Origin of the sequence: Stenotrophomonas sp. Nf1 (genome assembly GCF_003028475.1) — a bacterium.
Classification (GTDB): Bacteria; Pseudomonadota; Gammaproteobacteria; order Xanthomonadales; family Xanthomonadaceae; genus Stenotrophomonas.
This window is the reverse complement of sequence record NZ_PYTV01000005.1, coordinates 229324-286994: the sequence shown is the minus strand read 5'-3', so window position 1 is coordinate 286994 and position 57671 is coordinate 229324. Positions and strand designations below refer to the sequence as shown.

Here is a 57671-nt window from a genome sequence, read left to right as displayed (position 1 = left end):
GGGCCAGCTTGCGGCCATCGGGCGAGAACGCCGGGGCGCTGTTGATGCCACGGAAGCTGGTGACCAGCTCACGCGCGCCGGTGGCGATGTTCTGGATGTAGATGGCCGAATTGCCACGCTCGAAGCTGACATAGGCCAGCTTGCCGCCATCCGGGCTCCACGACGGCGACAGCAGCGGTTCGGCCGAACGCACGATGGTCTGCGGGTTGTAGCCATCGGAGTCGGCCACCATCAGCGCATAGCGCATGGCGTCGCCCTTGCCGCTGGCGGTCACGTAGGCGATGCGGGTCCAGAAGGCGCCGCGGATGCCGGTGATCTTCTCGTAGATGGCGTCGGCCATCTGGTGGGCGACATCGCGCATGGCATTGCCACGGGCGGTCATCGCCAGGCCCAGCAGGCGCTCGCCCTTGGGCACGTCGAACAGTTCGTACTCGACGCGGTAAGCGCCGGCACCGGCGTCGAGCACGCGGCCGACCACGATGTAGTTCTGCTTCAGCGCGCGCCAGGTGGCGAACTGGATGTCGCCGCCGCGCACCGGCTTCTCGACGATCTGCGCTTCGGGCAGCGTGCGGAACTGGCCCGAACGCTCCAGGTCGGCGCGGACCACGCCGGCGACGTCGGTCTGCGGTGCAGCCGCCGAACCCTGGTAGGGCATCGGCACGATGGTGATCGGCAGCGCGGAGGCATTGCCGCCGATGATGTCGATATCCAGCCCCTTCTGCTGCGCGACGGCAGCAAAGGGCAGCAACAGGGCCGCAAACACGGCAAGCCAGCGAGGCATCTTTTTCATGGAGCGCTCAATAGGGGGAAACCGGAACGAGGGATAGCAAAGCGGAAGTGAACCGCTTCGCAATCATGAACCAAGGGTACGTGAATTCCGGGTCAGTTCCAGCCCGGGCTCTCACGCACCGTTAACGTCGCGGCCACCTTGCCGGTGGCCTGGGCGGCGGGCGACCGGATGGCCACCCTGCCCTGCCCGATCAATCCTGCGCAGTGAAGGTCAGGTTGAGCGTGCGATTGAACACCGACTCGAAGCCGCGGTACGGCAACGGCTGGGCATTGAGCACCGCCGCCTCGATCGAGCGCTTGCCGGCCTCGTCATACGGGCAGTTGGCGCCGACCTTGGCCTGCAGCACCTGCCCACCCGGGATCTGGGTGATGGTCACCTGGCACTTCTGGCCCAGCGGCACACTGTCCGGCCGGGTCCAGGCGTCTCGCACCTTGGCCTGGATTGCCGCAGCGTACTTGGACGAAAGATCATCGCTGTTGCCACCGCCGCCGGCGGCCGGCTGTGAGGCACCACTGGAACCTGCGGCGGCGGTACCGGCGGCATTACGCGCGGCAGCCACCTGGCGCAGCTTCTGCTCGGCCTGCTTGGCTTCCTTCTCGGCCTGCTCGCGGCGGGCACGGATCTCGGCGATCTTCTTCTGCTTTTCCGCCTCGGCCTTGTCCGCGGCCTGGCGGGCCTGGTCGGCCAGCTTCTTCTTGGCGTCCTCTTCCTGCTGCTTGGCCAGGCGCAGCTTCTGCTCCGCTTCTTCCTGGCGCTTGCGTTCGGTCAGGTCGATCTGCTCCTGGCGGCGCTTGGCTTCCTGCTCCTGCTTGGCCTTCTCCTGCGAGATGGCCAGTGCGTTGGCCGCTTCCTGGTCCTTGGTATCCGGCTGCGCGACACGCTCCTGCGCCTGTTGCTGCTGCGGCGTGGGGGCGTCCTGCGGGCGCGGTTCGGGAATCGGCTGCGGCGGCGGCACGGTGTCTTCCGGCACCGGGATCGGCTCGGCCACCGGCGGCGGCAGGTCTTCCAGTTTTTCCGACTGGCGCAGGGCCTGGCGCGCGGCCGACGCCTCGGACGCGGACAGCGCCAGGCTGGCCTCGACCGAGGGATCGCCGGCGGCGGCATCGGTGTTGCGTTCGGGCGACCACAGCCAGGCGCCGATGAAGATCAGCGCGACCAGCAGATGCACCAGCACTGCCAGCGCCAGGGGCAGGCCCCAGCCGGGTTCGCGCTGCTGCGGGGGTGGCAGGGCGTCAGCGTGCATCGGTGGCCAGGCCTACCTTGTCTACCTTGGCGCGCTTGATCACATCCATCGCGGCGATGACCTTTTCATAGGCCACGGCACGGTCGGCGGCGACGATCACGCGCACGCCCTTGTCCTGGGCGGCGATGCCGGCCAGACGGCCTTCCAGCTCCTCGGCCGACACCGCGGCCGGTTCCTTGGCGTCGGGCAGCTTCAGGCTCAGCTGACCGTCCTGGCGCACCGAGACGATTACCGGGTCCTGCTTGCTTTCCAGCGCCTTGGCGTTGGACTGCGGCAGATCGACGTCGAAACTCAGGGTGAGCAGCGGCGCGGTGACCATGAAGATGATCAGCAGCACCAGCATGACGTCGATGTAGGGAACGACGTTGATTTCCGATTTCAGCTTGCGGCGCTTGCGGCGACCGATGGCAGCGGACATGGCTTGGACTCCCGGGTCAGGCGCTTACTCGTCGCCAGCGCTCTGGCGCTGCAGGATGGAGCTGAACTCTTCGGCGAAGGTCTCGAAGCGGACCGACATGCGCTCCACGCGGGTGGTGAAGCGGTTGTAGGCCCACACCGCCGGAATGGCCACGAACAGGCCGATGGCGGTGGCGAACAGCGCTTCGGAGATACCCGGCGCGACGGCGGCAATACCGGCCTGCGCACCGCTGCTGATCATGTCGTGCATGGTCACCATGATGCCGAACACGGTACCGACCAGGCCCACGTAAGGCGCGGTCGAGCCGATGTTGGCCAGCAGTTCCAGGTTGCGTTCCAGCTGGTCCACTTCGCGGGTGTAGGTGGTGCGCATGGCGCGCTGCGCGCCTTCCAGCTGCGCGCGGCCGTCCAGACGACGCTTGTCGCGCAGGCGGGTGTATTCGCGGAAGCCGGCTTCGAAGATGGCTTCCAGGCCGCCGACATTGCGGCTGCGGTCGGTGGCCGAGCTGTACAGCTTGCCCAGGTCGGCGCCGGACCAGAAGCGGTTCTCGAACTCGTCGGCCTCTCGGGTGGCCTGCTTGAACACGCGGGCCTTGCGGAAAATGATCACCCAGCTGACGAACGAGCCGACCAGCAGCAGCAGCACGATGATCTTCACCGGCAGGCTGGCCTTGGCCATCAGTTCGAGGTAGTTGATGCCGCCGCCGGTGGTGGCCTGGGCAAGGGTCTGGGTCGCGGCGTTGCTGACATCGGCCGGCAGTGCCTCGGTGACCGTGGCCTGCAGGGCCAGGAGCGTTGCGATCATCCGTTGTTCCTCAAAGTTCGGATTCGGGGTGGAGGTGGGGTTGCAGCACGGCAAGGACAGCGTCGTCCATGCCACGCGGGCGGAAACTGGCCGCTTCCAGTGCGGCGATGCGGACCTGCGCGGACAGCAGCAGCTCGCCGTCGCGCAGGATCTGCTGGTGGAAGACCATGCTGGCCTTCTTCAGCTGGACCAGGGTGGCGCTCACCTGCAGGGTGTCATCCAGCCGTGCCGGCCTGATGAAATCCATCTGCATCGAGCGCACCGCGAACACCATGCCGTGCTCGCTGCGCATGCGCTCCTGGCCGTAGCCCAGCGCGCGCATCCATTCGGTCCGGGCCCGTTCCATGAAGGCCACGTAGCGGGCGTGGTACACCACCCCGCCTGCGTCCGTATCTTCCCAGTAAATGCGTGTCGGCCAACTGAATCGCGGCTCAACCGACATCGGGAACCTCCGCGAACAGGTCCTGCGGCGGGTTCTTCGGCTTCAGGCCCATGTGCCGGTAGGCCTTGTGGGTGGCCATGCGGCCGCGCGCGGTGCGCACCAGGAAGCCCTGCTGGATCAGGTAGGGTTCGACCACGTCTTCGAGCGTGCCGCGCTCTTCGGACAGCGCGGCGGCCAGCGATTCGATGCCGACCGGGCCACCATCGAAGTAGTCCACCATCGTTTTCAGCAGGCGCCGGTCGAGCTCGTCGAAGCCTTCCGGGTCGACCTTGAGCATCTTCATGGCCGCCTGGGCCACCGGCTCGTCGATATGGCCACCGGCCTTGACCTGGGCGTAGTCACGCACGCGGCGCAGCAGGCGATTGGCGATACGCGGGGTACCCCGCGCGCGGCGCGCGATCTCGCCGGCGCCATCGGCGGTGCAGTCGATGCCGAGGATGGCGGCCGAGCGGCGCACGATCCGGGTCAGCTCCTCGACGCTGTAGAACTCCAAGCGCTGGACGATGCCGAAGCGGTCGCGCAGCGGCGCGGTCAGCAGGCCGGCACGGGTGGTGGCGCCGATCAGGGTGAACGGCGGCAGGTCGATCTTGATCGAGCGCGCCGCGGGGCCCTCGCCGATCATGATGTCGATCTGGAAGTCTTCCATCGCCGGGTACAGCACTTCTTCCACCACCGGCGACAGGCGATGGATCTCGTCGATGAACAGCACATCGTGCGGCTGCAGGTTGGTCAGCAGCGCGGCCAGATCGCCGGCCTTCTCGATCACCGGGCCGGAGGTGACCCGCAGCGCCACGCCCAGCTCGTTGGCGATGACGTGGCTGAGGGTGGTCTTGCCCAGGCCCGGCGGGCCGAAGATCAGCACATGGTCGAGCGCATCGCTGCGGGCCTTGGCCGCTTCGATGTAGATCTCCAGCTGCTCGCGCACCGGGGCCTGGCCAAGGTAATCGGCAAGGCGCTTGGGGCGGATGCTGGCGTCGGCGGCGTCATCCTCGCGGGTGGCGCCGGCGCCGATGATGCGGTCGTCGGTCATGTGCTGATTATGCGGCAAAAGCGTATGGGGTCGGATCCGTTTTCCGCCGGAAAACGGCTCTGACCCCGAACCGGGACACCGGCAACATGGGGTCAGAGCCCTTTTCCTGTGGAAAAGGGATCCGACCCCGCGCACGTCAGATCTCGACCTGCGCGCCCAGCTCGACCAGCCGGTTGCCGGGAATGCGGAAGAACCCGGTCGCCGGGGCGGCGTTGCGGTGCATCAGCGCGAACAGCTTGTCGCGCCAGATCGGCATGCCGCGGTTGGCGGTGGCCACGATGGTCTCGCGGCTGGCGAAGAAGGTGGTGTCCATCGGGTCGAAGTAGATGCCGCCGTGGTCACAGGAGCGCATCAGCGCCAGCGGCACGTCCGGGGTTTCCATGAAGCCGAAGCGCACGTAGACCCGGTAGAACTCATCGCCCACCGATTCTATCTTCAGCCGCTGCCCTTCCGGCGCATACGGCACCGGCAGCGTGACCACGTGCAGGAACACGTTGCGCTCGTGCAGCACCTTGTTGTGCTTGAGGTTGTGCATCAGCGCGTGCGGGGCCACGGTCGGGTCGGCGGTGAGGAACACCGCGGTGCCCGGCACGCGCACTGGCGGTGCCAGCATCAGGCCCGGCAGGAAGGTATCCAGGCGGATGCCGTCCTTGCGGATCTCATCACGCAGCAGCTCGCGGCCACGGCGCCAGGTGCGCATCATGGTGAACAGGAAGATGCCCAGCACCACCGGGAACCAGGCGCCCTGCAGCAGCTTGGCGCCGTTGGCGATGACAAAGCCCAGATCGATGATGAAGAACACCACGCACAGCGGCAGCAGCCAGGCGCGGGCCTTCGGCCACAGCGAGCGGGCGACCAGGGCCAGCAGCAGGGTATCGATCAGCATCGTGGCCGACACCGAGATGCCGTAGGCCACGGCCAGGTTGGACGAGCTGCGGAAGGCCAGCACCAGCCCGATCACCATCACCGCGATACCCCAGTTGATGCCCGGGATGTAGATCTGGCCGATGGTGTCGTGCGAGGTGTGCTTGATGCGCATGCGCGGGATGTAGCCCAGCTGCATGGCCTGGCGCGAGACCGAGAACGCGCCGGTGATGACCGATTGCGAGGCGATCACCGCCGCCATCGTGGCCAGGATGATCATCGGGTACAGCGCCCACGACGGCACCGCTTCGAAGAACGGGTTCTTCAGCGCCTCGGGGTGGTTGAGCACCAGTGCGCCCTGCCCCAGGTAGTTCAGCACCAGGCACGGCAGCACGAAGAAGTACCAGGCGTGGCGGATGGGCTTGGCGCCGAAATGGCCCATGTCGGCGTACAGCGCTTCGCCGCCGGTAACCGCCAGCACCACCGCACCCAGGATGAAGATGCCGTGCCAGCTGTGCTCCATGAAGAAGCGGATCGCCCACCACGGGTTGAAGGCCTTGAGCACTTCCGGCGCGTCGACGATGTTGTAGATGCCGATCGCCGCCAGCGAGATGAACCAGACCGAGGTGATCGGGCCGAACGCCTTGCCGATCTTCTCGGTGCCGAAGCGCTGCGCGGCGAACACCATCAGCAGCACCACCACGGTGATCGGCACGATGAACGCATGCAGGCCGGGGGCGGCCACCTCCAGGCCTTCGACCGCGCCCAGCACCGAAATGGCCGGGGTGATCACGCCGTCACCGAAGAACAGCGAGGCGCCGAAGATGCCGAGGATGCCCACCACATACGCCGAGCGCGAGCCGTTGCGCAGGGTGCGCTGGGTCAGCGCCATCAGCGCCATGATGCCGCCCTCGCCATCGTTGTCGGCGCGCATGATGATGGTCACGTACTTCAGGGTGACCACGATGTTCAGCGCCCAGAACGCCAGCGACAGCACGCCCAGCACGGTGTCATGGTCGCTGTTGAGCCCGTAGTGCGGCGAGAACGCTTCCTTCAGGGTGTACAGCGGGCTGGTACCGATATCGCCGAAGACCACGCCGATCGCACCGATGATCAGCGCCATGCCTCCGGCCGGAGGGGCGTGACCGTGGCCGCCGGGGGCGGTTGCGTGCGGGGTTTGACTGCTGGACATGGGACTCCTGGCGAAGCTCAGGCGGTTCGTTGAAGGGAGGGAAAGCGGCTCAGCGCAGCGCCGACTGCAGCGCCTTGCGGATCACGGTGGCCACTTCGTCGCCTTCATTGAAGGCGTCACGGGCCATGCGCGCCGCTTCGGCCGGCTTGTAGCCCAGCTGCTGCAGCGCCACGGTGGCGTCGGACAACGGGTCGGCCGGGGCCGGACCGCTGCCGGTGGGCAGTGCGCCGCCGGCACCGAACTGGGCCGCGCGGTCGCGCAGCTCCAGCACCATGCGCTCGGCGGTCTTCTTGCCGATGCCCGGGATGCGGGTCAGCGCGGTGATGTCACCGGCCTGGACCATGCGCGCGAACTCTTCAACGGTGACGCCGGACAGCACGGCCAGCGCGATCTTCGCGCCGATGCCGCTGACCTTCTGCACATCGCGGAACAGGCGGCGCTCGCCCTCGCGCAGGAAGCCGTACAGCGAGACGCTGTCTTCCTTCTGCGCGTAATGGGTGTACAGGGTGACCTCGCGGCCGAGTTCAGGCAGGTCGTAGAAGGTGCTCATCGGCGCCTCCAGTTCGTAGCCCACGCCATTCACATCCACCACCAGCCACGGCGGCGCCTTGTAGGCGACGATGCCGCGCAGTCGACCGATCATTGCGTGCAGCTCCTCATTTGCGGCCCCACGCCTGGCGGGCACTGAGCCCCAGGCGGTTGGCCGTTGCCCTTACGTGGGCATGGGTGATCGCCACGGCCAACGCGTCGGCCGCGTCGGCCTGCAGCTTGGTTTTCAGGTTGAGCATGAGCCCAACCATGTGTTGAACCTGTTGCTTTTCGGCGCCACCGCGGCCGACCACCGCCAGCTTGATCTCGCTGGCGGCGTATTCGTGCACCGGCAGGTCGCGCAGCACCACCGCCGAGATCGCCGCGCCACGGGCCTGGCCCAGCTTCAGTGCCGAATCGGGGTTGCGCGCCATGAAGACCCTTTCGATGGCCACTTCCTGCGGCTGGTACTGCTGGCACAGGTCGGCCAGGCCCAGCACCAGCAGTTTCATGCGCTGCGGGAAATCGTCCGCCCCCAGCAGCACCAGCGGCTGGTGGTGCACGTGGCTGACGCGGCCGGCGGCATCGACATCGATGATGCCGACCCCGGTCCGCTGCGAACCGGGATCGATGCCGAGGATGCGGGTCATGCCGCACTCCTGGCGGGGCGGAACGGGAGGCGCTGGCAGGCGTATGGGCTCATGACTGTCCGCGATGACCGTTCAACGGCCCGCGCCCAGGCCGTCGGTGACGGCTCAGGCGTAGGCGTCGGCGCCGAGTTCGGCGTTGGAATACACGTCCTGCACGTCGTCCAGGTCTTCGAGCATGTCCAGCAGCTTCTTCACCTGCTGGGCAACCTCGCCTTCGACCTTGATGTCGTTGTCCGCGCGGAAGGTGATCTCGGCGTGGTCGGCAACGTGCCCGGCGGCGGTCATCGCGTCCTTGACCGTGTTGAACGCGTCAGGACTGGTGACCACATCGATCGAGCCGTCGTCCGGATAGACCACGATGTCGTCGGCGCCGGCCTCGATGGCCGCCTCGGTGATGGCATCTTCGTCGGCACCCGGGGCGAAGCTGAGCACGCCCAGGCGCTTGAACATGAAAGCCACCGAACCTTCGGTGCCCATGTTGCCGCCGCACTTGCTGAACGCGTGGCGGACATCGGCCACGGTGCGCACGCGGTTGTCGGTGAGGCAGTCGACGATCACGGCCACGCCACCGGGGGCGTAGCCCTCGTAGCGGATTTCCTCGTAATCGACGCCTTCCAGTTCACCGGTGGCCTTCTTGATGGCGCGCTCGATCACGTCCTTGGACATGTTCACGGCCAGGCCCTTGTCCATCGCTACGCGCAGGCGCGGGTTGTTGTTGGGGTCGCCTCCACCGCCGCGCGCGGCCACGCCGATCTCGCGGATGATCTTGGTGAAAATCTTGCCACGCTTCGCGTCGGACGCGTTCTTGCGGGCTTCGATGGAGGGGCCTCTACCCATGGGTGCTACCGTCTGGCTGCTTCAGGATCAAGGCGCGGATTCTACCTGATCGGGCGCTGCAACCGTGTCTAGGGCGAGGTGATGCCGCAGGACCGTGGCCGGTGACTGGCGTGCGAACCAACGGTTCGCACCCACCAGGGCAGACCGGCCGCACCCACCAAGGCAGGTCGTTCTCACCCGTCAACCTACGCGGCGGCGGCGTCGCGGCTGTGGTCGAACTGGCCGTGGCGCAGGAAATGCGCGGTCTGTCGCGCGGCATCGGGTGATACCACCAGGCCGCTGTGGCTGGTACGCACCACGCAATGGTCGGCCAGCCCCGGCAGGCGGGTCTCGGCCAGCGCCACGGTGCCATCGGAGGCATCATCGATCGCGCCCAGCAGGCTGCCCAGCCCATGCGGCACCGAGCCGGCGATCAGCCCGACCTCGGCCCTGCCCTTCCAGTCCGGCAGGCCATCGAGCAGCAGTTCGCTGCTGCGCCCCAGCGCCAGGCCCCAGCCGTGCTCGGACAGCGAGCGTGCGGTGCCACTGCCACGCAGCGGCGAGCCCAGGCAGACCACGCGCTGCACCGGCAGCTGCGGGGTGCGGCGCAGGGCTTCCAGCGCCAGCAGACCGCCCAGGCTGTGTCCCACCAGCGACAACGGGCCGGCGTCGGCCAGCCGCTCCAGCAACTGCGGCACGGCCACCTCCGGCCCTCCGAACACCGAGGAATAACCGAAGGTGTGCACCTGGAAACCGCGCGCGCGCAGGCGCCAGGCCAGCGGCCCGACCCACGCGCGGGCGTTCCAGATGCCATGCAGCAGCAGTACGGGGGGAGTCATGCAGACAGCCTGGCAGTCAGCGGGGCAGGAACGTAGGACGATTGGACACGCGTGCGTGGCAAGCGGCGGTGAACGTCAGGACGCGCGCGGTGCGCGGCGCAGGATGAACTCGAGATCGTGGGTGTCACCGACCGGGAACAGGTATTCGCCGGCCTTCTCGAAACCATAGCGGGCATAGAAGCGCTGCGCGCCGAAGTTCTCCGACCACACGCCCAGCCACAGCGTGCGCGAGCCTTCGCGCTCCAGCCAGGCCAGCGCGGTTTCCAGCAGCCGGCTGCCCCAGCCACAGCTCTGCTGGGTCTTGATCAGGTACAGGCGCTTGAGCTCGCCATCACCGGGTTTCACTTCCGGATGCGGCAGCCCGCAGGGGCCGGCGGCGGCATGGCCGACCGCCTCCCCGTCCAGTTCCAGCAGCCACACCGCGTAATCGGGGTGGGCCAGGATCGTACGCTGGCGCTCGACCGTGTAGGCCTCCTCGAGGAAGGCCTGCAGGTCCTGCGGCGGATACAGATGGCCGAAGGTTTCAGTGAACGTGCGCGCAGCCAGCGCCGACAGGGTCGGCGCGTCGTCCACGGTGGCGCGGCGGATCGAATACATGCAGGAAGTTGACGTCAGCGCGAAGGGCCGGTCAAGCCTTTTCCGGGGCTTCGGCGGCTTCGTCTTCCTCTTCCTCGTATTCCTCTTCGTCCTCGTCCTCTTCCTCTTCTTCGCCGTCCTCGTCCTCGTCGTACTCTTCTTCCTCTTCGTCGTCCTCGTAATCCTCGACGCCGAAGTCTTCACCGTCCCAACGGCCTTCGCCGTCGGCGACGAAGGTCAGGGCCATCGCCGCCGGGTTGGTACCGACGCGGACCAGCCAACCACCGAACACACGTGCACGCTCGGTGACCAGGGTGGCCTCGGAGCCTTCATTGCCCAGCTTTTCCCATTCCAGCGAAAACGCAAACTCGGTCATTGCCTGGATCTCCTGATCAGTTGGTCTTGGGGCGAACCTGGATGTGCACTTCGGCCAGCTGCGTGTCGACGATCGGCGACGGCGCGTCGGTCATCAGATCCTGTGCACCGGTGGTCTTCGGGAACGGGATGACGTCGCGGATGGACTCGGTGCCGGCCATCAGCGCGGCGATGCGGTCGATGCCGAAGGCGATGCCACCGTGCGGCGGCGCGCCGTAGTTCAGCGCGTCGAGCAGGAAGCCGAACTTGGCGCGGGCTTCTTCGGCGCCGATGCCGAGCAGTTCGAACACCGCGCTCTGCATGTCCGGGCGGTGGATACGGATCGAGCCGCCGCCGATTTCATTGCCGTTGAGCACCATGTCGTAACCGCGCGAGACGGCGGTACGGGCGTTGACGCGCAGGTCGGCGATATCGTCCACGGCCGGCGCGGTGAAGGGGTGATGCAGGGCGACGTAGCGCTGTTCTTCCTCGTCCCACTCGAACATCGGGAAGTCGGTGACCCACAGCGGCGCCCAGCCGTCGGCGACCAGGCCGAAGTCCTTGCCGGCCTTCAGGCGCAGCGCGCCCATGAAGTCGGAGACCTTGTTGTAGCCACCGGCACCGAAGAACACGATGTCACCGTTGCCGGCGCCGACGTGGGCCACCAGCGCAGCGAAACGCTCTTCGCTGAAGAACTTCTGGATCGGCGAGCTGACTTCGCCATTGTCAGCGATCTTGATGTAGGCCAGGCCCTTGGCGCCGTACTTGGCGGCGTGCGCGGCGTACTCGTCGATCTGCTTGCGCGACAGGGTGGCGCCGCCCGGAATGCGCAGCGCGGCCACACGGCCCTCGGCATCATTGGCCGGGCCGGTGAACACCGGGAACTCGCTGTCCTTGACCAGCTCGGCCACGTCCACCAGTTCCAGCGCGATGCGCAGGTCCGGCTTGTCCGAACCATAGCGGCGCATGGCCTCGGCCCAGGTCATGCGCGGGAAGCTGGCCGCCAGCGACACGTCCACCACTTCCTTGAAGATGGCGCGGATCATGTCCTCGACGAAATCCTGCACGTCGCGCTCGCGCACGAAGGCGAATTCCATGTCCAGCTGGGTGAATTCCAGCTGGCGGTCGGCACGCAGGGCTTCGTCGCGGAAGCAGCGCGCGATCTGGTAGTAGCGGTCGAAGCCGGCCACCATCAGGATCTGCTTGAACAGCTGCGGGCTCTGCGGCAGTGCGTAGAACTCACCCGGGTGCATGCGCGCCGGCACCAGGAAGTCGCGGGCGCCTTCCGGAGTGGCCTTGGTCAGGATCGGGGTTTCGATGTCCTGGAAGCCGCGCGCATCGAGGTGGCGGCGCAGGGCCTGCACCAGCTTGATGCGGGTGCGCTGCATGCGCTGCATTTCCGGGCGGCGCAGGTCCAGGTAGCGGTACTTCAGGCGGGTGTCTTCGCCCGGGTTCTCATGGGCGTGGAACGGCAGCGGCGCGGCCTTGTTCAGCACGGTAATGGCGGTGGCGATCACTTCCACCTTGCCGGTGGCGATCTTGTCGTTCACCGCGTGGCGCGCGCGCACCACGCCTTCCACCTGCAGCACATCCTCATAGCCCAGCGAGGCCGCCACGGCGAACACCTCGGCATTGTCCACCTCCACCGTCACCTGCACGATGCCTTCATGATCGCGAAGATCGATGAAGCAGACGCCGCCCTGGTTACGGGCCACGTCGGTCCAGCCGGCGAGGGTGACAGTCTGGCCAATCAGGGTCTCGTTGACCAGGCCGCAGAAGTGGGTACGCATGGGGGGAAAGCTCCGCTGGAGAACGCCGGCACCGAAGGGGACCGGAAAGCCCCGTATTCTGCGGCCGAGGCCCCGGCCGGGGCAAATGTGCGCAGTCACACCGGCTTTATCCGTCTGGTCCTTATAGTCGCGCACCACCCACCGTATGGGGATTTGCCATGAACCTGCCGTCCCTGGCCAGCCTGGCCGTGACCCTCAGCCTGGGCTGCCTTGCCAGCGTCGCCCTGCCCGCGCCCGCCGCACACGCGCAGAACGGCGTGGTCCGCTGCGAGAGCCAGAGCAACCGCGAACGGGTCTGCAGCACCGGCTGGCGCAATGCGCAGCTGGTCCGCCAACTGTCCGGCTCGGCCTGCGAGGAAGGCCGCACCTGGGGCAGCCGCAACGGCAGCATCTGGGTCACCAATGGCTGCCGGGCCGAGTTCGTCGAGGCCCGTGGCGGCAACGGCGGCGGCTGGGGTGGCAACAACGGCGGCTCGGGCCAGACGATCCGCTGCGAGAGCCAGAACAACCGCGAGCGCAGCTGCCCGGTCGGCTGGCGCAACGCCCGCCTGGTCCGCCAGCTGTCGGGAAGCCCGTGTACCGAAGGCCGTACCTGGGGCGTGCGCAACGGCGCGGTCTGGGTCAGCAATGGTTGCCGCGCCGAGTTCACCGAAGCCCGCGGCTGGGGCGGCGGCGGTGGCGGCTGGGGCGGTGGCAACAGCAACTACTCGATCACCTGCAGCAGCAACAACAACCGCACGCAGAACTGCGACTGGGATGAGCGCCAGGGCCGCCCGGTGCTGCAGCAGCAGCTGTCCGGCAGCGCCTGCCAGGAAGGCCGCAGCTGGGGCTATTCACGCGGCCAGGTGTGGGTGAGCAACGGTTGCCGCGCGCGCTTCGGCGTGCGCTGAGGTGCGGGGTCGGATCCCTGGCCAGCGGCCAGGGCTCTGACCCTGATCAGGCATCCCGCATCCACGCATGGCGTCGATCTACTGGAGGTCACTCCGGGGTCGGAGCCCTCCGCAGGAGGGATCCGACCCCGGAGTCAGCGTGCCGGTGAGGCTTCGTCGCCCCAGGGCGGGGGCGGCAGGTCGACCGGCTTGGCCAGGTCGAACTGCACACGGAAACGGCGGCCGTCCGGACGGGTCAGCTCGTAGACGAAGGTCTGGTCAGGATCGATCTCCATCGCCCAGGTGTTGTGGGTCGAGGCCAGCATGTCGGCCCTGCGGAACATCGCCACCGAATCGGCATCGGCCGGGAACTGCTGGCGCCCGGCGGTTCCCGGTGGCGTGCTGTCGCCGCCATACAGGGTGATCGCATCGGCACTGCCATCCTGATGGCGATGGTCGTGCTTCAGCCGCAGCCCGGTCGGGGTGCGGGTCAGCACCCAGGTCCGCGAGTGGTCATCGCCCACATGGAAGGGGATGCGCAGCTCATGGGCAGGGTCTGCGCAGCCGCGCACGTGCATGACCAGGCGCTGGCCGGCGAAAGGATCCTTGCCGGTCGGCGCGGGCGTGTCCTGCACCACCTTGCCTTCATAGGCCTGCCCGCAGTGCGCGGCGATCGCCGCCAGGAAGGCATCGGCCGGCGCGGTGGCCAGATCATGGGTGACCGTCTCGGCGGGCTGCGAACAGGCCGCAAGGCCGAGCAGGAGGGCGGAAGCAACGGCAGGCACTTTCATGCCTGCAACCCTAACGGCCCCAGCCGGTGGGCGCAAACCGTGCGGATCGGCCGCAGCGCATCAGCGCCGCAGCCAGACCTCGCAGCCCGCCACATCCTGCTTCTCGCCCCCGGCGGCGTAGCGCGCTGTGATCACCGCCTGCCACTGCAGGCGTTGCGCGGTGCTGCCCACGTGGTTGGGGCAGTTGACCAGCGCAGCCAGCGGCAACCCACCCAGGGCGGCATCGTCGGCCGCCAGCGATGCAAGCACCTCGTCGGATGTCCAATCCGGAATCATCAAGGCGCGGCGGCCGGAGAAGTAGGCCAGTTCGGAGGACCAGTCCTGGCCGAATGCCACCACCACGCCCTGCTCCATCGTGCCGTTGCGGACGACCTCGGCAATCTGCGACACCGGCGTAGGCGCGCGCGCTTCCTTGATGTCCTTCAGCGACTTCACCAGGCCCAGCCCCAGCGACAGCACGCACAGGATGATCGCCAGCACGACGCCGCGGCGCGGCTTGCCCGCCGCCTCCGCCGCCAGCACCGTCGACCACAGCACCAGGCCGATGATCGAGGTGGCGAACACGATGTTGGCCGCCTGGTAGTACGGATGGGCGATGTGCAGGTTGGTGAAGACCAGGAACGGCGCCAGGTAGGCCAGCAGCAGCACCGCCACCGCCGTGCGCGTGCGTGCCTGCCACAGCCCGGCGATGACGAAGATGAGGAAGATCCAGTTGGAGCCGATGGCACCGGCGAAGCGCTTCTTGAACACGGTGCCCCACCAGGTGGCCGGATCCAGACGCTGCTGCAGCGTGCCGTAGTTCCAGGTGGACAGCGCGTCGGAGGTGATCTGCCGCCCCAGCGCCGACTGTGCCTTCAGGGCATCGGCATGCTGCAGCCACAGGCTGAGCGTGGCCAGCACGGCAAGCGCGGACAGGCCACCCCAGAACATCAGCCGCCAGTGCTGCTGCAGCCACTGCGGGCGCCAGCCATGCTCACGCACGGCCAGCCACACGAACGCCAGCGCAACGAACACGGCAAAACCGAAGAATGAGGTGACCTTGATCGCCGCCGACAGCACCGCCGCGACAACGGCGACCACCCCCACCCACACGCGCGGCTGGCTGCGCAGGCGTGCCATCGCCCAGACAAAGAGCAGGCCGAAGAACACCGCGCTGGATTCCATCATCACCGAGCGCCCCCAGAACAGAGCATACGGTGATACAGCGAACCCACCGGCGACACACACCGCCAGCGTGCGATCAGGACGCCACGCCAGCAGCGCGCGGTAGACCAGCCAGATGCAGCCGGCGTGGAAGAGCGTGGAGACCAGCCGCCCGCTGTTGTCCGCGCTCATGCCGGTGAGACTGGAAAGCAGTGCTGCCAGCCACTGGTAGAACGGGAATTCAAAGGGAATCGACCAGGGCGCGCCCAGCACCGGGGTCATGTAGTCCAGCCAGGGGCCACCGCGCAGCAGCCAGTCGATCGACAGCGCGGTCTGCGTCTGCCGGAAGCCAGAGGCATCGACCGGCGGCATCGACCAGCTGCAGGCCAGCAGGATCAACAGCGCGAACGCCGAGAACCACAACAGGATCCTGCCCGGCAACAGGCGGCGGTCTGGATGGGTTTCCTGGGTCACGCCTGTTGCTCCTGACAGTGGCCGCCCCTCACAGGGCGCGCTTCACGGGCGCGCAGTGTCTGTGTTGGCGCAGGCAAGCGCAAGCCGCTGCACGTGGCGGCGGCTCACGCCTGCGGTGGCAGCGGTGCCTTCAGCGGCTCGGCGTGGATGACCTCGGTGGCCGCTACCGGCGCAGTCTCGCCCTTGCCCGCCGGTTCCTGTTCCACCGGATCGACATCGAACGGAGTGCGGAACACCAGCGACGGCAGCAGGGTGGTCAGCGCGGCATACAGCAGCAGCGCGCCGAACAGCACCGCCGGGATCTGGAAGCGCTCACGCATGATCGCCGCCAGCACCAGGGTGAAGATCAGCGTCGGCGCCAGCGCCAACGACACCCGCAGGCTGCTGCGGAAGCTTTCGCCGAACATCACCCGGCGCTGCAGCCAGACCACGCCGATGCGCAGCGGCAGCACCACCAGGGTGATCACGATGCCCAGCCCCAGCGCCTCGAAGCTGAGCGCTTCGCTGGGCACCTTGGTGCCGGCGTTGAAGAAGTAGAACGGCACGAAGAACGAGGCGAACAGGCGCAGCGCGTGCAGGTTCTCGTGCGAGGCCAGCAGCGGCATGCGCTGGTGCAGCAGACGCGCGACCAGCCCGGCGATGAACGCGCCGACCAGGTAGTACACGCCCAGCAGGTAGGTGATGTAGGCCGCCACCATGCCCACCATCACCAGCAGCGAGAACTCCGAACCGGGCGCGTGCGGCGCCACCCAGCGGCCCAACGCGATGAACAGCAGCGGCAGGCCGATCATCATCGCCAGCAGGGCCAGGCTGGACAGCGCCATGTGGCCCGGATCGCCGGCCTGCAGCACGATGAACAACGCCGCCAGCGCCAGCAGCTCGCCGGCGATGGCCTTGCTGGTGACCCAGAACCGCTCGTCCTCGCTCAGGCCCAGCCGCGACAGCGAATCCATGATGAAACCGGTGGACGGGGTCAACAGCGCCAGGGCCAGCAGACCGGCGGCCTGCCAGGGCAACCCGGCATAGCGCCAGGCCAGCCAGCCCACCCCGAACAGGGTGCCGGTGCGGATCACCAGATGCGCCAGCAGTGGCCACATGCCCCGGCGCAGCGCCTGCAGGTCCACTTCCAGGCCGGCGAACAGGAACAGCGAGGAAATGCCCAGCGTGGCCAGCAGTCCGATCACCGCATCATGGGCCTGATCACCCAGCCAGAGCATGCCGATGATGCCGAACAACAGGCAGGTCAACGGCGCAGGCAGGCTGAAACGCTGCAGCGCGCGTGGGATCACCAGCAACGCGAAGATCAGCAGCAGGTAGATCAGTTCATGGCTCATGGGGTCTTCCGTGGGGTTGGAACGCGCGCAGGATGCGCGTCCAAGACCGATCCGGCAAGCCGCCGATGAATGGCTCCCGGTTACCTCACCCGATCAGCCGATCGGCGATCCGCCCCACCTGCGCCAGTACCGCGGCCTGCTGCTCGTAGCTGATCTGTCCGGCGCGCAGATACGCGGTCAGCACCCAGGGCGCACCACCGGCACGCGGCCACAGCACGGCGATGTCGTTGCGCGCGTCTTCGCCATTGCTGCCGGTCTTGTCACCCACCCGCCAGCGCTTGCCCAGGCCGGCGCGTAGGCACGCATCGCCGGTTTCATTGTCGATCAGCCAGTCGGCCAGCTGTTGCCGCGATGCCGGTTGCAGCACCTGCCCCAACACCACACGCTGCAGCGAACCGGCCATCGCCGCCGGCGTGGTGGTGTCGCGCGGATCGCCTTCGGCAAAGCGGTTCATTTCCGGCTCCAGCCGATCGCTGCGGCTGACCGTATCGCCGCTGGCACGCAGGAACGCAGTGACCGCCGGCGGGCCGCCGACCACGCCGAACAGCAGATTAGCGGCGGTGTTGTCGCTGGTGATGATCGTGGCCCGGCACAGATCGCGCACGGTCATGTCCTTGCCGGCGTGGCGCCGGGTGACCGGCGCGTGCGAGAGCAGGTCGGCCTCGCGCACCGGCACGCGCCGGTCGAGCAGCGCGGGGGCGCGCTCGGCCTGGCTGAGCACGGTGGCCGCCAGCATGCTCTTGAAGGTGCTGCACATCGGGAAACGCTCGTCCTGGCGATGGCCGACGCGGCGGCCGCTGGCGGTATCGAGCAGGGTCACGCCCAGACGGCCGGCGCAGGCCCTTTCCAGCGCGGCGAAATCGCTTGCGGCACCGATGGCGGCATCGACAGGGGCGGCGGCGGGGGTCGTCTCGCCCGCCGCGCGTGCCAGCAACGGCAGGGCGAGCGAGGAAGCAACGGCGGCACCACTGAACTGCAGGAATCGGCGACGGGCGAGCATAGGGGTTCTCCTGGAGACCGATCGATTATTGGCGCCCCCCTCCAGGAACGACCAGCGCAAAAAATCAGCGCCAGCCATTAGCTGAATTCATACCTGTCGCATTCAACCCCTTAATTTTCCGGAATTGCCCGTTGTCGCGTTACGATCAGCCATCATTCCAGCTCACGACTGCGCCATGCTGCACCCTACCCTGCCGCTGAACGCCCTGCGCGCCTTCGAGGCCGCCGCGCGCCACCAGAATTTCACCCGTGCCGCGCTGGAACTGTGCGTCAGCCAGGCGGCACTGAGCCATCAGATCCGTGGCCTGGAGGATCGTCTCGGCATCCGCCTGTTCCATCGCCTGCCGCGCGGTGTCGCCCTCACCGATGAAGGCGCGGCGCTGTATCCGGTGCTCAACGAATCGTTCGAGCGCATCTCGGCCAGCATCGCGCGCTACACCGGCGGCCCGGCGCGTGAGGTGCTGACCCTTGGCGTGGTCGGCACCTTCGCCACCGGCTGGCTGCTGCCGCGGCTGGCCGCGTTCGAGGCCGCGCACCCGGACATCGAGCTGCGCCTGCAGACCCACAACAACCGCATCGATCTGGCCGGCGAGGGCCTGGACCTGGCGATCCGCTTCGGCGACGGCGACTGGCAGGGCCAGGCCTGCAGCGCGATCCTCGATGCGCCGTTCGCGCCACTGTGTGCGCCGGCGCTGGCGCGACGGCTGAAGCAGCCACGCGATCTGGGCGCGCTGCCGTTGCTGCGTTCCTACCGCAGCGACGAATGGCCGCGCTGGTTGCAGGCGGCCGGTGTCAGCGGCGTCGAAGCGCGCGGGCCGGTGTTCGATTCCTCGTTGACGGTGGCGATGGCCGCCGCCGGTGGTGCCGGCGTAGCGCTGCTGCCGTTGCGCATGTTCGAGCAGGAACTGGCCGAAGGCCGTCTGCTGCAGCCGTTCAGCACCACGCTGGAGCTGGGCCGCTACTGGTTGACGCGGCTGCGCTCGCGCGCCGAGCGCGAGCCGGCCAAGCGCTTCCGCGAATGGCTGCAGGCGCAGGGCGCGTAGGTAGTGCCGGCCGCTGGCCGGCAACCCCTGGATCGCTGTGAGCGCATCGCGCTGCCGGCCAGCGGCCGGCACTACCGGTCAGGATTCCAGCAGTTCCATCCACGCCGCTTCGGCTTTTTCCAGCTGCGCAGCGGCGGTTTCGCGGTCGCGACCGATCACCGCCATGCGGGTGGCATCGGCGTAATTGGCCGGGTCGGCCAACTGCCGGTCCAGTTCGGCCAGGGCGCCTTCCAGCTCGGCCACCTTGGCTTCGGCGGCGGCCAGCTTGTGCGGGTTCACCGGCTTTTTCTGCACCACCTGCGCCACCGGCGCGGTCTTGACCACCACCGGTTCTTCCACCTGCTCCATGCGCGCCTTGGTGCCCTGCGCCTGCGGACGGGTGCGCAGCCACGCGGCGTACGCATCCAGGTCACCGTCGAACGGCTCGACCACGCCATCGGCCACGCGCCAATAGGTATCGCAGACCAGGCCGATCAGATGACGGTCATGCGAGACCATCACGATCGCGCCCTCGAAGGTGGCCAGTGCTTCGGCCAGCGCTTCGCGCATTTCCAGGTCAAGGTGGTTGGTCGGTTCGTCCAGCAGCAGCACGTTCGGCTGCTGCCAGGCGATCAGCGCCAGCGCCAGGCGCGCGCGCTCGCCACCGGAGAAACCATCGACCGGTTCGAACGCGCGGTCACCCGGGAAATTCCACTTGCCGAGGAAATCGCGGAACGACTGGTTCGGCGCGTCCGGGGCGATCTCGCGGAAGTGCTCCATCGGCGACTGGCCTTCGTGCAGCGACTCCACCGTGTGCTGGGCGAAGTAGCCGATCTTCAGGTCCGGGTGCGCCATGCGCTCGCCGACGATCGGCGCCAGCTCGCCCACCAGGGTCTTCACCAGGGTGGTCTTACCGGCGCCGTTCGGGCCGAGCAGGCCGATGCGCTGGCCCGCTTCCAGGCCAAAGCCGACGTTGTGCAGGATCACCGCGTCCTTGCCGTAGCCAGCCTCGACGTGGTTCAGGCGGATCAGCGAGAACGGCAGCTTGGCCGGCGGCGCGAACTCGATGCGGAACTCGCGCTCGGCGCGCACCGCTTCGGTGCCGGCCAGCTTGGCCAGGCGCTTCATGCGGCTCTGCGCCTGCGCGGCCTTGCTGGCCTGCGCCTTGAAGCGGTCGATGAAGCTCTGCAGGTGGGCGCGCTCGGCCTGTTCCTTCTCGTGCGCGATCTGCTGCTGGCGCAGCTGTTCGGCGCGCTGGCGCTCGAAATCGGTGTAGCCACCCGGGTAGAGCTTGGCGCCACCACCGTGCAGGTGCAGGGTGTGGGTGGCAACGTTGTCGAGGAACTCGCGGTCATGCGAGATCAGCAGCAGCGTACCCGGGTACTTCAGCAGCCACTGTTCCAGCCAGTACACCGCGTCCAGATCCAGGTGGTTGGTCGGTTCGTCCAGCAGCAACAGGTCGCTGGGCATCATCAGCGCGCGGGCCAGGTTCAGGCGCACGCGCCAACCGCCGGAGAACGAGGACACCGCGCGGTGGTGGGTCTCGGCCGGGAAGCCGAGGCCGTGCAGCAGCTTGCCGGCGCGCGCTTCGGCATCGTAGGCGTTCAGCTCGGCCATCTTCGTGTGCGCTTCGGCCACCGCTTCCCAGTCCTCGCGGGCGGTCGCGTCGGCCTCGGCGGCCAGCACCGCGGCCACTTCGATGTCACCGCCCAGCACGAAGCTCAGCGCCGGGTCGGGCAGCGACGGGGTTTCCTGGGCAACGCTGGCGATACGGACCTTGCCGGGCAGATCGACATCGCCCTTGTCCGCCTCCAGCTCGCCCTTCACCGCCGCGAACAGGCTGGACTTGCCAGCACCGTTGCGGCCGACCACACCCACCCGGTAACCGGCGTGCAGGGTCAGGTCGACATTGGACAACAGCAGCCGCTCGCCGCGGCGCAAGGCGAAATTACGAAGGGAGATCATCGGGGGTGGGGTCCATATAACCGGATGGAATGTGCTGGTGAGCACTGTTCCTGCGACGCAATTCTAGCGTTAACGAATACTTGACGCGCCCCGGGATGCGCGGCGGCCGGCGTTCCTCTCTCCCACGTCCTCGCCGCGCGCGTCCCGGGCCCCCTCCCCGGTCAGTGCCGGTCACGGCTAAATGGTTGCTGCTGCAACGTTTTTCCCGATGACCGGCATTTGACAGGCACTGAATATCCCGTTAATTCCTGCTTTGCGCACCGCAACAACCGCCGTCCGCCTCACCCCCGTGATGTCGATTCCGGTGCCACCCCCGCCAACCGGAGCCCCATCCCGATGACCCGCAAGACCAGCCTGATCGCCGCCGCCGTCGCTGTCGCACTCGGTGGCTCTCCGTTCGTTGCCGCTGCCCAGCAGGCCGGCACCGCCGCCAACACCCTGGACACGGTGATCGTCACCGGTACCCGCGTGGCCGACCGCACGGTCGCCGAATCGCAGTCGCCGATCGACATCATCACCCCCGAAGCGCTGCAGTCCACCGGCACCAGCGAGCTGGCCACCGCGCTGTCACGCGCCCTGCCCTCGCTGAACTTCCCGCGCCCTGCCCTGACCGACGGCACCAGTGGCGTGCGCCCGGCACAGCTGCGCGGCCTGTCGCCGGACCAGGTGCTGGTGCTGGTCAACGGCAAGCGCCGGCACACCTCGGCGATGATCAACGTCAACGGCAGCATCGGCCGTGGTTCGTCGGCGGTGGACATCAACGCGATCCCGATTGCCGCCATCGAGCGCGTGGAAGTGCTGCGCGACGGCGCCTCGGCGCAGTACGGCTCGGACGCCATCGCCGGCGTCATCAACATCGTGCTCAAGGGCAGCGGCAGCGGTGGCAGCCTGGCGGTGGATTACGGCCAGTACTCGGCCGGTGACGGCAACAAGTACCAGCTCTCCGGCGATACCGGCGTCGAGTTCGGCAACGGCCGCGGCCGCGTACACGTGGCCGGCCAGATCAGCCAGCAGGACGAGAGCAACCGCGCAGGCCCGTACCGCGGCACCACCCCGAACACCGGCAATTTCCCCAGCATCGGCCAGACCACCTTCATCGTCGGCGATCCGCGCGTGGATGCCACGGCGGCGTCGGCCAATGCCAGCTTCGATTTCAGCGACCACGTGACTGGCTATGCCAGCGCGCTGCTGAGCAACCGCGACATCACCTCGTTCGCGTTCTATCGCTCGCGCAACCACAACGGCCAGAGCGCACTGCTGGCGCAGACCTACCCGGACGGCTTCGTGCCGGAGATCAACCAGTACTCCAAGGACCGCTCGCTGGTGGCCGGGGTCAAGGGCAACACCGACAACGGCTGGACCTGGGACCTGAGCCTGAACCACGGCGAGAACACCCTGGACTTCCACACCCGCAACAGCATCAACTACAGCCTGGGCGCGACCAGCCCGCGTTCGTTCTACGACGGCACGCTGAAGTACCGGCAGGACATCTTCAACGCCGACCTCACCAAGTCGCTGGACTGGGGCCTGGCCTATCCGGTCACGCTGTCCTTCGGTGGTGAGTACCGCAAGGAAAAGTGGGACCAGAACCCGGGCGAACTGAACTCGTACACCGGCAGTGGCGCGCAGGGCTTCGGTGGCTTCACCCCCACCAATGAAGTGCATGCCGACCGCCACAACTACGCGGTCTATGCGGGCCTGGAAGCGGACCTGACCGAGAAGTTCTCGGCCGGCATCACCGGCCGCTACGAGGACTATTCGGACTTCGGCGACCGCTTCTCGGGCAAGCTGTCGGCGCGCTATGCGTTCACCGACAAGGTTGCACTGCGCGCCACCGCCTCCAGCGGCTTCCGCGCGCCGTCGCTGGCGCAGCAGGGCTACCAGGCGGTCACCAGCCAGTTCACCAACGGCGTGTTCGTCGAGCGCGGCACCTTCCCCACCACCAGCCAGGCCGCGCAGGCACTGGGCGCTTCACCGCTGAAGGCCGAGACCTCCACGTCCTACAGCGTCGGCCTGGTGCTGCAGCCGGTGGACCGCCTGTACATCACCGTCGACGCCTACCAGATCGACATCGATGACCGCATCGCGCTGTCGTCGAGCATCACCACAAACGCCGCCACCAGCGCGCTGCTGGGCACCCTGGGCCTGCCGCAGGTCACCGCGTTCTCGTACTTCACCAACGGCCTGGACACGCGTACCCGGGGCGTCGACTTCGTCTCCAGCTACACGGTGCCGTTCAGCGCCAGCAGCCTGGAACTGACCGCCGCCTACAGCTACAACGACACCGAAGTGCGCCGCGTCGGCGGCACCCCGGCGGTGTTCGGCACGCTGGGCCTGAACCAGTCGCTGATCGGCCGCGATGAAATCGGCCGCATCGAGGACAGCTACCCGCGCGACAAGGCGATCCTGAGCGGCACCTGGCGTTCGGATCACTGGGAGCTGGGTCTGGCCGCAACCCGCTACGGCAAGTTCACCGTGCGCAACTCGGCCACCGCGCTGCGCGACCAGACCTACGGCGACGCCTGGGTGGTGGATGCCTCGGCCAGCTACAAGCCGAGCAGCAACTGGACCCTGACCGTGGGCGCCGACAACCTGCTGGACAAGTACCCGGACCGCACCGAGGACCTGCAGAACTCCACCTTCGGCATGCTGCCGTACAGCAACTACTCGCCGTTCGGCTTCAACGGCGCCTATGTGTACGGCCGCATCAAGTACACCTGGTAAGCGGTAGTGCCGGCCGCTGGCCGGCATTCCGTGGCCCGGGTGGGGTCAGATCCCTTTTCCTGCGGGAAAAGGGATCTGACCCCATTCGCATTTAAGGTTTGCCGTATCTGGCCTCATCGGTGAAAATCGGGACACCCCCGATTTCCTGCGAGTGCCGATGCACCATGACACCGACCTGATCAACATCGTGGCCGTTGGCCTGGGGCTCGCCTTCATCTTCGGCGCGCTGGCCAACAAGCTGCGTTTGTCTCCTCTGGTCGGGTATCTGGTTGCTGGCATCTGCGTCGGCCCGTTCACCCCCGGCTTCGTCGCCGACCAGGCGCTGGCCAATCAGCTGGCCGAACTGGGCGTGATGCTGCTGATGTTCGGTGTCGGCCTGCACTTCTCGCTGAAGGACCTGATGGCGGTCAAGGCCATCGCCATTCCCGGAGCCATCGGCCAGATCGCCGTGGCCACCCTGCTCGGCTGGGGCGTGGCCTCGCTGATGGGCTGGCCGGCCCTGCATGGCGTGATCTTCGGTTTCTCGCTGGCCACCGCCAGTACCGTGGTGCTGCTGCGGGCGATGGAAGAACGACGCCTGCTGGAAACCATGCGCGGCAAGATCGCCGTCGGCTGGCTGATCGTGGAAGACCTGGCCTGTGTGCTGGCGCTGGTGATGATGCCGGTGCTGGCCGGTGTGTTCGGCCCCGATGCGGCCAAGGAATCGCATTCGCTGGGCAGCGTGCTGGCCGACATCGGCTGGACGTTCGTGCAGCTGGGCCTGTTCGTGGCGGTGATGCTGGTGGTCGGCCGCCGGGTCATTCCGTGGATCCTGGAGCGTATCGCCGGCACCGGCTCGCGCGAGCTGTTCACCCTGTCGGTGCTTGCGATCGCGCTGGGCGTGGCGTTCGGTTCGGCCATGCTGTTCGGTGTGTCCTTCGCACTGGGCGCGTTCTTCGCCGGCATGCTGCTCAACGAATCGGAGCTGAGCCACAAGGCCGCGCACGATTCGCTGCCGTTGCGTGATGCGTTCGCGGTGCTGTTCTTCGTCTCGGTCGGCATGCTGTTCGACCCCAACATCCTCGTCCAGCATCCCTGGCAGGTGCTGGCCACGGTGCTGATCATCATGTTCGGCAAGTCGGCGGCCGCGTACTTCATCGTGCGTGCGTTCGGCCACCCCACCAGCACCGCGCTGACCATCTCGGCCAGCCTGGCGCAGATCGGCGAGTTCGCCTTCATCATCGCCGGCCTTGGCGTGGCGCTGCAGATCCTGCCGAAGGAAGGGCAATCGCTGGTGCTCGCTGGCGCGCTGGTCTCGATCATGCTCAACCCGCTGGTGTTCGGCCTGCTCGACCGTTGGCAGGCCAGGCAGGAGCAGTCGCCCCAGGCCGCCGAACCCGAAGAGGCCACCGGCCCCTCGCGCGACCTGCATGACCATGCCATCGTGATCGGTTACGGTCGCGTCGGCAGCGAGCTGGCGCAGGTGCTGCGTGATCGCGGCGTGCCGGTGCTGGTGATCGATGACAACAAGGAACACGTTGAGCAGGCGCACGCCAGAGGCCTGGCGGCGATCCGCGGCAGCGCCGCCGCCGACCGGGTGCTGGCCGAGGCGCATCCGGAGCGCGCCAAGATCGCGGTGCTGGCCATTCCACAGCCGCTGGAGGCCGGTGAGGCGCTGGCCAAGCTGCGTGCGATCAATCCGGACCTGACCCTGCTGGCGCGCGCGCACAGCGATGCCGAAGTGAAGCATCTGCTGGAACACGGCGCCGATGGCACGGTGATGGCCGAGCGCGAGCTGGCCTATTCGCTGGCGGAGATGATCATGTCCACACCGCCGTACCGGAATCTGGGGCAGCACAGCATCCCGGTGGTGTGACTGCTGTTGGTAGGTGTCGACCTTGGTCGACACGGTAGATCCACGCCATGCGTGGATGCCGTTCGATGAACCGTCGGCGCATGGGGTCAGATCCGTTTTCCTGCGGAAAACGGATCTGACCCCGGAAACATGAAAATCCCCGGTCGACCCGCATCGACCGGGGATGGGTAACGCCACGTTGCCACGCCTTGGAGAGGCAGTTCCACCGTAACGCATCGCGACGACGACGGTGATCGCCGGTGGCGATGACGACCAAGCGCGCGGCTATCAGGCGCCGGCCAGCGCCTGCTCCAGGTCTGCGCGCAGGTCACCGATGTGCTCGATGCCGATCGACAGCCGCACGGTGTCCTCGCTGACGCCGGCCTTCGCCAGCTCGGCCGCGTCCAGCTGGCGATGGGTGGTGGACGCCGGGTGGGTGGCCAGCGACTTGGCATCGCCCAGGTTCACCAGCCGGGTGAACAGCTTCAGCGCATCCAGGAAACGTGCGCCGGCCTCGCGCCCACCCGGCAGGCCGAAGGTCAGTACGCCCGAACCGTGACCACCGAGATAGCGCTGCGCGGCGGCATGCTCGGGGTCATCGGCCAACCCGGCGTAACGCACCCACGCCACCTTGGCGTGCGCCTTCAGGAACTGCGCCACCGCCAGCGCATTGGCGTTGATCCGCTCCATGCGCAGCGCCAGCGTCTCGATACCCTGCAGGATGAGAAACGCATTGAACGGCGACAGCGCCGCACCGGTATTGCGCAGCGGCACCACCCGCGCGCGACCGATGTAGGCCGCCGGCCCCAGCGCTTCGGTGTAGACCACGCCGTGGTAGCTGGGGTCGGGCTGGTTGAGGCGGGCGAAGCGCTGGGGCTGCGCCGCCCAGTCGAAACGGCCCGAATCGATGATCGCGCCGCCCAGGCTGGTGCCATGGCCGCCCAGGTACTTGGTCAACGAATGCACCACGATGTCGGCGCCGTGCTCGAACGGGCGCAGCAGGAACGGCGTGGCCACCGTGTTGTCGACGATCAGCGGCACGCCCGCAGCATGCGCGACCTCGGCGATCGCGGCGATGTCGGTGACGTTGCCGCGCGGGTTGCCGATCGATTCGACAAACACCGCCTTGGTGCGCGCGTCGATCAGCGCGGCGAACGCGGACGGATCGGACGGATCAGCGAAGCGCGCCTGGATGCCGTACTGCGGCAGCGTGTGCGCCAGCAGGTTGAGGCTGCCCCCATACAACGCACTGGAGGCGACGATGTTGTCACCGGCTTCGGCGATGGTCTGGATCGCGTAGGTGATCGCCGCCTGTCCCGAGGCCAGCGCCAACGCGCCGATGCCGCCTTCCAGCGCAGCCAGGCGCTGCTCCAGCACGTCGGTGGTGGGGTTCATGATGCGCGTGTAGATGTTGCCCGGCACCTTCAGGTCGAACAGGTCGGCGCCGTGCTGGGTGTCATCGAACGCATACGCCACGGTCTGGTAGATCGGCACCGCCACCGCGCGGGTGGTCGGGTCGGGACGGTAGCCGCCGTGCACGGCCAGGGTTTCCAGTTGCCACTGCGGGTCGCTCATTGCACCAGGCTCCATCCGGGGAAACCGCCACCATAGGCCAGCCACGGCCTGGCACTGAGAGCCACTGGCGATGACGTGCGTACCGCCGGTTATCAGGTTGGCCGCGATTCAGGCAGCCGTCATGGGCCGTTGCTAGGCTTCGCCGCCGGGTGCTCCTGCCCGGGCACGGAAGCCCTACTCATGCAGCCATCGCCCTGGACCACCCCCACCCACAGCTCGCCAACCTCGGTGCTGCTTGTCGAGGACGACCGTCGCCTGGCCGAGCTGGTCAGCGACTATCTCCACGAACATGGCTTTGCGGTGCAGCACGTGGCCCGCGGTGACCTGGCTGGCGCGGCCTGCCGCCAGCAGGCGCCGGAGCTGGTGGTGCTGGACCTGATGCTGCCCGGCCTCGGTGGCATCGACGTATGCCGGCAGATCCGCAGTTTCTCCGATGTGCCGATCCTGATGCTGACCGCCTGCGAGGACGATATCGAGCAGGTGCTGGGCCTGGAATCGGGCGCCGATGACTACGTGCACAAGCCGATCGAGCCGCGCCTGCTGCTGGCCCGCCTGCGCGCCCTGCTGCGCCGCCGCCACGGCAGCAGCAACACCGGCACGCCGTGCCGGCTGATGCATGGGCAACTGCTGATCGACCGCATGCAGCGCGAAGTACAGCTGCATGGCCAACCGATCGAGCTGGGCACCACCGAATTCGAGATCCTGTGGCTGCTGGCGAGCCAGCCCGGCCAGATCCTGTCGCGCGACCAGATCCTGCAGGCGGTGCGCGGCATCGGCTTCGATGGCCTGGACCGCAGCGTCGACGTCTGCATCGGCAAATTGCGCCGCAAGCTCGGTGACGACGCACGCGAACCACGGCGGATCAAGACCGTGTGGGGCCGTGGCTACCAGTTCAATCCTTCGGCCTGGTCGGCGTGAAGCGGCTGTTCCTGCGCCTGTGGCTGCTGGTCGGCGCCAGCTTCCTGATCACCCTGCTGCTGATCAACCTGATCTTCGACCGCATCTATCTGCCCACCCAGCAACGGATCTTCGCCGAACAGGTGCGCGGCCAGCTGTACGCCCTGCGTCAGGGCCTGCAGGGCAAGGATGAAGCCGCACAACAGCAGCAGTTGGCACAGTGGCAGCCGCACTACGGTATCGCGCTGGCGTTGTTGCCGGCACCGCCACCGATCTCTGCGGAAGAACAGCAACAGCTGCAACGCAACGGGATGATCGCCCGGCAGAAATTCGAGATCGTCTGGGCACCGTTGGAGCCAGCACAGCCCGACGGTCGCTGGCTGCAGCTGCATCTGCCCGGTGAACCGCCCACCTCGCTGTACCTGACGCTGGTCGCATATTCGCTGATGCTGGCGCTGTTCGGGCTGTGCCTGTACGCGTGGTCGCGCGTGCTCTGGCGCGACCTGGACGCGCTGCGGGTGCATGCCGACCGCATCGGCGCCGGCGATCTGCAGGCACGCGCGCAGGTGTCGCCGCGCTCGCAGATCCGGGTCATCGTCGAACACTCCAACCGCATGGCGGCGCGCGTGGCCGAACTGGTGCAGCGTCAGCGTGACCTGACCCATGCGATCTCGCACGAACTGCGCACACCGATCGCGCGCGTGGCCTTCGGCCTGGACCTGTTGCAGGACAGCGATGACCGCAAACGCCGTGAACGACTGGCACAGGGCCTGCACGGCGACCTGGCCGAACTCAACCGGCTGGTCAGCGAGTTGTTGGCCTACGAGCGGCTGGAACACCCCAGCGAAGGTGAGCCACTGCAGCGCATCGAAGCCAACGACTGGCTGCAGGCCTGCCTGGCCGACGCACGCCGCGACGCCGAGCGCGCGGGTCTGGTGCTGCGCGTGCAGCCCAGCGCCCTGCCACGGGTGGACGCCGAACCACGTCTGCTGCAGCTGGCATTGAGCAACCTGGTCGGCAACGCGTTGCGCCATGCACGTTCGCAGGTCGAGGTTTCGCTGGTCGGCGTCGATGGCCGCGCCTGCCTGCGCGTGGACGATGACGGCCCGGGTATCGCCGAGGCCGATCGCGAGAAGGTGGTACGGCCCTTCACCCGCCTCGATGACAGCCGCAGCCGCGATACCGGCGGCTTCGGCCTGGGCCTGGCCATCGTCAGCCGCATCGCACTGCGGCATCACGGCGAGCTGCGCATCGGCCGCGCCACGCTCGGCGGTGCACGCCTGGAAATGCACTGGCCGCTGGCTGCCAGCTGAACGCCCCAGGGCGCGATTACAGTTGCTTACAACTCCCGCACAACTGCGGACGGATCGGTCGCCAGCGTATCGCCACGCTGGCGACCCTGCAGCACACGCCGGATGCGCGTGCTGCTTTCCTCCCATTGTCGAGAGTTTCCATGTCCCAGCGCCACCGTTCCCCCAACCTGCTCTGCCTGGCCCTGCTGCCGCTGTTCGCCGCACCGATCGCCCACGCCAAGGATGACCACTGGACCTTCGAAGTCGCCGCCGGCGGTGGCGTGACACCGCGCTACAGCGGCAGCAAGGAGTACCGCGCGGCGCCGTCGCTGTCCTTCGATGTCACCTCGCCGGGCGGATGGTTTCTGGGCACCAGTGGCATCGGCTGGGGCACGTCCATCGGCGAACACACCCGCGTGCGCGCCTATGTCGGCGCCAGCGGCATCCGCAAGGACAAGGACTCCCTGCTCGGCGGTTCGTACTTCCTGCGCGGCATGGGCGATATCGATACCCGTCCCCTGGTCGGTATCTCGGCTGGTTATACGCTGGGCGAAGCCGTGCTGAGCGGTTCCTGGCAGTTCACCCGCAAGGATGAGGACAAGGCCGAGAACGGCCTGGCCACCCAGCAGGTGCACCTGAACCTGACGATGCCGCTGTTCGACCTCGCCGGTGGCGTGGTCAGCGGCAGCGTCTCCACCGACTACGGCAACCGCGGGTATGTGCAGACCTGGTACGGGGTCAGCCCGGAACAGGCGGCGCGCACCGGCTTTGCCGAACATAAACCGAAGGCCGGCCTGGTCAGCGCCGGTGTCGGCCTGAAGTGGAGCCACCGCGTGGGGCGCAACGGCAACTGGTACATCGCGGCCGAGGGCACGCGCCTGCTCGGTGACGCCGCCGACAGCCCGATCGTGCAGAAGCCGAACCAGTTCGGATTGATGAGCGGCTACACGCACCGCTTCTGAGGGGACGCCGGGCATGGCCCGGCGCTACCGGCAACGCCATCGATCAGGGCCGGATCCCTTTCGCCCAGCGAAAGGGCTCCGGCCCACCACACCTCACGCCTTGGCGAACACCAGATGGCCGCCATCGTTGCCGACTTCGATCACGTCGCCGTTGACGAAGGCGCCGGACAGGATCTTCTGTGCCAGCGGGTTTTCCAGCTGCGCCTGGATCGCCCGCTTCAACGGGCGCGCGCCATACACCGGATCGAAGCCGACGTTGCCAAGCAGGTCGAACGCTGCATCGGACACCGCCAGTTTCAGCCCGCGCTCGGCCAGGCGCTTCTCCAGACCACGCATCTGGATGCGGGCGATCTGCTTGATCTGCTGCTTGTCCAGCGGGTGGAACACCACGATGTCGTCCAGGCGGTTGATGAACTCCGGACGGAAGTGCGCCTGCACCACGCCCATCACCGCCGCCTTCATCTGCGTGTAGGCCTCCGGGCTGTCATCGGCACTCATGTCCTGGATCTGGTGCGAGCCCAGGTTCGAGGTCATCACGATGACAGTGTTGCGGAAGTCCACGGTGCGGCCCTGGCCATCGGTCAGGCGGCCATCGTCCAGTACCTGCAGCAGGATGTTGAACACATCCGGATGCGCCTTCTCCACTTCGTCGAGTAGGATCAGCGAATAAGGGCGGCGGCGTACCGCCTCGGTCAGGTAGCCCCCTTCCTCGTAGCCGACGTAGCCCGGAGGTGCACCGATCAGGCGGGCGACGCTGTGCTTCTCCATGAATTCGCTCATGTCGATGCGGATCATCGCGTCGGCACTGTCGAACAGGAATTCGGCCAGCGACTTGCACAGCTCGGTCTTGCCGACACCGGTCGGGCCGAGGAACAGGAACGAGCCGGCCGGGCGATTCGGGTCGGACAGGCCGGCGCGCGAGCGGCGTACCGCATCGGAGACGACCTTGATCGCTTCCTCCTGGCCGACCACACGGTTGTGCAGCACCTCTTCCATGCGCAGCAGCTTGTCACGCTCGCCCTCAAGCATCTTGTTGACCGGAATGCCGGTCCAGCGCGAGACGACCTCGGCGATCTCTTCGTCGGTCACCCGGTCCTGCACCAGCTTGAAGTCCTTGTGCTCGGCTTCCTGGGCGGCAGCCAGCTGCTTTTCCAGCTGCGGCAGCAGGCCGTACTGGATCTCGCTCATGCGCGCGAAATCCTGGCGGCGCTGCGCGGCTTCCAGTTCCAGCTTGGCCTGCTCGACCTGTTCCTTGATCTTGGTGGCGCCTTGCAGCGCGGCCTTCTCCGACTTCCAGATTTCATTGAGATCGGAGAACTCGCGCTCCAGCGCTTCGATCTCGTTCTCCAGGTCGGCCAGGCGCTGGCGCGAGGCTTCGTCCTTTTCCTTCTTCAGCATCTCGCGCTGGATCTTGAGCTGGATCACCCGACGCTCCAGGCGGTCCAGCTCCTCCGGCTTGGAGTCGATCTCCATGCGCAGGCGCGAAGCGGCCTCGTCCATCAGGTCGATGGCCTTGTCCGGCAGCTGGCGGTCGGTGATGTAACGGTTGGACAGCGTGGCGGCGGCGACGATCGCCGGGTCGGTGATCTCCACGCCGTGATGCACCGCGTACTTTTCCTTCAGGCCACGCAGGATCGCGATGGTGTCCTCCACCGACGGCTCCCCCACGAACACCTTCTGGAAGCGGCGCTCCAGCGCGGCATCCTTCTCGATGTACTTGCGGTACTCGTCCAAGGTGGTGGCGCCCACGCAGTGCAGTTCGCCACGTGCCAGCGCCGGCTTCAGCATGTTGCCGGCGTCCATCGCGCCATCGGCCTTGCCGGCGCCGACCATGGTGTGCAGCTCGTCGATGAACAGGATGATCTGCCCTTCGCTCTTGGCCAGGTCGTTGAGCACGCCCTTCAGGCGCTCCTCGAATTCACCACGGAACTTGGCACCGGCGATCAACGCGCCCATGTCCAGTGACAGCACGCGCTTGCCGCGCAGGCCTTCAGGCACTTCGTCGTTGATGATGCGCTGGGCCAGCCCTTCGACGATCGCGGTCTTGCCCACGCCAGGCTCGCCGATCAGCACCGGGTTGTTCTTGGTCCGGCGCTGCAGCACCTGGATGGTGCGACGGATCTCCTCATCGCGGCCGATCACCGGATCGAGCTTGCCGCTCTCGGCGCGCGCGGTCAGGTCGATGGTGTACTTCTCCAGCGCCTGCCGCTGCTCTTCGGCATTCTCCGACTGCACGTTCTCGCCGCCACGCAGCTTGTCGATGGCCGCCTGCAGGCGGGTCTTGTCGGCACCGGCGGCGCGCAGCGCCATGCCCAGCGTGCCGCCATCGTCCAGCGCCGCCAGCACGAACCACTCGCTGGCAATGAAGGCATCGCCATGCTGCTGGGCCAGCTTGTCGGTCTGGTTCAGCAGGCGGCCGAGGTCGTTGCCCATCGAGACGTTGCCTGCCTGGCCGGACACCTTGGGCAATGCGTCCAACGCTTCGGTCAGGCGCTCGCGCAGCACTGGCACGTTCACGCCGGCCTGGGCCAGCAACGGACGCGTGCTGCCGCCCTGCTGATCGAGCAGCGCGCTGAACAGGTGAACCGGTTCGATGATGCTGTTGTCGCGGCCCACGGCCAGCGACTGTGCGTCTGCCAGCGCCTGCTGGAAACGCGAGGTGAGCTTGTCCATCCGCATTGCGAAACCTCATCGGTCATCAGGGCCGGCCCGCGCCGGCGATGCTGGAAAGATGCGGTTGCCCCACCCCGTTTCAAGGGTGGCTGCGACTGCACCCCGAGGCCAGTCAGCCTGCGGCCAGCATGCCGCAACCAGTGTGGTCGGCGCGTTGATCCCGATCAGATCGGCCGGGCGACGGGGCTCAACGGCTGATCGCGCTGCGGATCGCCCGCAGCTGCTGCTTGACCGCACGGGCCTGCGCCGGGTCCATGCGCAGCAGGGCCTTCTGGCCGATGGAACGCGACTGCAGGGCGGCATCGACGAAGCGGTAGCGGCCACGTTCATCGCGCTGCACCGCCGGCGCCTGGGCCAGGTCCGGGGTGTCCAGCAGATGGTCGATCACTGCAACAAGACGATCATTGAAATAGCCCTCGGGCCGGCCGAGCTCGACGTAGGCCTGCTGGATCAGCGGATAGAAGCGCTTGTACGCAGTGGCCGTAGCCGCCGGGTCGAGCGTAGTGAAGGCCCGCACGTAGGGCGCATAGCGCGCCGCGTTGCTGGCGGCGATGCGTTCGCCGCCCTCGCCGGGCTCGACCTGCAGGTTGCCCGGCAACGGCCGCGCGGCCAGCGCGGTCGGCGCCACGCTGGGCTTGTCCAGGTTGTCGATCTGGGTGACCAGGCGCTGGATCAGGTGGTCGCGCAGCAGCAGGGTCAGCGGACCCTCGCCCTGGAACAGCTGGCTCAGTGCGACCCAGGCAGCGCCATCGCTGTCTGCCAGCTTCGGCAGCGCCGGGTCGGCGGCGGCCTCGGTATCCAGCGGATGCCGGATCGGCGGTGGTGCTGGCGGGGTTTCCGCGGCCGCTGTCGGTTGCGACGGTGCGCTGGTAGAGGCAGGCGTCGATTGCACCGGCACCGGGACACCGTCTGCCAGGCTTTTCAGCTGATCGCGGAACAGCCAGCCACCCGCGCCACCGATCACCACCACGCCCAGCACCCAGGGCCAGATCGCCTTTCCACTCTGCATGATGCAGTCCCTCGTTTTTCACCTGCATGGACAGGGTGTGACCCTGCCGATGGCAGCCGGTTCCCCGCGTGTTCCGCTGGCGTTCGGATTCAGCCCGCGCACTCACGCCTGCTTTGCACCGGCTGCGCGAGGCTGTGGATCTCATCGTGTGGAGACGCAGCCATGCAGTACGCGCTGTATTACTGGACCGGCATCCAGGGCCGTGGCGAGTTCGTGCGCCTGGCATTGGAAGACGCAGGCGCCGACTACGTGGACATGGCGCGGGTCCACGGCGATGCGGTCATGCAGCCGTTCCTGGACGGTGGCAGCGAAGGCGCGCAGCCGTTCGCGCCGCCATTCCTCAAGGCGGGACGACAGGTGATCGCGCAGGTCGCGGCCATCCTCGATTTCCTCGGCCCGACGCTGGATCTGGTACCGCAGGCAGCCTCGCGGCGGATGCAGGCGTTGCAGTTGCAGCTGACCATCGCCGACCTGGTGGCCGAGGTGCACGACACCCATCATCCGATCGCCGCCTCGAAGTACTACGAGGATCAGAAGAGCGAGGCGCTGGCGCGGGCCGCATCGCTGCGCAGCGAACGGCTTCCGAAGTATCTGGGCTATTTCGAGCAGGTGCTGGCAGCCAATGGCGGCCGCCATGCACTGCGCGAGCATTCCTACGTGGATCTGTCGCTGTTCCAGCTGTTGAGCGGGCTGGACTACATGTTCCCGCGCCGCATGCAGGCGTTGGCACCCACCCTGCCCCTGCTGCGAGCCGTGCAGGAGCGGGTGGCGAAACGACCGAACATCGCCGCCTACCTGGGCTCGAAACGGCGCCTGGCGTTCAACACCCATGGCATTTTCCGCCACTACCCGGAGCTGGACGCCGAACGCTGATACCGCCGCCTACAACGACTGATGCCCATGAAGATGCCGGCCAGCGGCCGGCACTACCTGGACTCAACGGGTTGCATCATTCAGCGGCTTCACTGGCTGCTCAGGCAGAGCGCGGTGTGAGCATTCGCCGTCTACAACGTCCCTATGTAGAGCCGAGCCATGCTCGGCTCAGGGCAGCAGAAGCCGAAAGAGAGCGGCAGCGCCGGGCCATGCCCGGCGTCCCCGGTCAATGATCGGCGCGATCACCCAGCGGCTTCACCGGCTGCTTCTGCAACGACAGCAGCCCCAGCAGCACCGCCAGTGCCACATAGGCGCCGGCAAACTGCCAGCTGATGATGCGTGCCAGCCCCTCCAGGTCCCAAGGCAGGTAGATGCCGCCGCGCGGGTCCACCGAATGGATCAGACCGAACAGGGTCAGCAGCGCCGCCACCAGCAGGAAGCCGCAGGCCCGGCGCAGGCGCCCGTCCACCATCGCCGCCACCGCCGAGATCCACAGCATCGAGGTGATGATGAAGCCGTTGCCGAGAGTGAAGATCACCGCCAGCTCCGGCAGGCCATGCCCATCGAGCTTGGTCAGCAGCTGCGGCAACTGGTCCGGTGCGATCCAGCCCGGTGCCTTGATCGCCAGCAGGTAGGCCACCGACGGCAGGAAACCAAACACCATCGCACCGGCGTGCTGGCGCGGCGTGGCCTGGAAGGCCTGGGTGGTGATGTCGATGGCCACGTACACGATGATCGGCGCCAGTACCGCCAGCGGCAGCCACTGCACCAGCCCGGAGATGATGCCGAGCATGCCGCCGATGCCGACGAACAGGCCGGTCAGCAGCGTATAGCCGCTACGTGCGCCCATGTGCTTGTACGCCGGCTGGCCGATGTAGGGCGTGGTCTGCGCAACGCCGCCGCAAACACCGGCCACCAGCGTGGCCACCGCTTCCACCAGCAGGATGTCACGGGTGCGGTAGTCATCGCCGGCCGCGCGCGCGCTTTCGGACACGTTGATGCCGCCCACCACCATCAGCAGGCCGAACGGCAGCAGCAGCGGCAGGTAGGTCATTGCCGTGGGCAGGCCCTCGAGGAAGCCCAGCGTCGGCAGCGGCAGCACCACCTGCGGCGGCACCCACGCAGGCACATGGAAGCCCGGTGCCCCCAGCCCGGCCAGGCCGAGGCCGTAATACAGCACGGTGCCGAACACGAAGGCCAGCAGCACGCCCGGGCCACGCACCGGCAGCCGGCCCTTGGCGATCAGCACGTACAGCAGCAGGCCCAGCGTGGTGAAGCCGACCAGCGGCGAGCGCAGTGTTTCCAGCAGCGGCAGCAGGCCCATCAGCACCAGCGCGATACCGGCGATCGAGCCCAGCAACGCCGCACGCGGCAGCGCGCGGGTGACCGCTTCACCGAAGAACGACAGCACCAGCTTGAGCAGACCCATGATGACCAGCGCGGCCATGCCCAGCTGCCAGGTGGCGATACCGGCCGCGTGCGGGTCCATGCCCTGCTGTTTGAAGGCGATGAAGGCCGGGCCGAGCACCAGCAAGGCCATGCCGATGCTGGTCGGCGCGTCCAGGCCCAGCGGCATGGCGGTGACGTCGTCGCGGCCGGTGCGTGCGGCCAGGCGCCGCGCCATCAGGGTGTACAGCAGGTTACCGACCAGCACGCCGAAGGCGGTGCCGGGGAACATGCGGCCGAACACCACGTCGGCCGGGAACTGGAAGATCCCGACCAGGGCCATGGCGATGAAGCCGAGGATGGACAGGTTGTCGACAACCAGGCCGAAGAAGCCATTGAAGTCGCCGGCGACGAACCAGCGACGCGATGCGGCGGAAGCGGGAGCGGACATGGAAGGGGCGGTGGGGGTGGGGACCGCCGATGGTAGGCCCAGCGGGGCCCGGGCGCCAATTCCACGCTGGAATGATGGGTTCCAGCCAACGACTGGGCCCCTGGTGGCGGCCGACCGATGGGGTCAGATCCGTTTTCCGCAGGAAAACGGATCTGACCCCGGCGTTGCCGGCCAGCGGCCGGCACTACTTCTTCAGGAAGTTGTCCACCAGCAGATGCTTCACGTCGTCGAAGCGGCCGTTCAACACCGCCTTGGCCGCGTACAACGCGGTGCCCGCCACCTGCTTGGCCTCGATCTGCGGCGGCATCACCAGCTCGGCGCGGCTGGTGTGCACATCCAGCAATGCCGGGCCGCGTTGCGCGAGGAAATCCTGCACCGCGTCCTCCAGATCCTCGCTGCGGGTCACGGTACGGCCTTGGAAACCGATCACCTCGGCCAGGCGTCCGAAATCCGGGTTCTTCAGATCGGTGTAGTTGTCCAGCAGGCCTTCCACCTTCTGCTCCAGCTCGACGAAGTTGAGCGAGCCGTTGTTGAACACCACCACCTTGATCGGCAGGTTCTCCTGCACCGCGGTCAGCAGATCACCGAGCAGCATCGCCAGGCCACCATCGCCGGACAGCGAGATCACCTGCCTGCCCGGAAAGGCCTTCTGCAGACCCAGCGCCTGCGGCATCGCGTTGGCCATCGTGCCATGCAGCAGGCTGGTCAGCGTGCGGCGGCGGCCGTTGACGCGGATATGCCGCAGCACCCACACCATCGGCGAGCCGCCGTCGGCGGTGAACAGCGCATCGTCTGCGGCGTACTTCGACAGCAGCGCAGTCAGGTGCTGCGGGTGGATCAGCTCGCCTTCGCCCGGCTGCTCTTCCTGCTCGCGCTTTTTCAGCGCCTTGTCGCGACGTTCGATGCATTCGTCCAGGAATGTGCTGTCCTCGCGCGGCGGCAACATCGGCAGTAGGGCATCAAGCGTCGGTGCGATATCACCGACCACGCCCAGGTTCACCGGATGGCGGCGGCCGAGGTGGCTGCCATCGCGGTCCACCTGGATGATCGTGGCCTTGTCCGGGTAGAACTGGCCCCAGGCGAAATCGGCACCGAGCAGCAGCAGCGTGTCGCATTCCATCAGCGTGTGGAAGCCGGACTCGATGCCGAAGATGCCGGTCATGCCCATGTTGTACGGGTTGTCCGGCTCGACGAAATCCTTTGCGCGCGAGGTGTGCGCGACCGGTGCCTGCAGGCGCCGGGCCAGCTCCAGCAGCTGCGCATGCGCGCCCTGGCAGCCGGCACCGGCATAGATACCGATGCGCTTGCCCTGCCCCAGCAGCTCGGCGATGCGCTGCAGCTCAGCGTCGGCCGGGCGCAGCACTGGCTGGGTGTAGTGCACCGAGAACGGCACATCATGCTTCACCTCGGCCTGGCTGATGTCGGCCGGCAGGATCACCACCGCCACGCCGCGGCGGCTGATCGCCGCCTGGCAGGCGAGGGTGACCACGCGTCGCGCCTGTTCGGCGCTGTGTACCTGCTCGCAGAACACCGTGCAACTGGCGTACACCGCCTTGAAGTCCACTTCCTGCGGGAATTCCATGCCCAGCTCGCTGGTCACCACCTGGCTGGCGATCAGCACCATCGGCGCGCGGTTGCGGTTGCTTTCGAACACGCCATTGATGAAGTGCAGGCTGCCGGGCCCGCAGGAGCCGGCGCAGGCGGTCAGTTCGCCGCTGACCAGCGAATCGGCACCGGCGGCGAAGGCAGCCACTTCTTCGTGGCGGACGTGCACCCAGGCGATGTCACTCCCATGCATCGCATCGGTCACATGGTTGAGCGTATCGCCCACGATGCCGTAGCAACGGCGGACACCGGCCTGCTGCAGGGCGTCCACCACGATTTCGGCCACGCGCTTGCTCATCGGATACATCCTCGAACGGGGGAACATCCGAGGCTAGACCCGACGAAGTGATGCCTCCGCAAAAAAGGGACGGAGGTAATTAAGTCGCTTGTGGCACAAACGACTTAATTACCTCCGTCCCCTTTATCAATCGTTGACGTTGATCCAACCCACCACCACGCCCTGCTTCGGGTTGCGGTAGCGCAGCTTCATCCAACCGTCCTGTTCATCCAGCATCTCTACGCGGTCGCCCTGCACCAGGTAGCGCTTGGTGCTGGATGCACCGGGGCGATCGAACAGGAACAGGCGCGCCGCCAGCACGGAGGCCTGCTGGCCACGCAGCGGTCCCTCGGATGGCGCGCCCAGGCCATCGGCAATCGCGCTCTCCAGCACGCGTCCGTCGGCAGCATAGGTCCGCCAGACGGCCAACGGCCCCTGATCGTCGGTCTGCACCCAATGCAGGGCCGCGTTCAGCGTGTCGCCCAGCCTCAGAAGGCGCTCGCCGCGGTACAGATAGAGCTTTGCGCCCGCAAACCGATACTGGTCGGTGTACCACATCGGGCCGCTGCGGCAGCTGCTGGTCAGGGTGCGGGTCTTTGCGTCGACGCTCAGCCCCATCAGGTCACCGCAGCTGTCGTTGCCGTGCGTTTCGGCCTGCAGCGCGTGATACGAGGCACTGGCCGGATCGAACCGGTACACCGCCACCGCTTCGTTGACCATGCCCACCGAAGCGCGTGCGACCAGTTCCGGGTAGCCATCGAAATCGACGTCTTCCAGCGACCACTGCGAATTACCGTCGGCATCCGCCGCGCCAGCCAGCGTCTGGCGCTTTCCCGACGGTGACAACTGCACGACGATGCTGCCATCGCGCTGCGGATCGGCGTGCGCCTGCACGTGCGCGGCTACCTGGAACCGTAGCGTTTCGCCGTCGCCGCCACTGGCCTGCGCCCACGGTGCCAGCACTCCTGCCAGCACCACGCCCAACACGCATTCCCTGTGTTTCATCATCGCTCCCTGCAGCGCCACGGCGGCACCTTCAACTCAGAACGATACCTCGACCGGCTGCCGCGACCACAGCACCGACTGATGCTGGGTCTGCTGCTTCCACGCCAGACGGATCGCTTCGATATCAGCGCGACGCTGCGGGGTGTCCTCGTGCAGCACCACCAGCACCTTGGTGCGCAGGCGGTTGGGCGAGGCATCGCCACGGAACAGCCACTGGCCATAGGCATCGAACACAGTCAGGCCATCCGGGAAGCGGGGAGTCACCTGCTTGTCCAGGAACGCGCGCCACTGCGCCTCGCTGATGGTGTCGGCCTGCGCACGGTTGCCCGCGCCCTGCTCGTCGCCCACGCCGAAGTACAGCTCGCTGCGCACCCAGCCGTGGCCATCGGACGGGCGCGCTGCATCGCCCTTCAGTTCGGCGGTGGTGGCCGTGGCATAGGCGCTGGGCGCCTGCGAGGACAGGCTGGCGCAGCCGCTGGTGGCCAGCAGCACGGCGAAGACGAGGCCAAGGTGTTTCATCGGTACAGCTCCGGGGAAGGGGGACAGGGCGAGCCGGCAGCGTACAGCGCCGCCGGCCCGGCGTGGTGATGCCTGCAGGGCATCAGCTCATGCCGGACCGGCAGGGGCTTGCATCGGCACCGGTCATCACGCGAAGATAATATATCGCTTCATCCGGATGGATGTAAGTGAAACTATCTCCCCCCTTCCCCCGCCGTCGTTGTTGCTGGAGCCCCCATGTCCGTCCGCCTGCCCGCGTCGCCGCTCGGCCTCGCCATCGCCCTCGCGCTTTCCTCCGCCGCCGCCCCGGCCCTGGCCCAGGACGCCACCAACCTGGACACGGTGATCGTGACCGGCACCCGCGCCGCCGACCGCACCGTGCTCGAATCCACCTCGCCGGTGGACGTGCTCACCGCCGAGGACATCCGCAAGGCCGGCGTGGTCAACGGTGAACTGGGCAGCGCGCTGCAGGCGCTGCTGCCGTCGTTCAACTTCCCGCGCCAGTCCAACTCCGGCGGCGCCGACCACGTGCGCGCCGCGCAGCTGCGCGGCCTGTCGCCGGACCAGGTGCTGGTACTGGTGAACGGCAAGCGCCGCCACCACACCGCGCTGGTCAACACCGACAGCAAGATCGGCAAGGGCACCACCCCGGTCGACTTCAACTCGATTCCGGTCAGCGCGATCAAACGCATCGAAGTGCTGCGCGATGGCGCCGGCGCGCTGTACGGCTCCGATGCAGTGGCCGGTGTGATCAACGTGATCCTCGACAACGGCGGCGATGGCGGCGAGATCGAAGCCAGCTACGGCGCCAACCACACCGACCTCAAGCCGATCGGGCGTACCCTTACCGACGGCCAGACCGGCAACATCAGCGCCAAGGTCGGCACCTCGCTGGGCGAGGACGGTGGCTTCCTGCGTGTCGGCCTGGAATACAAGCACCGCAACGGCACCAACCGCGCCGGCTTCGACCAGATTCCGCCGTGGGACCAGACCCCGGACAACCTGGCGCTGCAAGGCAAGCGCAACTACGTGCTGGGCGATGGCAAGAGCAAGGACATCAACCTGTGGCTGAACACCGAGATCCCGGTCGGCCAGACCTCCACCTTCTATGCCTTCGGCACCTTCAACCAGCGTGACACCGAAGGCGCGAACTATTTCCGCTATCCCGATGGCGATGCGAACTGGAAGCAGGTCTATCCGAACGGCTACCGGCCGATCTCCGAAGGCGAGAACCGCGATGTGCAGGCCGTGGCCGGCGTGCGTGGCCAGTGGGGTGAATGGAGCTACGACGGCAGCGTCGATTACGGTCAGAACGACTTCACCTACCGCCTGCGCGATTCGCTCAATGCCTCGCTGGGCCCGACCAGCCCGACCCGCTTCAAGACCGCCGATTACGAGTACGCACAGACCGTGGGCAACCTCGACCTGAGCCGCGTGTTCACCCAGAGCGACAGCATCAGCCACACGCTCGGCCTGGGCGTGGAAGCGCGCCACGAGCGTTACCAGACCCGCCCGGGTGACCCGGCCAGCTACGCCGCCGGCCCGTACACCGATCGCCCGACCGGCTCGCAGGCCGGCGGCGGCCTGACCCCGCAGGATGCGGCGCGCCTGTCGCGCGATGTCGCCAGTGCCTATGCCAGCCTGTCCAGCCAGTTCGGCGAGAAGTTCTCCACCGATCTGGCTGCACGCTACGAGCACAACGACGATTTCGGCGGCGAGCTGACCGGCAAGCTTGGCCTGCGCTACGAGTTCACCCCAGCCTTCGCACTGCGCGGTGCCATCTCCAACAACTTCCGCGCGCCATCGCTGGCGCAGATCGGTTACGAATCCACCTCCACCGGTTACAACGCCGGCGGCCAGCTGGTGCAGGGCCGCCTGCTCTCGGTCAACAATCCGATCGCGCGTGGCCTCGGCGCACGCGACCTGAAGCCGGAGAAGTCGCTCAACACCTCGCTGGGCTTCACCAGCCGCATCGGCGAGCACTTCGACCTGTCGCTGGATTTCTTCCAGATCGACATCGACGACCGCATCGCGCTCTCGGAAAGCATCACCGGCGATGCACTGACCGATTACGTGGCCGCCAACTACGGTGTCACCGGCCTGCAGAGCGCCAGCTTCTTCGTCAATGCCGCCGACACCCGCACCCGCGGTGCCGAGCTGGTGAGCAACTGGCGCCAGTCGCTGGGCGATGGCCAGCTGCTGCTGACCGGCACCTACGCCTACACCAAGACCACGCTGAAGAACGTGCTGGCGACGCCGGCGCAGCTGCAGGCGCTGAACCCGGACTATGTGCTGTTCGGCATCGAAGAGACCAACACGCTGACCGACGCTACACCGCGCACGCGTGGCAGCTTCTCGGCCGCATGGAGCAACGACCGCTGGTCGCTGAGCACGCGGGTGAACCGCTATGGCAGCGTCACCCGCGTGTTCAACTTCGGTGACGGCTACATCCCGCGCCAGACCTACCAGGCCGAATGGCAGCTGGACGCGGAAGTGGAGTACCGCATCACCCCGCGCTGGAGCGTGGCCATCGGCGGGCAGAACCTTACCGACAACTACCCGGATCGATCCAACAGCGATATCCACTACTTCGGCAACCTGCCGTATGACGTGCTGTCGCCGATCGGCAGCAACGGCGCGTACTACTACGGCCGCGTCCGCTATACCTTCTGATTGCTCGGGGTGTGATTGCCGTGGGTAGGTGCGGACCGTTGGTCCGCACTGCCTGGGCTCGATGCAGGCTGACCCTTCGTGCCGACCAACGGTCGGCACCCACCGAAGCAGGGCCGTAGCCCGCCCTCGACCCCACGTACACGCCCACGCTGGCAAGCTGGGCACCATGGCTGAACCGCTCCCCCTGCGTCCGCCACCGCCCTTGCTGGATGACGCCTGCGCGTTGTTCCTCGATGTCGATGGCACCCTGATCGAATTCGCTGCACGCCCGGATGCCGTGCAGCTGCTGCCCGATGTGCGTGAGGCCATCGGCCGCATCAGCGACCGCCTGGAGGGTGCCGTGGCACTGGTCAGTGGGCGGCCGCTGGAACAGCTGGACCGGCTGTTCGCCCCGCTGCAACTGCCCGCCGCCGGCCTGCATGGCCACGAGCTGCGCGGCCAGGATGGGCACGTACTGCGCGATGACCACGACGAAGATACCGCCGAATGGCTGCACGCCCTGCACCAGCAGGCAATGCGTTTCGCGCATGGCCATCCCGGCGTGCTGGTGGAGGACAAGGGCGTCGGCCTTGCCCTGCATTGGCGCGGCGCACCCGATGCGGCCAATGAAGTCCGCGCCTTCGCCGATCGCCATGCGCGCGGCCGCGCCGGCTATCGCCTGCAACCGGGCGACCACGTGGTCGAGTTCGTACCGGTGGGCACCGACAAGGGCCGGGCGGTGCGCCGGATGATGCAGTACCTGCCTTTCCGTGGACGCCTGCCGGTGTTCCTCGGCGATGACCTCACCGACGAATTCGGCTTCGCCGCCGCCAACGGCCAGCATGGCTGGAGCGTGCTGGTGGGTGAACGCGAATCCAGCGCGGCGGTGTTCGCGCTGCCTGACATACGCAGCGTGCACGCCTGGCTGCGTGAGAATGCCTATTGACCCGACCATCCCCCACGGCCGCAACCGAGATGTACCGCGTGATGACCCAACCCGATCTTGATCTGGGCGTGGTCGGCAACGGCAGCTTCGGCGCCCTGGTCGACAAACATGCCCGCGTTGTCTGGAGCTGCCTGCCCACCTTCGACGGCGACCCGACGTTCTGTGCCCTGCTCGGCCCCAACCAGCAGAGCGGTGGCGACTTCGCCATCGAGCTGGAGGACTTCGCCGACAGCGAACAGGAATACCTCACCAATACCGCGATCCTGCGCACGGTGCTGCGCGACCAGCATGGCGACGCACTGGAGATCCTCGACTTCGCCCCGCGCTGGCGGCAGAACGACCGCTTCTATCGCCCGGTCAGCCTGATCCGCCAGGTACGTCCGCTGGCCGGCAGCCCACGCATCACGGTGCGCGCGCGTCCGCTGGCCGACTGGGGTGCGCGCGTGCCCGAGTCCACCTGGGGCAGCAACCACGTGCGCTGGATCCTGCCCGAGCACGTGCTGCGGCTGACCACCGACGTGCCGGTGCGCATGGTGCGCGACGGCCTGCCGTTCGTGCTCAACCATCCCGTGCACCTGATCCTGGGTGTGGACGAATCGCTGGACCGCTCGATCAGCGGTTACGTGCAGGAGGCCTTCCAGCGCACCCGCGACTACTGGCGCGAATGGGTGCGTTACCTGTCCATTCCACTGGAATGGCAGGACGCGGTGATCCGCAGTGCGATCACCCTGAAGCTGTGCCAGTACGAAGACAGCGGCGCGATCATCGCGGCAATGACCACCTCCATACCCGAGGCACCCGGCAGCGTGCGCAACTGGGATTACCGCTACTGCTGGTTGCGCGATGCAGCGTTCGTGGTGCGCGCGCTGAACCGGCTGGGCGCCACCCGCACCATGGAACAGTTCCTCGGCTACATCTTCAACCTGGCCACCACCGACGGCACGCTGCAGCCGCTGTACGGCATCGGCTTCGAGGCCAAGCTGGATGAGGACGAAGTGCCGACCCTGTCCGGTTACCGCGGCATGGGCCCGGTGCGTCGCGGCAACCTGGCCTGGGTACAGCGCCAGCACGACGTCTACGGCAGCGTGGTACTGGCCTCCACCCAGCTGTTCTTCGACCGTCGCCTGCAGGACCCGGGCGACGCGCACACCTTCGCCCGCCTCGAACCGCTCGGCGAGCAGGCCTTCGCCCTGCACGATGTACCCGATGCCGGGTTGTGGGAGTTCCGCGGCCGCACCGAGGTGCACACCTACACCAGTGCGATGTGCTGGGCCGCCTGCGATCGGCTGTGCAAGATCGCCGTACGCCTCAAGCGCGACGACCGCGCACGCTACTGGCGCGAGCGTGCCGATACCATCCACGCGCGGATCATGGCCGAAGCCTGGAGCGACGAGCTCGGTCACTTCACCGATACCTTCGGCGGCCACCGCCTGGATGCCTCGTTGCTGCTGCTGGCCGACATCGGCTTCATCGATGCCATGGACGCACGCTTCATCGCCACCGTCGAGGCCATCGGCCGCGACCTCAAGCATGGCAACTCGCTGTACCGCTATGTGGCGCCGGATGATTTCGGTGAACCGGAAACCAGCTTCACCATCTGCACCTTCTGGTACATCGATGCGCTGGCGGCGATCGGGCGCATGGACGAAGCGCGCGCGATGTTCGAAACGCTGCTGCGGCAGCGCAACCACCTGGGCCTGCTGTCGGAGGATCTGGCCTTCGACAGCGGCGAGGCCTGGGGCAATTTCCCGCAGACCTATTCGCACGTCGGCCTGATCACCGCCGCCATGCGCCTGTCGCGGTCCTGGCAGGAGGCCTCGTGAGTCGCCTGGTGGTGGTTTCAAACCGCGTGGCCGTGCCCGGCGAGAACCGTGCCGGCGGCCTGGCCGTCGGCCTGCTGGCTGCACTGAAGGAACGCGGCGGGATGTGGTTCGGCTGGAGCGGCAAGAGCGTGCGCGATGGCAGCGGCACGCTGCACCGGCAGACCGACGGCGACATCGAGTTCGTCACTCTGGACCTGAGCAAGCGCGAGGTGGACGGCTACTACAACGGCTTTGCCAACCGCACGCTGTGGCCGCTGCTGCACTTCCGCCTGGATCTGGTCGACTACGACCGCGGCACCCGCGAGACCTACCACAAGGTCAACGCGCTGTTTGCCGACAAGCTCGCGCCGCTGCTGCGCGAGGACGACATCGTCTGGATCCACGATTACCACCTGATTCCGCTCGGCGCGCTGCTGCGCGAACGTGGCATCGGCTGCCGCATCGGCTTCTTCCTGCACATTCCGATGCCCTCGGCCGACCTGCTGCAGGCCATGCCCGACCATCTGCGCCTGTTCTCCGCGTTGTACGCCTACGATCTGGTCGGCTTCCAGACCCAGCGCGACGCTGACCGCTTCCAGACCTACCTGCGCCTGTTCGGTGGCGGCCGCGTGCTCGACAACGGCGAACTGGAGGCCCCCGGCGGACGCCGTTTCCGTGCGGCCGCGTTCCCGATCGGCATCGACACCGACCTGATCGCACGCCAGGCCGGTACCGCAGCGACCAAGGCTGCAGTGAAGAAGCTGCGTGGCAGCCTGCGTGACCGCCAGCTGGCGATCGGCGTGGACCGGCTGGATTATTCCAAGGGCCTTCCGGAACGTTTCCGCGGGTTCGAACGCTACCTGCAGCGCCACCCCGACCAGCGCGGCTCGCTCACCTACCTGCAGATCGCCCCGGTCTCGCGCGGCGACGTCAGCGAGTACCGGCAGCTGCGCAGCACGCTGGAGCAGATTGCCGGCCACATCAACGGCGGCCATGCCGAGCCGGACTGGACACCGCTGCGCTACGTCAACCAGAACTTCACCCATGCCACGCTGACCGGCTTCTACCGGGCCGCGGCGGTCGGGCTGGTGACGCCGTTGCGCGATGGCATGAACCTGGTGGCCAAGGAATACGTGGCTTCGCAGGATCCAGACGATCCCGGTGTACTGGTGCTGTCGCTGCTGGCTGGCGCCGCCGACGAGCTGAAGCAGGCGCTGCTGGTCAATCCCTACGATCTGGACGGCATGGCCGATGCCATTGCCACCGCCGCCACGATGTCGCTGCGCAGGCGCAAGGAGCGCTGGCACGCGATGATGGAGCACCTGCGGACCTACGACATCAACCACTGGCGACGCAGTTATCTGGAGGCGCTGGAGGGCTGAGGCACCACCGCCACTGACCGTTCGGATGCGACGCCACCACGTCGATGACGACCGCAAATTGACGCTTTCGGCCCGAAAGCAATTGCGACTGAAACCATCAGAAAGGGCGCATGCGCATCCGCGCGATCTCGCTACCGGTGCACTCAGCCCCCGGTGAAAGCCTTTGCGCACAAGGTTTCGGTAGGCGTGGACAGCCTGCAGGCAGGCCACCGAGCGGCGTGCGGCACCGACGATTTCATTCGGCATTGACAGCCGTTGCCCAGAGTGACGCCCCCTGAGCCACGCGTGCCGCCTCCACGGCCGCCGCGTGGCGTTGCACATCACCTGCCGGGGAGTCACCGCATGTCCGCCTACGACCGTTTCATCGAAGATGCCGCAATACGCCTGGAGCTGGGCCATCGCACCCGTTGGGTGGTGGATGTGATCAGTGCCTGGGTGGACTCGCATCCCGACGGATTGGCAGGCCTGCAGCGGCGTTTCGAACAGGCTGGCCTGGCCGCCCGTTTCCATTCCTGGCGACAGCCCGCATCGCTGCGGCTGCCGATCGTGGCCAGTGAACTGGAGCGCGCACTGGGCGCGCACACGCTGGCGATGATCGCCCACCGCAGCGGCATGTCTCCAGGATCGTTCCGCGTGGTGGCCTGCCATCTGCTGCCCGGCGTGGTCACCCTGCGCTCGGCACCGGAAGGCGCCGGCCACCCGGCCCTGGCCCGGCGCGCACACGGCACCCGCTCGCCCAGGCGCATGGCCGGCAGCGTGCCCTCGCGCGCGATGTACGGCATGGCGATCCGCAGCGTGCTGTGGACGCTGGCGGTCGCCACCGTGCTGGGCCTGACCACCTGGTTGCTGCTGAAGGCACGCACGCCGCTGTGGACCGTGCAGGACGTTCCGCGTGAGCACAGCGCGCGGCTGTCCCTGCATCAACACGGCACACAGGTGCAGGTCAGCGGCAGCCTGCCCAGCGAAGGCGAGCGACGCCGCGCCTGGAACGCGTTGCGCGCCGTGCACGGTGCCGCGAACCTGCACGGGGGCATAGCACTGGACCCGCGCGCGCAGTCACCCCGCTGGCTGGACCGCCTGATTGCCGATCTCCCCCATCTGCAGGGCGACGGCCTGCGCCTGGAGTTCGCCGGCATGCAGCTGGCCATCGATACCACCGCCATGGAAGACGCGCAGCGGCAGGCCATCTCGCGGCGCCTGCGCCAGGACTTTCCGACGCTGGAGATGAGTGGCCTGTGGGGCCCGGGCCTGGCCGCGCTGGCGCAGCTGCCCGCCGGCGTCGACACCGCGCAACGGGTTGCCGCACTGAACCACACCACGTTGAAGTTCCATGCCGGTTCGTCCGAGTTGACCGGTGACTCGCGGCAGACCGTGCAGGCGGTCGCCGATGCGCTGCGCGGTACACCGGCCGGCCTGCGCGTTGAGATCGGCGCGCACACCGACAGCGTGGGTCACGCCGAGGCCAACCTGCAGCTCAGCCAGCAGCGCGCCGAGGCGGTATCACAGGCGTTGCAGGCGCTGGGCATCCCCGCCACCACGCTGGTCGCGGTCGGCTACGGACAGGATCGGCCAATCGCCGACAATCGCAGCGACAGCGGCCGCGCACAGAACCGTCGCATCAACTACCGGCTGCTCGACTGAGAAAAGGACGGTGGCCCCTGTAGTGCCGAGCCATGCTCGGCTGCTCCCGCCGACGCTACAGGAGACAGAAGGTCAATCCAGGAACCGCGCGATGTGCTCCGGCGCCGGCAGATGGCACGCGTCGTGGCGTCCGAACCAACGATAGCGATTGCGCGCCAGCATCCGATACGCCGCGTCACGCCAGGCCCGCGGCAGCACACGCAGCGCGCCGCTCAGGCGCCACACACCGCCCAGCCCGGCCAGTACACGCAGGATCGCATCGGTATCGGTCCACGCTCCGTGTGCATCCAGCAGCAGGAAGGACGCCGGGTCCTGCGGGTCCAGTCCATGCTGGCGCAGCAGCGCACTGCCCTGCGCGCCCTGCATGGCCGCGAACCGGTAGCGCCGCTGCCGGTCGAACCGCAGCAGGAAGCGCACCCAGCGGTTGCACAGCGCACAGACGCCATCGAAGACAATCACCGCACTGCCGGCATCTGCGGCGGTGTCACTGCGGTTCGAGCCAGCCTTCATAACGGATCAGGGCTCCTGCCCAGGGCAAGGTCACATCGACCAGGAAAGTGTAGCGCTGCTCGTCCCAGGCTTCGCGGCAGCGCACACCGCCAAACCAACGCGTCGGCAGCGGCACGCAACCGAAGGCCCAGACCCGCCGCACCGACCAGTCGATGCCGCCCTCGCGGGCCTGCAGATTGAACTCGAAGCACACCGCGCCGAGCTGTTCGCGCAGATATCCCTGGTGCGCCCACAGCCGCGACACCATCGGCCAGCGACCGAAGCGCCGCGCCCAACGTTCGCCCTGCCCGTGTGCGCTGAACAGGACTTCGGTAGGCAGCGCGGCGCCGTTGTGCGGCAGGCGTGCCAGCGCAGCCAGCAGCGGTACCAGCCAATGCCGGCCACGCTCGATCCGCGCCTGTCCCAGGTAGCGGCAGGGCAATGGCGTGGCGTGCAGCGCGCGCACCGGGGCGGCCAGGGTGGCGAACGCCGGCCCCAGCACGCGTGCGAACAACGGCGGGGTCAGGGTGCGATCCAGGCCAGCGTCGCCATGCGCCCGGTGCGAAGATCGCGCCGGTGCGAGTACAGATCCGGGTCGGCCATCGTCGACAGCGTGCCGCCGTACACCTGCGCCGGGTCCATCCCCGCCGCCTGCAGGCGCTGCCGCGCCAGTGCGAACAGATCCACCTTCCAGTGCCCGGCCCGGGTCGCCACGAACGCCGATGCGGCGGCCGCATCATGGCCGACGAACGCGTGATAGACCTCCTCACCAATCTCGTAATCGGCCGGTCCGGCAGCCGGGCCCAGCCACGCGCGCAGCTGCGCCGGCGGCGTCTGCATGGCGGCCACCGTGGCCTCCAGCATGCCGTCGGCCAGCCCGCGCCAGCCGGCATGCGCCGCGCCCACCTCGCTGCCATCGACGGCGGCAAACACCACCGGCAGGCAATCCGCGGTCAGGATCGCCAGCACCACGCCCGGCACCGAGGTCACCGCGGCATCGGCCACCGGTTCGCTGGCGCCTTCCACCGGCGGCGCGTTGAAGCGCAGCACGGTGCTGCTGTGCACCTGGCGCAGCCAGTGCGGTGCCGACGGCAACGCCAGCCCCTGCTGCAGCAGCTGGCGGTTGTGCTCGACGTTGGCCGGGGCATCGCCATCGGCCGCGTGCCGGTTGCCCAGGTTGAACTGCGCGAACGGCGCCGGCGAGATGCCCGCGCCATGCCGCCGCGTGGTCAACGCATGAACGCCCGGAGGCGCCGGCCAGTCAGCCTGCAGCAGGGGCAGCGCGGCGGTCATTACCAGCGGTCCCGCTCGCGTGCGGCGAAGGCTTCGCTGTCCTCGCGCAGCACCTTCATCAGGTGCAGCATGTCCTCCGGCACCGGCGCGGTGTTGCGCACCGGTTCACCGGTGATCGGGTGGGTGAACTCCAGGGTCTCGGCGTGCAGCGCCTGGCGCTTGAAGCCGCGCAGCGCGGCCACCAGCTCGTCGCTGGCGCCCTTGGGCAGCTTCAGCGCACCGCCGTACAGCGGGTCGCCGATGATCGGATGGCGCACATGCGCCATGTGCACGCGGATCTGATGGGTGCGGCCGGTTTCCAGGCGGCACTCCAGCGCGGTGTGCGCACGGAAGCGCTCGCGCAGGCGGTAATGGGTGATCGCTTCCTTGCCGTCTTCGCGCACCGCCATCTTCAGGCGGTCACGCGGGTGGCGGTCGATCGGGGCGTCGGCGGTACCGCCGGCCACCAGTGCGCCCATCACGATGGCCAGGTACTGGCGGTGCACATCGCGCGCGGCCAGCTGCTCGACCAGCGCGGTCTGCGCCTCCAGGGTCTTGGCCACCACCATCACGCCGCTGGTGTCCTTGTCCAGGCGGTGCACGATGCCGGCACGCGGCAGCACCGCCACCGACGGGTCACGGAACAGCAGGGCGTTGACCAGGGTGCCGCTGTGGTTGCCCGCACCCGGGTGGACCACCAGGCCGACCGGCTTGTTGATCACCAGCAGGTGCTCGTCCTCGAACAGCACGTCCAGCGGGATGTCCTCCGGCTGCGCATCGGTCTGGGTTTCCAGCACCACGTTGAGGGTCACAACCTCGCCACCGCGCAGCGGGTCGCGTGGGCGCACCTGTGCGCCGTCGAGCAGGACATCGCCGGCCTTGATCCACTCGGTCAGGCGCGAGCGCGAGTATTCGGGGAACAGTTCGGCCACGACGGCGTCGAAACGGCGGCCGGCGGCGGTGTCGGGGACGATGGCCTGGCGGGCCGATTCGGAGGGTTGTTCAGACATGGCAGGGGGCATTCTTTGAAATTTTGGGGTCCCGGCGGCCGGTTTCAGTCGCTGGACAGGACACTAGGCTATCATCGACCCTTCGTATTCCAGCCGCGTCCCGCCTCGACCCCATGATCCGACGCTCCGTCATGCTCTCCGCGCCCGTCCGCCTCACCGCCCTGCTGCTGGTGCTGGTCATCGCCGCCACCGGTTGCCACCGCGGCGCCAAGAAGGGTGATCGCCCCGACGAGGGCGTGCCGGTCGAACAGCTGTACGAGAAGAGCCACAAGCTGATGCAGGGTGGCAACTGGAGCGGCGCCGAAGCCAGCTTCCGCCGCCTGGTGGCCCAGTACCCCTATGGCCCGTACACCGAACAGGCGATGATCGAGACCGCCTACGCCCAGTACAAGGCCGGCAAGCACGATGACGCGGTGTCCAGCATCGACCGCTTCATCCGTACCTACCCGACCCATCGCAACATCGCCTACCTGTACTACCTGCGCGGCCTGGCCAACTCCAACCGCAGTACGGTTTTCCTGCGTCGCGTATGGTCGCTGGACGCCAGCCGTCGCGACCTGTCCACGCCGCACCAGGCCTATTCGGACTTCAACATTGTTGTCGACCGCTACCCGAACAGCCGCTACGCCGCCGATGCCCGCCAGCGCATGGTGGAGCTGCGTGACGTGTTCGCCCAGCACGAACTGGACAACGCCCTGTACTACATGCGCCGCGGCGCCTGGGTCTCGGCTGTGGGCCGCGCCAACTACCTGCTGGAAACCTACCCGCAGAGCGCCTTCCAGTACGACGCGGTGGCCGTGCTGGCCGACTCCTACACCCACCTGGGCAACAAGACGCTGGCCGACGATGCCCGTCGCGTGCTGCAGCTGAACCAGCCGGACCACCCGTGGCTGGAAGGCAAGTGGCCGAAGTACCCGTGGATGATCCGCAAGCTGAACCCGTTTGCCGGCGAGAAATCCGCCAGTACCGGCCAGCGCAACGCGCGACTGGAAAAGAAGTAAGAAAGCAAAGGGCCCCGCAAGGGGCCCTTTCTTTTTGTAGCGTCGAGCCATGCTCGACGGATCTCCCCCGCCGCTTGCCCCGCCCCACTCGGCCCGGCATTAGGAATTCTACGAATCGGCCGCCGTTGCGATGCCGTTCCCAAACCGGACCCGCGCGGCCCTCCACACTCCAGCGCACGGCCATTCCCGCCTGCCTGGAGTCCGCATGACCTCAACCGTTTCCCGCACCCGGCCCCTGCTGGCCACCCTCGCCGCCACCCTGCTGGCCCTGCCCGTTGCGGCCGCGGCTGCCGAGCCCGGCGATCTGCTCACGGCAGCCCCCTATCGCGCCGACTGGGTGCCGTCGAAGGCGGCCCAGGCGTACCTGCTGAGCTATCACACCCCCGATCACAGCGGGCGGCTGGCCCAGGGCACCGGGCTGCTCTATCTGCCTGCCGGCACCGCGCCGGCGGGCGGCTGGCCGGTGGTCTCCTGGGCGCATGGCACCCAGGGCATTGCCAACCACTGCGCGCCGTCGGTGTCCGGCCCCACCCACCCCGAGCGCGACGGGCGCTTCCTGGACCACTTCCTCGGCCAGGGCTATGCCGTGGTCGCCGCCGACTACCAGGGGCTCGGCAGCCCGGGCCAGCACACCTACCTGCACGTGCGCACCGCCGCGCGCAACAGCATCGACATGGTCAAGGCCAGCCACCAGTTCCTGGACGGCGGTCGCCTGTCGCCACGCTGGGTGTCGGTGGGCTATTCGCAGGGGGCCTCTGCGGCGCTGAGCGCCGGCCACCTGGCGGCCGACTATGCCGGCCCCGCCCTGCAGTTCAAGGGCAGTTTCACTGCCGGCACGCCCACGGCCGTGGAAATCACCGCACTGGTGATGCGACCCGACAGCCGTACCGCCAATCCGGGGGCGCTCAATGCCTACCACGCCTACCTGCTCGATGGCCTGCTGCAGGTGGCACCGCAGATCGACCGCGTGCTGAGCGCGCAAGGCCGGGCCCGTATCGCGCTGGCCCGCCAGCACTGCCTGACCGATCTGGCCGCGCAGCTGGAGGGCGCCAGCACCGGCGAAATGTTCAGCGCGCCGTTGACCTCGGTACCGGGGATCTGGACGCTGCTGCACGACTATCTGGGCGTGCCACGGCACGGGTTCACCCAGCCGCTGATGCTGGCCCACGGCACCCGCGACCAGGATGTGCCCTACCTGACCACCCTGCTGTACGCCGCCGGCCTGGCCCTGCGTGGCGAGCCGGTGGCCTTCCGGCAGTATCCGGTCGACCACCGCGCCACGCTGGATGCAGCAGCGGCCGATGGGCTGGCGTTCGTGCGCGCACGGCTGGAAGACGGCCGCTTCGACCAAGCAGCCGAATTGGCGGGTGTGGAACAACAGCTCGACGCCGCGCGATGATGGGTTTGTAGATCTACGCCATGCGTGGATGATGGTCGAACACCGTGCGGACCAAGGTCCGCACCTACCGGAGAGGGGGTGGGCCGGCCCGCCCTTATCCCTTGAACCCGTTGCTGATCGGGTAGCGGCGCTCGCGGCCGAACGCGCGGCGCGAGACCTTCGGCCCCGGCGCGGCCTGGTGCCGCTTCCATTCACTGATGCGCACCAGGCGCAGCACACGGTCGACCACGGCCGCGTCATAGCCTGCGGCAACGATCTCGGTCCGCGACTGCTCCTGGTCGATGTAGCGGTACAGGATGCCGTCCAGCACGTCATAGGCCGGCAGCGAGTCCTGATCCAGCTGGTTCTCGCGCAGTTCGGCCGACGGCGGGCGGCTGATCACCGCCGGTGGAATCACCGGCGCGCCGCCCACCGTGTTGCGCCACTTGGACAGGCCGAACACTTCGGTCTTGTACAGGTCCTTCAGCGGCGCATAGCCACCGCACATGTCGCCGTAGATGGTGGCGTAGCCCACCGCATACTCGCTCTTGTTGCCGGTGGTCAGCAGCAGGCCACCGAACTTGTTGGCCAGTGCCATCAGGATCACGCCACGACTGCGCGACTGCAGGTTCTCTTCGGTCACATCCGGCGTGGTGCCCTCGAACATCGGCGCCAGCGATTCCATCAGGCCCTTGAATGCCGGCTCGATCGAGACCGCTTCCAGCTTCACGCCCAGTGCCTGGCACTGCTCGGCGGCCAGATCGTTGGACAGGCCGGCGGTATAGCGCGACGGCAGGCGCACGGCGGTCACGTTGTCCGCGCCCATTGCGTCCACCGCCATGGCCAGCACCAGTGCCGAGTCGATACCACCGGACAGCCCCAGCCAGACCTTCTTGAAGCCGTTCTTGCGGCAGTAGTCCTGGATACCACGGGTCACTGCACGCCAGGCCAGCGCATCCATGCTCTCGTCGCCGTCGTCCATCCACACGTGCGGCAGGAAGCGGCGGCTGGCGCCGTCGTACTCCACCACCAGCCACTGGTCGACGAAGGCGGCAGCGGCCGGGTGCACCGTGCCGTCACCGTCGGCCACCACCGAGGCGCCATCGAACACCAGCGCGTCCTGGCCACCGACCACGTTGAGGTAGGCAATCGCCGCCCCGCTCTCGCGCGTGCGTGCGGCCAGCACCGCATCGCGCTGGGCATGCTTGCCGCGCTCATAGGGCGACGCATTGGGCACCACCACCAGCTGCGCACCGGCGCGCACGGTATCGGCCAACGGCTCGGCGAACCACAGGTCCTCGCAGATCAGCAGGCCCACCGGAATGCCGTTGACCTCGAACACGCAGCTGCCACCGTCGGGATCGACATCGAAGTAGCGGCGTTCGTCGAACACGGCGTAGTTGGGCAGCTCGCGCTTGCGGTAGGTCTGCTCGACCAGGCCATCACGCAGCACGCTGGCGGCGTTGTAGACCACCGCGCCGGCGGCCTGCGGCCAGCCGACCACAGCGGTGATGCCACGGCAGGCCGCAGCGATGCGCGTCATCGCCTGCTCGCACTCGTACAGGAAGCCCGGGCGCAGCAGCAGGTCTTCCGGCGGGTAGCCGCTGACCGCCAGCTCGGGGAACATCACCAGCTCGGCGCCGTACTCGTCGCGCGCCTGGCCGATCATCTCGATGATGCGCTCGGTGTTGCCGGCAACATCGCCGACCGGGAAGTCGAACTGCGCCATCGCGATGCGGATCGAAGCCATGGGAATCCAGCCTGTGGTTGCAATGCGCCCATTGTAGCGCCGGGGTCAGATCCCGTTTGCGCCGCAAATGGGATCTGACCCCACGCCAGACGCACAAAGGCCGCCCGGAGGCGGCCTTTGTGTTCAAAGCAGCCGGCCAGCGGCCGGCTCTACCGATCATGCCGGCCGGGGCCGGCAACAATCTTATTTCACCAGCTTGGCGATGGCAGCGCCCAGGTCGCCCGGCGAGCGGACGGTGACAACACCGGCAGCTTCCATGGCGGCGAACTTGCCTTCCGCAGTGCCCTTGCCGCCCGAGGCGATCGCACCGGCGTGGCCCATGCGCTTGCCGGCCGGAGCCGACGCACCGGCGATGAAACCGACGACCGGCTTCTTCACGTGGTTCTTGATGTACTCGGCGCCGGCTTCTTCAGCGTCACCGCCGATTTCGCCGACCATGATGATGCCTTCGGTCTGCGGGTCTTCGTTGAACAGCTTCAGGCAGTCGACGAAGTTCAGGCCGTTGATCGGGTCACCACCGATGCCGATGCAGGTGGACTGGCCCAGGCCGACTTCGGTGGTCTGCTTGACCGCTTCATAGGTCAGGGTGCCCGAACGCGACACGATGCCGATCTTGCCCGGCTGGTGGATGTGGCCCGGCATGATGCCGATCTTGCACTCACCCGGGGTGATGACGCCCGGGCAGTTCGGCCCGATCAGCACGGTGTCCGGATGCGAACGGGTCAGCACGTTCTTCACGCGCAGCATGTCCAGCACCGGGATGCCTTCGGTGATGCAGACGATGACCTTGATGCCGGCAGCAGCGGCTTCCAGGATCGCGTCAGCCGCGTACGGCGGCGGCACGTAGATCACCGACGCGTTGGCGCCGGTGCTCTGCACGGCGTCGGCCACGGTGTTGAAGACCGGCAGGTCGATATGGGTGGTGCCACCCTTGCCCGGGGTCACGCCGCCGACAACCTGGGTGCCGTACTCGATCATCTGAGTGGCGTGGAAGGTGCCCTGCTGGCCGGTGAAGCCCTGCACGATCACCTTGGTGTTCTTGTTGATCAAAACAGACATTGGAATTCCTTGGTGTCGGTATCAGGCGGCGTTCTTGACAGCTTCAACGATCTTCTTGGCGCCATCGTTGATGTTGTCAGCCGGGATGATGGCCATGCCGCTGTCACGCAGCAGCTGCTTGCCTTCTTCCACGTTGGTGCCTTCCAGGCGCACCACCACCGGAACCTTGACGCCCACTTCCTTCACGGCGGCGATGATGCCTTCGGCAATCATGTCGCAGCGGACGATGCCGCCGAAGATGTTGACGAAGATGCCTTCGACCTTGTCCGAGGACAGGATCAGCTTGAAGGCTTCAATGACGCGCTGCTTGTTGGCACCGCCGCCCACGTCCAGGAAGTTCGCCGGCTCGCCGCCGTTGAGCTTGATGACGTCCATGGTGGCCATGGCCAGGCCGGCGCCGTTGACCATGCAGCCGATGTTGCCGTCCATGGTGACGTAGTTGATGTCCAGTTCCGAAGCGATCACTTCGGTCGGATCTTCCTGGGTCTTGTCGCGCATGGCGACCAGGGCCTTCTGGCGGAACGCGGCGTTGTCGTCGCTGTCGAACTTGCCGTCCAGCGCATACAGGTTGCCGTCGTCCAGGATGGCCAGCGGGTTGATTTCAACCAGCGCCAGGTCCTTTTCGTTGAACAGGCGGTACAGGTTCACCATGATGCTGGCGAACTGGCCGGCCTGCTTGGCGGTCAGGCCCAGCTTGAAGCCGAAATCACGGCCGTGGTAACCCTGCACGCCTTCGACGAAGTCGACGTTCAGCGAGTGGATCAGCTCCGGGGTTTCAGCGGCGACCTGCTCGATCTCCACGCCGCCTTCCGAAGAAGCGATGTAGGTGATGGTCTTGGTGCCACGGTCAACCAGCACCGACAGGTACAGTTCCTTGACGATCTCGCCGGCGGTGGTCACCAGCACCAGGTTGACCGGCAGTTCAACGCCAGCGGTCTGGTAGGTGGCCATCTTGGTGCCGAGCATCTTGGCCGCAGCGGCCTTCACGTCGTCGGTGGTCTTGCAGAACTTGACGCCGCCAGCCTTGCCGCGGCCGCCAGCGTGGATCTGCGCCTTGACCATCCAGGGGCCCTGGCCCAGGGAGTTGGCAGCGGCAACCGCTTCGTCCGGGGTCGCAGCGACCTTGCCGGCCGGGACCGGGATGCCGTACTCGGCAAGCAGTTGTTTTGACTGGTATTCGTGGAAATTCATGCGTCACCGTGGGAATAGGAACGACCGCACGCAATTCCTCAGGGCCCCGGCGGGGCGCCGGCATGGACCGCGGCGGGCCCACTATTGTGGCCGAGCCGGCGCCG

48 protein-coding genes (1 of these 48 running past the window's edge) are annotated in these 57671 nt (G+C 67.5%); 15 read left to right on the top strand and 33 right to left on the bottom strand.

The window, feature by feature from the left end; genetic code table 11:
* The 14 genes from tolB to aspS form a co-directional block, all read right to left on the bottom strand.
* Positions 1-790, bottom strand: partial view of a Tol-Pal system beta propeller repeat protein TolB gene (tolB, locus tag C9412_RS11755; RefSeq protein WP_057496973.1) — the 5' portion only. The gene continues 530 nt to the left of window position 1, outside the view; 790 of the gene's 1320 nt are visible here — the first part of the coding sequence; the start codon lies at positions 788-790; its stop codon lies beyond the left edge, outside the window.
* A gap of 190 nt (positions 791-980) precedes the next feature.
* On the bottom strand, positions 981-2033 hold the full coding sequence (gene tolA / locus C9412_RS11750) for a cell envelope integrity protein TolA (RefSeq protein ID WP_107231782.1): 1053 nt from the start codon (positions 2031-2033) through the stop codon (positions 981-983).
* Positions 2023-2451, bottom strand: a complete 429-nt coding sequence (gene tolR / locus C9412_RS11745; protein WP_006438804.1) for a protein TolR — start codon at positions 2449-2451, stop codon at positions 2023-2025. The genes tolA and tolR overlap by 11 nt, the downstream gene beginning before the upstream one ends.
* Positions 2452-2475: 24 nt before the next feature.
* Entirely contained in the window at positions 2476-3255 is a 780-nt protein-coding gene (gene tolQ / locus C9412_RS11740) for a protein TolQ (RefSeq protein WP_006438802.1), read from the bottom strand.
* 10 nt (positions 3256-3265) lie between these two features.
* The gene (ybgC, locus tag C9412_RS11735; RefSeq protein WP_107231781.1) at positions 3266-3697 is read right to left on the bottom strand and encodes a tol-pal system-associated acyl-CoA thioesterase; all 432 of its coding nucleotides are present in this window, start codon (positions 3695-3697) and stop codon (positions 3266-3268) included.
* Positions 3687-4727, bottom strand: coding sequence for a Holliday junction branch migration DNA helicase RuvB (gene ruvB / locus C9412_RS11730; protein ID WP_107231780.1), 1041 nt, complete (start codon positions 4725-4727; stop codon positions 3687-3689). Before ruvB ends, ybgC begins: the two co-directional genes overlap by 11 nt.
* Positions 4728-4863: 136 nt before the next feature.
* The gene (locus C9412_RS11725; protein ID WP_107231779.1) at positions 4864-6783 is read right to left on the bottom strand and encodes a potassium transporter Kup; all 1920 of its coding nucleotides are present in this window, start codon (positions 6781-6783) and stop codon (positions 4864-4866) included.
* A 49-nt stretch (positions 6784-6832) separates the two neighbouring features.
* Positions 6833-7426 carry a Holliday junction branch migration protein RuvA gene (ruvA, locus tag C9412_RS11720; RefSeq protein ID WP_010481591.1) on the bottom strand — a complete coding sequence of 198 codons (594 nt, stop codon included), beginning with the start codon at positions 7424-7426 and terminating at the stop codon, positions 6833-6835.
* Positions 7427-7439: 13 nt separating this feature from the next.
* Positions 7440-7961, bottom strand: coding sequence for a crossover junction endodeoxyribonuclease RuvC (gene ruvC, locus C9412_RS11715; protein ID WP_107231778.1), 522 nt, complete (start codon positions 7959-7961; stop codon positions 7440-7442).
* 105 nt (positions 7962-8066) lie between these two features.
* Entirely contained in the window at positions 8067-8798 is a 732-nt protein-coding gene (locus C9412_RS11710) for a YebC/PmpR family DNA-binding transcriptional regulator (RefSeq protein WP_107231777.1), read from the bottom strand.
* Between the two features lie 185 nt (positions 8799-8983).
* On the bottom strand, positions 8984-9616 hold the full coding sequence (locus C9412_RS11705; protein WP_107231776.1) for an alpha/beta fold hydrolase: 633 nt from the start codon (positions 9614-9616) through the stop codon (positions 8984-8986).
* A 75-nt stretch (positions 9617-9691) separates the two neighbouring features.
* Entirely contained in the window at positions 9692-10213 is a 522-nt protein-coding gene (locus C9412_RS11700; protein WP_107231775.1) for a GNAT family N-acetyltransferase, read from the bottom strand.
* A 31-nt stretch (positions 10214-10244) separates the two neighbouring features.
* Entirely contained in the window at positions 10245-10568 is a 324-nt protein-coding gene (locus C9412_RS11695) for a DNA primase (protein ID WP_107231774.1), read from the bottom strand.
* A gap of 16 nt (positions 10569-10584) precedes the next feature.
* Positions 10585-12336 carry an aspartate--tRNA ligase gene (aspS, locus tag C9412_RS11690; RefSeq protein WP_107231773.1) on the bottom strand — a complete coding sequence of 584 codons (1752 nt, stop codon included), beginning with the start codon at positions 12334-12336 and terminating at the stop codon, positions 10585-10587.
* 158 nt (positions 12337-12494) lie between these two features.
* Between aspS and C9412_RS11685 the strand changes: the two genes are divergently transcribed.
* Positions 12495-13226, top strand: a complete 732-nt coding sequence (locus C9412_RS11685; protein ID WP_107231772.1) for a DUF3011 domain-containing protein — start codon at positions 12495-12497, stop codon at positions 13224-13226.
* Between the two features lie 134 nt (positions 13227-13360).
* Here the strand turns inward: C9412_RS11685 and C9412_RS11680 are convergent, their stop codons facing one another.
* The 4 genes from C9412_RS11680 to blaL2 form a co-directional block, all read right to left on the bottom strand.
* The gene (locus tag C9412_RS11680) at positions 13361-13996 is read right to left on the bottom strand and encodes a hypothetical protein (protein WP_107231771.1); all 636 of its coding nucleotides are present in this window, start codon (positions 13994-13996) and stop codon (positions 13361-13363) included.
* Between the two features lie 60 nt (positions 13997-14056).
* Positions 14057-15613 (bottom strand): hypothetical protein, encoded by a 1557-nt coding sequence (locus tag C9412_RS11675; RefSeq protein ID WP_107231770.1) that lies wholly within the window; start codon positions 15611-15613, stop codon positions 14057-14059.
* Positions 15614-15717: 104 nt separating this feature from the next.
* A complete protein-coding gene (locus tag C9412_RS11670) occupies positions 15718-16947 on the bottom strand; it encodes a cation:proton antiporter (protein WP_107231769.1) in 1230 nt (409 codons plus the stop codon).
* A gap of 85 nt (positions 16948-17032) precedes the next feature.
* A complete protein-coding gene (gene blaL2 / locus C9412_RS11665) occupies positions 17033-17947 on the bottom strand; it encodes a L2 family extended-spectrum class A beta-lactamase (RefSeq protein ID WP_107231768.1) in 915 nt (304 codons plus the stop codon).
* A gap of 175 nt (positions 17948-18122) precedes the next feature.
* Here blaL2 and ampR point away from each other — a divergent pair, with 175 nt between their 5' ends.
* On the top strand, positions 18123-18989 hold the full coding sequence (ampR, locus tag C9412_RS11660; protein ID WP_107231767.1) for a LysR family transcriptional regulator AmpR: 867 nt from the start codon (positions 18123-18125) through the stop codon (positions 18987-18989).
* A gap of 78 nt (positions 18990-19067) precedes the next feature.
* Here the strand turns inward: ampR and C9412_RS11655 are convergent, their stop codons facing one another.
* Complete coding sequence (locus C9412_RS11655; RefSeq protein WP_006438468.1) at positions 19068-20933, bottom strand: ABC-F family ATP-binding cassette domain-containing protein; 1866 nt, start codon at positions 20931-20933, stop codon at positions 19068-19070.
* A 336-nt stretch (positions 20934-21269) separates the two neighbouring features.
* Here C9412_RS11655 and C9412_RS11650 point away from each other — a divergent pair, with 336 nt between their 5' ends.
* On the top strand, positions 21270-23657 hold the full coding sequence (locus C9412_RS11650; RefSeq protein ID WP_107231766.1) for a TonB-dependent receptor: 2388 nt from the start codon (positions 21270-21272) through the stop codon (positions 23655-23657).
* A gap of 157 nt (positions 23658-23814) precedes the next feature.
* On the top strand, positions 23815-25512 hold the full coding sequence (gene ybaL / locus C9412_RS11645) for a YbaL family putative K(+) efflux transporter (RefSeq protein ID WP_107231765.1): 1698 nt from the start codon (positions 23815-23817) through the stop codon (positions 25510-25512).
* Between the two features lie 267 nt (positions 25513-25779).
* Here ybaL and C9412_RS11640 read toward each other — a convergent pair whose 3' ends face one another.
* A complete protein-coding gene (locus C9412_RS11640; RefSeq protein ID WP_107231764.1) occupies positions 25780-27066 on the bottom strand; it encodes an aminotransferase class V-fold PLP-dependent enzyme in 1287 nt (428 codons plus the stop codon).
* A gap of 180 nt (positions 27067-27246) precedes the next feature.
* Between C9412_RS11640 and C9412_RS11635 the strand changes: the two genes are divergently transcribed.
* The 3 genes from C9412_RS11635 (at position 27247) to C9412_RS11625 (ending at position 30217) form a co-directional block, all read left to right on the top strand.
* Complete coding sequence (locus tag C9412_RS11635; RefSeq protein WP_107231763.1) at positions 27247-27984, top strand: response regulator transcription factor; 738 nt, start codon at positions 27247-27249, stop codon at positions 27982-27984.
* A complete protein-coding gene (locus C9412_RS11630) occupies positions 27981-29276 on the top strand; it encodes an ATP-binding protein (protein WP_107231762.1) in 1296 nt (431 codons plus the stop codon). Before C9412_RS11635 ends, C9412_RS11630 begins: the two co-directional genes overlap by 4 nt.
* A gap of 140 nt (positions 29277-29416) precedes the next feature.
* On the top strand, positions 29417-30217 hold the full coding sequence (locus C9412_RS11625) for a MipA/OmpV family protein (RefSeq protein WP_107231761.1): 801 nt from the start codon (positions 29417-29419) through the stop codon (positions 30215-30217).
* A 93-nt stretch (positions 30218-30310) separates the two neighbouring features.
* On the opposite strand, the gene clpB is transcribed toward C9412_RS11625, so the two are convergent.
* Both clpB and C9412_RS11615 read right to left on the bottom strand, forming a co-directional pair.
* Positions 30311-32896: an ATP-dependent chaperone ClpB gene (gene clpB, locus C9412_RS11620; protein ID WP_107231760.1), complete on the bottom strand. Its 2586-nt coding sequence runs from the start codon at positions 32894-32896 to the stop codon at positions 30311-30313.
* Positions 32897-33077: 181 nt separating this feature from the next.
* On the bottom strand, positions 33078-33899 hold the full coding sequence (locus tag C9412_RS11615; RefSeq protein ID WP_107231759.1) for a DUF3014 domain-containing protein: 822 nt from the start codon (positions 33897-33899) through the stop codon (positions 33078-33080).
* A gap of 162 nt (positions 33900-34061) precedes the next feature.
* On the opposite strand from C9412_RS11615, the gene C9412_RS11610 reads away from it, so the two are divergent.
* Positions 34062-34772, top strand: coding sequence for a glutathione S-transferase (locus C9412_RS11610; RefSeq protein WP_107231758.1), 711 nt, complete (start codon positions 34062-34064; stop codon positions 34770-34772).
* A 226-nt stretch (positions 34773-34998) separates the two neighbouring features.
* Here the strand turns inward: C9412_RS11610 and C9412_RS11605 are convergent, their stop codons facing one another.
* The 4 genes from C9412_RS11605 to C9412_RS11590 all read right to left on the bottom strand — a co-directional run bounded on the left by C9412_RS11605 (position 34999) and on the right by C9412_RS11590 (position 40015).
* Positions 34999-36609, bottom strand: a complete 1611-nt coding sequence (locus C9412_RS11605) for a hypothetical protein (protein ID WP_107231757.1) — start codon at positions 36607-36609, stop codon at positions 34999-35001.
* A 184-nt stretch (positions 36610-36793) separates the two neighbouring features.
* Positions 36794-38512: a thiamine pyrophosphate-dependent enzyme gene (locus C9412_RS11600; protein ID WP_107231756.1), complete on the bottom strand. Its 1719-nt coding sequence runs from the start codon at positions 38510-38512 to the stop codon at positions 36794-36796.
* 126 nt (positions 38513-38638) lie between these two features.
* The gene (locus C9412_RS11595; RefSeq protein WP_107231828.1) at positions 38639-39496 is read right to left on the bottom strand and encodes a hypothetical protein; all 858 of its coding nucleotides are present in this window, start codon (positions 39494-39496) and stop codon (positions 38639-38641) included.
* A 36-nt stretch (positions 39497-39532) separates the two neighbouring features.
* A complete protein-coding gene (locus tag C9412_RS11590) occupies positions 39533-40015 on the bottom strand; it encodes a DUF3574 domain-containing protein (protein WP_107231755.1) in 483 nt (160 codons plus the stop codon).
* Positions 40016-40231: 216 nt separating this feature from the next.
* On the opposite strand from C9412_RS11590, the gene C9412_RS11585 reads away from it, so the two are divergent.
* The 5 genes from C9412_RS11585 (at position 40232) to C9412_RS11565 (ending at position 48417) form a co-directional block, all read left to right on the top strand.
* Positions 40232-42667: a TonB-dependent receptor gene (locus tag C9412_RS11585; RefSeq protein ID WP_107231754.1), complete on the top strand. Its 2436-nt coding sequence runs from the start codon at positions 40232-40234 to the stop codon at positions 42665-42667.
* Positions 42668-42833: 166 nt separating this feature from the next.
* The gene (gene otsB, locus C9412_RS11580; RefSeq protein WP_107231753.1) at positions 42834-43592 is read left to right on the top strand and encodes a trehalose-phosphatase; all 759 of its coding nucleotides are present in this window, start codon (positions 42834-42836) and stop codon (positions 43590-43592) included.
* Between the two features lie 41 nt (positions 43593-43633).
* Positions 43634-45415: a glycoside hydrolase family 15 protein gene (locus C9412_RS11575; RefSeq protein ID WP_107231827.1), complete on the top strand. Its 1782-nt coding sequence runs from the start codon at positions 43634-43636 to the stop codon at positions 45413-45415.
* Positions 45412-46776, top strand: a complete 1365-nt coding sequence (gene otsA, locus C9412_RS11570) for an alpha,alpha-trehalose-phosphate synthase (UDP-forming) (protein WP_107231752.1) — start codon at positions 45412-45414, stop codon at positions 46774-46776. The genes C9412_RS11575 and otsA overlap by 4 nt, the downstream gene beginning before the upstream one ends.
* 342 nt (positions 46777-47118) lie before the next feature.
* Positions 47119-48417 (top strand): OmpA family protein, encoded by a 1299-nt coding sequence (locus C9412_RS11565; RefSeq protein ID WP_107231751.1) that lies wholly within the window; start codon positions 47119-47121, stop codon positions 48415-48417.
* Between the two features lie 72 nt (positions 48418-48489).
* Here C9412_RS11565 and C9412_RS11560 read toward each other — a convergent pair whose 3' ends face one another.
* Genes C9412_RS11560 through rluD form a run of 4 tightly spaced genes read right to left on the bottom strand, consistent with a single transcriptional unit; the run spans position 48490 to position 51188 of the window.
* Positions 48490-48927: a thiol-disulfide oxidoreductase DCC family protein gene (locus tag C9412_RS11560; RefSeq protein ID WP_107231750.1), complete on the bottom strand. Its 438-nt coding sequence runs from the start codon at positions 48925-48927 to the stop codon at positions 48490-48492.
* Positions 48902-49408: a DUF4166 domain-containing protein gene (locus C9412_RS11555; protein WP_107231826.1), complete on the bottom strand. Its 507-nt coding sequence runs from the start codon at positions 49406-49408 to the stop codon at positions 48902-48904. The genes C9412_RS11560 and C9412_RS11555 overlap by 26 nt, the downstream gene beginning before the upstream one ends.
* A gap of 20 nt (positions 49409-49428) precedes the next feature.
* Positions 49429-50199 (bottom strand): peptidoglycan editing factor PgeF, encoded by a 771-nt coding sequence (gene pgeF / locus C9412_RS11550; protein WP_107231749.1) that lies wholly within the window; start codon positions 50197-50199, stop codon positions 49429-49431.
* Positions 50199-51188, bottom strand: coding sequence for a 23S rRNA pseudouridine(1911/1915/1917) synthase RluD (gene rluD, locus C9412_RS11545; protein ID WP_107231748.1), 990 nt, complete (start codon positions 51186-51188; stop codon positions 50199-50201). Before rluD ends, pgeF begins: the two co-directional genes overlap by 1 nt.
* Before the next feature lie 113 nt (positions 51189-51301).
* Here rluD and C9412_RS11540 point away from each other — a divergent pair, with 113 nt between their 5' ends.
* Entirely contained in the window at positions 51302-52189 is an 888-nt protein-coding gene (locus C9412_RS11540; RefSeq protein WP_107231747.1) for an outer membrane protein assembly factor BamD, read from the top strand.
* A 205-nt stretch (positions 52190-52394) separates the two neighbouring features.
* Complete coding sequence (locus C9412_RS11535) at positions 52395-53588, top strand: lipase family protein (protein WP_107231746.1); 1194 nt, start codon at positions 52395-52397, stop codon at positions 53586-53588.
* 94 nt (positions 53589-53682) lie between these two features.
* Here C9412_RS11535 and C9412_RS11530 read toward each other — a convergent pair whose 3' ends face one another.
* The 3 genes from C9412_RS11530 to sucC all read right to left on the bottom strand — a co-directional run bounded on the left by C9412_RS11530 (position 53683) and on the right by sucC (position 57567).
* Positions 53683-55317, bottom strand: coding sequence for an NAD+ synthase (locus C9412_RS11530; protein ID WP_107231745.1), 1635 nt, complete (start codon positions 55315-55317; stop codon positions 53683-53685).
* 183 nt (positions 55318-55500) lie between these two features.
* Positions 55501-56376, bottom strand: a complete 876-nt coding sequence (gene sucD / locus C9412_RS11525; RefSeq protein ID WP_005410793.1) for a succinate--CoA ligase subunit alpha — start codon at positions 56374-56376, stop codon at positions 55501-55503.
* 21 nt (positions 56377-56397) lie between these two features.
* Positions 56398-57567: an ADP-forming succinate--CoA ligase subunit beta gene (sucC, locus tag C9412_RS11520; RefSeq protein WP_004154430.1), complete on the bottom strand. Its 1170-nt coding sequence runs from the start codon at positions 57565-57567 to the stop codon at positions 56398-56400.
* Positions 57568-57671: the final 104 nt, after the last annotated feature.

Bases quoted from the DNA above. Each gene is read 5' to 3' on its own strand.
- tolA (WP_107231782.1), bottom strand. From the start codon at position 2,033: ATGCACGCTGACGCCCTGCCACCCCCGCAGCAGCGCGAACCCGGCTGG.
- tolR (WP_006438804.1), bottom strand. From the start codon at position 2,451: ATGTCCGCTGCCATCGGTCGCCGCAAGCGCCGCAAGCTGAAATCGGAA.
- tolQ (WP_006438802.1), bottom strand. From the start codon at position 3,255: ATGATCGCAACGCTCCTGGCCCTGCAGGCCACGGTCACCGAGGCACTG.
- ybgC (WP_107231781.1), bottom strand. From the start codon at position 3,697: ATGTCGGTTGAGCCGCGATTCAGTTGGCCGACACGCATTTACTGGGAA.
- ruvB (WP_107231780.1), bottom strand. From the start codon at position 4,727: ATGACCGACGACCGCATCATCGGCGCCGGCGCCACCCGCGAGGATGAC.
- C9412_RS11725 (WP_107231779.1), bottom strand. From the start codon at position 6,783: ATGTCCAGCAGTCAAACCCCGCACGCAACCGCCCCCGGCGGCCACGGT.
- ruvA (WP_010481591.1), bottom strand. From the start codon at position 7,426: ATGATCGGTCGACTGCGCGGCATCGTCGCCTACAAGGCGCCGCCGTGG.
- ruvC (WP_107231778.1), bottom strand. From the start codon at position 7,961: ATGACCCGCATCCTCGGCATCGATCCCGGTTCGCAGCGGACCGGGGTC.
- C9412_RS11710 (WP_107231777.1), bottom strand. From the start codon at position 8,798: ATGGGTAGAGGCCCCTCCATCGAAGCCCGCAAGAACGCGTCCGACGCG.
- C9412_RS11705 (WP_107231776.1), bottom strand. From the start codon at position 9,616: ATGACTCCCCCCGTACTGCTGCTGCATGGCATCTGGAACGCCCGCGCG.
- C9412_RS11700 (WP_107231775.1), bottom strand. From the start codon at position 10,213: ATGTATTCGATCCGCCGCGCCACCGTGGACGACGCGCCGACCCTGTCG.
- C9412_RS11695 (WP_107231774.1), bottom strand. From the start codon at position 10,568: ATGACCGAGTTTGCGTTTTCGCTGGAATGGGAAAAGCTGGGCAATGAA.
- aspS (WP_107231773.1), bottom strand. From the start codon at position 12,336: ATGCGTACCCACTTCTGCGGCCTGGTCAACGAGACCCTGATTGGCCAG.
- C9412_RS11685 (WP_107231772.1), top strand. From the start codon at position 12,495: ATGAACCTGCCGTCCCTGGCCAGCCTGGCCGTGACCCTCAGCCTGGGC.
- C9412_RS11680 (WP_107231771.1), bottom strand. From the start codon at position 13,996: ATGAAAGTGCCTGCCGTTGCTTCCGCCCTCCTGCTCGGCCTTGCGGCC.
- C9412_RS11670 (WP_107231769.1), bottom strand. From the start codon at position 16,947: ATGAGCCATGAACTGATCTACCTGCTGCTGATCTTCGCGTTGCTGGTG.
- blaL2 (WP_107231768.1), bottom strand. From the start codon at position 17,947: ATGCTCGCCCGTCGCCGATTCCTGCAGTTCAGTGGTGCCGCCGTTGCT.
- ampR (WP_107231767.1), top strand. From the start codon at position 18,123: ATGCTGCACCCTACCCTGCCGCTGAACGCCCTGCGCGCCTTCGAGGCC.
- C9412_RS11655 (WP_006438468.1), bottom strand. From the start codon at position 20,933: ATGATCTCCCTTCGTAATTTCGCCTTGCGCCGCGGCGAGCGGCTGCTG.
- C9412_RS11650 (WP_107231766.1), top strand. From the start codon at position 21,270: ATGACCCGCAAGACCAGCCTGATCGCCGCCGCCGTCGCTGTCGCACTC.
- ybaL (WP_107231765.1), top strand. From the start codon at position 23,815: ATGCACCATGACACCGACCTGATCAACATCGTGGCCGTTGGCCTGGGG.
- C9412_RS11640 (WP_107231764.1), bottom strand. From the start codon at position 27,066: ATGAGCGACCCGCAGTGGCAACTGGAAACCCTGGCCGTGCACGGCGGC.
- C9412_RS11635 (WP_107231763.1), top strand. From the start codon at position 27,247: ATGCAGCCATCGCCCTGGACCACCCCCACCCACAGCTCGCCAACCTCG.
- C9412_RS11625 (WP_107231761.1), top strand. From the start codon at position 29,417: ATGTCCCAGCGCCACCGTTCCCCCAACCTGCTCTGCCTGGCCCTGCTG.
- clpB (WP_107231760.1), bottom strand. From the start codon at position 32,896: ATGCGGATGGACAAGCTCACCTCGCGTTTCCAGCAGGCGCTGGCAGAC.
- C9412_RS11615 (WP_107231759.1), bottom strand. From the start codon at position 33,899: ATGCAGAGTGGAAAGGCGATCTGGCCCTGGGTGCTGGGCGTGGTGGTG.
- C9412_RS11610 (WP_107231758.1), top strand. From the start codon at position 34,062: ATGCAGTACGCGCTGTATTACTGGACCGGCATCCAGGGCCGTGGCGAG.
- C9412_RS11605 (WP_107231757.1), bottom strand. From the start codon at position 36,609: ATGTCCGCTCCCGCTTCCGCCGCATCGCGTCGCTGGTTCGTCGCCGGC.
- C9412_RS11600 (WP_107231756.1), bottom strand. From the start codon at position 38,512: ATGAGCAAGCGCGTGGCCGAAATCGTGGTGGACGCCCTGCAGCAGGCC.
- C9412_RS11595 (WP_107231828.1), bottom strand. From the start codon at position 39,496: ATGAAACACAGGGAATGCGTGTTGGGCGTGGTGCTGGCAGGAGTGCTG.
- C9412_RS11590 (WP_107231755.1), bottom strand. From the start codon at position 40,015: ATGAAACACCTTGGCCTCGTCTTCGCCGTGCTGCTGGCCACCAGCGGC.
- C9412_RS11585 (WP_107231754.1), top strand. From the start codon at position 40,232: ATGTCCGTCCGCCTGCCCGCGTCGCCGCTCGGCCTCGCCATCGCCCTC.
- otsB (WP_107231753.1), top strand. From the start codon at position 42,834: ATGGCTGAACCGCTCCCCCTGCGTCCGCCACCGCCCTTGCTGGATGAC.
- C9412_RS11575 (WP_107231827.1), top strand. From the start codon at position 43,634: ATGACCCAACCCGATCTTGATCTGGGCGTGGTCGGCAACGGCAGCTTC.
- C9412_RS11565 (WP_107231751.1), top strand. From the start codon at position 47,119: ATGTCCGCCTACGACCGTTTCATCGAAGATGCCGCAATACGCCTGGAG.
- C9412_RS11560 (WP_107231750.1), bottom strand. From the start codon at position 48,927: ATGAAGGCTGGCTCGAACCGCAGTGACACCGCCGCAGATGCCGGCAGT.
- pgeF (WP_107231749.1), bottom strand. From the start codon at position 50,199: ATGACCGCCGCGCTGCCCCTGCTGCAGGCTGACTGGCCGGCGCCTCCG.
- rluD (WP_107231748.1), bottom strand. From the start codon at position 51,188: ATGTCTGAACAACCCTCCGAATCGGCCCGCCAGGCCATCGTCCCCGAC.
- C9412_RS11540 (WP_107231747.1), top strand. From the start codon at position 51,302: ATGATCCGACGCTCCGTCATGCTCTCCGCGCCCGTCCGCCTCACCGCC.
- C9412_RS11535 (WP_107231746.1), top strand. From the start codon at position 52,395: ATGACCTCAACCGTTTCCCGCACCCGGCCCCTGCTGGCCACCCTCGCC.
- C9412_RS11530 (WP_107231745.1), bottom strand. From the start codon at position 55,317: ATGGCTTCGATCCGCATCGCGATGGCGCAGTTCGACTTCCCGGTCGGC.
- sucD (WP_005410793.1), bottom strand. From the start codon at position 56,376: ATGTCTGTTTTGATCAACAAGAACACCAAGGTGATCGTGCAGGGCTTC.
- sucC (WP_004154430.1), bottom strand. From the start codon at position 57,567: ATGAATTTCCACGAATACCAGTCAAAACAACTGCTTGCCGAGTACGGC.